The organism is Azohydromonas australica DSM 1124 (assembly GCF_000430725.1).
GTDB classification, from domain to species: Bacteria; Pseudomonadota; Gammaproteobacteria; order Burkholderiales; family Burkholderiaceae_C; genus Azohydromonas; species Azohydromonas australica.
The window spans coordinates 50,935-91,561 of sequence record NZ_KE387211.1; the positions used below are offsets into that span (position 1 = coordinate 50,935).

The window sequence follows — 40,627 nt, forward strand, 5'->3', positions numbered from 1 at the left end:
ATGGCCAAGCACGCCAAGGAAAAGTTCGATGCGATCGTGGTGGGCGCGGGTGCCTCGGGCAACGCCGCGGCCTACACGATGGCCAAGGCAGGGCTCAAGGTGCTGCAGATCGAGCGCGGCGAGTACCCCGGCAGCAAGAACGTGCAGGGCGCCATCCTGTACGCCAACGCGCTGGAGAAAATCATCCCGGACTTCCGCGATGACGCTCCGCTGGAGCGCCACATCATCGAGCAGCGCATCTGGGTGCTCGACGACAAGTCCTTCGTCGGCACGCACTACCGCAGCGACGACTACAACAAGCCGCCCTACAACCGCTACACCATCATCCGCGCGCAGTTCGACAAGTGGTTCTCCTCCAAGGTGCGCGAGGCCGGTGCCCTGCTCATCTGCGAGACCACCGTGGAGGAGCTGCTCATGGACGGCTCGCGCGTGGTGGGCGTGCGTTGCGACCGCATCGGCGGCGAGGTCTACGCCGACGTGGTGGTGCTGGCCGACGGCGTGAACTCCACGCTGGCGCGCAAGGCCGGGCTGCACGGCGAGATCCAGGCCGGCAACGTGGCACTGGCCGTCAAGGAGATCCTCTTCATGCCCGAGGAAGTGATCCAGCAGCGCTTCAACATCAATGAAGAGGAGGGCGTGGTCATCGAGATGATGGGCACGGTCACCGAAGGCATGGTGGGCACCGGGTTCCTCTACACCAACAAGGACTCGCTGACCATCGGCGTCGGCTGCATGCTCTCCGACTTCAAGAACAACCCGCAGCGCACCGCGCCCTACGCGCTGCTGGAAAAGCTCAAGAAGCATCCTTCCATCGCCCCGCTGATCGAGGGCGGCGAGATGAAGGAGTACGCCGCGCACCTCATCCCCGAAGGCGGCTTCCACGCCGTGCCCAAGGTGTACGGCGACGGCTGGATGATCGTGGGCGACTCCGGCGGCTTCGTCAACGCCGCGCACCGCGAGGGCTCCAACCTGGCCATGACCACCGGGCGCCTCGCCGGCGAGACCGTCATCGCCGCCAAGGCCGCGGGCAAGGACATGAGCACCTCCACGCTGTCGGCCTACAAGGCCGCGCTGGACGACAGCTTCGTCATGAAGGACCTGCACAAGTACCGCGACATGCCGCACGTGCTGCACACCTCCCCGCAGTTCTTCAACGCCTACCCCTCGCTGCTCAACCGCGCCGCGCAGACCATGTTCACCGTGGACGGCGTGGACAAGAAGACCAAGGAGAAAGAGATCTTCGGCAGCTTCCGCTCCGCCCGGCGCCTGGGTGGCCTCGTCTCCGACGCGTTCAAACTGTGGAAGGCCTTCCGATGAGCACCGCCGCCAGCCCGACCCTCGTCAACGTCGAGGAAAAGCTGTTCCAGAACCGCTACAAGGTCGACCACGGCCGCCCGCACATCCAGATCAAGGATGCTGACGTCTGCGCCAACGACTGCAAGGGCCAGCAGTGCACCTTCGTCTGCCCGGCCGCCTGCTACAAGGCCGAGGGCAACCGCACCGTCACGCTCATCACCGACGGCTGCCTGGAGTGCGGCAGCTGCCGCGTCATCTGCACCGAGCACGCCAACGTCGCCTGGGAGTACCCGCGCGGCGGGCACGGCATCCTTTTCAAATTCGGTTGAGCACGCATGAACGACGTTGAACGATTCCTGGCCCACGCTGTCCAGCTCGAACGCGAGGCGGCGCGGCGCTACGAGGAGCTCTCGGCCGCCATGGGCACCGAAGGCAACGGGGAGCTGAAGGCCTTCTTCAGCAAGATGGCGCGCTACTCGCGCCAGCACTTGGCGCAGGCCAACGCGCGTGCGGGCTTCCGTGACGTGCCGCCGCTGGCGGCCGACGAGTACGTCTGGCCTGACGGCACCTCGCCCGAGACGGCCGACTGGGTGGGCGTGGACGCGCAGATGGGCGCACGCGAGGCGCTGGAGCTGGCCCTGGCCAGCGAGCGCCGCGGACATGCCTACTACGGCGCCATCGCCGCCACCACCACCGACCCCGAAGTGCGCCTGCTGGCGCAGGAATTCACCCAGGAAGAGGGTGAGCACGTGGCCGAGCTGGAGAAGCTCCTGGCGCGCTGCGCCGCCTGAGCGCCATCGCCCGGCCCGGGGCTGGGCACCGTATTCCCGTGCGGGTCATTGGCGCCCGCAACCATGCCGCTCGGCTGTGCGCAGGCGCAGCCGGGCGGTACTTTTTCGCCCGTCTCGAGACGCCCAGAGGCGAGCCGTTCGCCGCCTTTGCGCCACGTCAAATCATGTGCAGGAAGTCACTCGCGCAAACCCTTGGTGGTGTGCTTTTTGCGCGTTGACCTGCGTCATGCCTGCATCGACCCATCCCATGCCCGAACCTGAAGCAGACATGCACCGGAGCGTTGCGACCGGCACCGTAAACGTTCCCAACCCAGCACGGAGGTCTGCCATGCCCAGTCGTTCTCCCGGTGAGCAGCGGTCCCACCTGGAACTGGTGACCATTTACGAGATATGCCGAATTCTCGGCGCCTCGCTGGACATCGGTCGCACGTTCCGAGCCGCGCTCAACGTGCTCACGGCCCACCTGGACCTGCCACGGGCCATGATCGTCACTCCTGCCGAAGACGGCAGCGCGCTGCAGGTGCACAGCTCGGTGGGGCTGACGCGCGAGCAGGCGCAGCGCGGACGCTGGGCCGTAGGCGAGGGCGTGGTGGGCCGCGTGTACGCCACCGGTATGCCCGTGGTGGTGCCCGACATCGGGCAGGCCGCGGAGTTCGTGGACCGCACCGGCGCTTTCGGTCCGCCGGCGGACGACGAGCGCATGCTGGCCTTCATCGTCGTGCCGCTGAAGAACGACGGCGCGGTCTCGGGCGTGCTGGCCACGCAGCGCGTGGTCAAGGGCGGTGCGCGGCTGACCGAGGACCAGCGGCTGCTGACCATGGTGGCCACGCTGATGGCGCAGGCACTGATGCTGCACGAGACGGTGCGCGAGGAGCACCGGCGGCTGCAGCAGGAGTCCATGCGCATGCAGAAGGCGCTGCAGCGCACGCAGCCGCGCTCGCGCTTCACGCTGGACAACGTGGTGGGCGACTCCACGCCCATGCAGCAGGTGTTCCTGGAGGTGCAGCAGGCCGCACCCTCGCGCGCCACGGTGCTGCTGCGCGGCGAGAGCGGCACCGGCAAGGAGGCCATCGCGCGCGCCATCCACTTCCTGTCGCCGCGCAAGGAAGCGCCCTTCATCAAGGTCAACTGCGCCGCGCTCACCGAGTCGCTGCTGGAGAGCGAGCTCTTCGGCCACGAGAAGGGCGCCTTCACGGGCGCCGCGGGCGAGCGCAAGGGCCGCTTCGAGCTGGCGCACGGCGGCACGCTGTTTCTCGACGAGATCGGCGACATCTCGCCGGCGTTCCAGGCCAAGCTGCTGCGCGTGCTGCAGGAGCGCGAGTTCGAGCGCGTGGGCGGCAGCAAGCCCGTGAAGGTGGACGTGCGGCTGATCTGCGCCACCAACCGCGACCTGGAGAAGATGGTGCAGCGCGGCGAGTACCGTGCCGACCTCTACTACCGCATCAACGTCGTCTCCATCTTCCTGCCCCCGCTGCGCGAGCGCCGCGCCGACATCCCGGCGCTGGTCAACCACTTCCTGGAGCGCTTCAACAAGGAGAACCGCCGCAAGCTGCGCATCACCAATGAGGCCATGGAGGTGCTGGCGAGCTGCTACTGGCCCGGCAACGTGCGCGAGCTGGAGAACTGCGTGGAGCGCACCGCCACGATGGTGCAGGGCGAAGTGATCCGCGACCTGGCCTTCCCGTGCCGCCAGAACCGCTGCCTGACGCAGACGCTGCACTTCATCGACAAGGCCGACGCGGTGGCGCCGGCCGGTCCGCGGCCTGGCGCGGGCACGGCCTCAGGCGCAGTGCAGCCTGCCGGCGCCGCGGCCGGCGCGAGCCGGCCGGCCCCGGTCAGCTGGAGCCCCGCGCCGAACGAGCCGGAGCTGCCGGTCGAGGCGCTGGAGGAGACCGACGCCGGCGTGACCACCATCGGCCCCACCGTGCACGTGCGCCCGCCGGGCGAGCGCGCCGGCGCCAGCGCGCCGCCGCAAGGCGAGCGCGAGCGGCTGATCTGGGCTATGGAGCAGTGCGGCTGGGTGCAGGCCAAGGCCGCACGGCTGCTGCGCGTGACCCCGCGCCAGCTGGGCTACGCGCTGCTCAAGCACCGCATCGAGGTGCGCAAGTTCTGATGGGTTCTCGTTCGGGCTGAGCCTGTCGAAGCCCTCTAGACCAATCGGCTGACAGACCCTTCGACAAGCTCAGGGCGAACGGGAGAAGCAACTCACACCATCGGCGGCTCGGTCTGCCGCTGCCACGCGCGGTGCAGCGCAATGCGGCGGATGAATTCGTCCGCCGCCCCGGCCACCTGATCGTCGGCCGCGAACAGCAGGCCCGGGTCGCCGCCGTCCTCCGGCAACGTCGTCACGCCGGCGGCCTGCAGCAGCGTGGCGGCGGCGATGGGCACCAGCAGCGGCTTGCAGTGGCGGTACTGCTGCTGCACGAATTCCACCGCCAGCCCATCGGCGGCCATCGTGGCCGCGGCACCGGCGCCCGGCGGCAGCATCACCGCGTCGAACAGCACGCTGGGCGCGGCCTCCATGGTCACCTCCACCGGCAGCGGGTCGCCGGTGCTGCTCTGCACCGAGCCCAGCTTGGCGCCCACGTAGCGCGGCACCGCGCCCGCCTGCACCAGCGCCTGGTACACCGCCTCCAGCGCCGCGCCGTCCACGCCGTCGCCCACCAGCAGCGCGATGCGCCGCGCCAGGATGCTCCCGTCTCCGGGCCGCGCCAGCAGCGACAGTGCCGGCGACACCGCCACCTCGGGCGACTCGACGGGCGGGCGCGCCGGCGGCAGCGGGTCGGGCAGGGCGGTCATGCCCAGGTCCTGCCCCACGGTGGCGGCCAGGTTCTCGTCGATGTTGCGCAGCATCGCCACCACGCGCTCGCGGATGGCCGGCGTCTGCACCCGCGTCAGCTCGAAGCGCAGCGCGCGCGCGATGTGGTACTGCTCCACCGGCGTCTGGCTGGCATAGAACAGCCGCGCCTGCGTGTAGTGGTCGGCGAACTTCTCCGGCTTGGCACGCAGCTTCGTGGGCTCGGCCGTGGCCTGTTGCGCCAGCAGGCGTTCGGCGTAGCTCGTGAAGCCGCTGGCGGCGCCGGCCTGGTGCGGGCAGCCGCCGGCCAGCGAGTTGGGCTCGTAGCTCACCCGCCCGCGGAAGATGCCGTGCTGGTGGAAGCCGTCACGCTGGTTGTTGTGCACCTGCGCCACCGGGGCGTTGATCGGGATGAGGTGGAAATTGGGCCCGCCCAGCCGCGTGATCTGCGTGTCGAGGTACGAGAAGTTGCGGCCCTGCAGCAGCGGGTCGTTGGTGAAGTCGATGCCCGGCACGACATGCTGCGTGCAGAAGGCAACCTGCTCGGTCTCGCCGAAGAAGTAGTCGGGGTTGCGGTCCAGCACCATGCGGCCGACGGTGCGCAGCGGCGCCAGCTCCTCCGGCACCAGCTTGGTCGCATCGAGCACGTCGAAGCTCCAGCCGGCCGCCTGCTCCTCCGTGAAGGTCTGGATCTGCAGCAGGTACTCGGGGAAGGCACCGCCCTCGATGGCTTCCCACAGGTCGCGGCGGTGGAAGTCGGGGTCGGCGCCGTTGATCTTCACCGCCTCGTCCCAGTCCAGCGAGTGCGTGCCCAGCACCGGCGTCCAGTGGAATTTCACCAGCGTGGCCGCGCCTTCGGCATTGATGAGCCGGAAGGTGTGCACCCCGAAGCCCTGCATCGTGCGGTAGCTGCGCGGGATGGCGCGATCGCTCATCTGCCACATCACCATGTGGGCCGACTCGGGCGAGAGCGAGATGAAGTCCCAGAACGTGTCGTGCGCGCTGGAGGCTTGCGGCATCGCGTGGTGCGGCTCGGGCTTCACGGCGTGCACCACGTCCGGGAACTTCATCGCGTCCTGGATGAAGAACACCGGGATGTTGTTGCCCACAAGGTCCCAGTTGCCCTCGTCGGTATAGAACTTGACGGCAAAGCCGCGCACGTCGCGCACCGCGTCGGCGCTGCCGCGCTCGCCGGCCACGGTGGAGAAGCGCACGAACACCGGCGTCTTCTTGCCCACCTTGGCGAAGGGCGCGGCGCGGGTCAGCGCCGTGATGTCCTCGGTGCACTCGAAGTAGCCGTGCGCGCCGGAGCCGCGGGCGTGGACCACGCGCTCCGGAATGCGCTCGTGGTCGAAGTGCGTGATCTTCTCGCGCAGGATGAAGTCTTCCAGCAGCGTGGGGCCGCGCTCGCCCAGGCGCAGCGAGTGCTGGTTGTCCGCCACCGGCACGCCCTGGTTGGTGGTGATGGCCCGGCCGCCGGAGTCGATGCGGTGCCGCTGCAGCGGGCCGTTGTTCGGATTGGTGCCCGGATCGGCCTTGCTGCCGTTCTTGGCCGAGGTGTTGTCCTCGGTGATGGTGCTGCCCGTAATGTCGAGGTTGTCCGGCATCACGTGCGCGCCTTCGGGCGCCGGCATCGCCTGGCCGGCCTGCGCGTACTCGGCGGCCTTGTTCGGGTTGTGCGGCATGCCGGCGGACAGCGCCTCGGTGCCGTCGTACTTGGCCTCCAGCCGGTCGGCGGCGGCGAGGTTGCGCACGGCGGCGTTGTCGCTGCTGGTGCCGCTGCCCAACGCCGTGGCGGCGCGCTCCAGCAGGCTGCGCCGCGTGCGTTGGGCGGGCTTGGCCTCCGCGGCGGGCCCGGACATCGACTGCTTGGCGCTGGTGGTGGCGGTCTTCTTCGTTGCGGCGCCGGTGGGCTCGCCAGACTCGGTGGGAGACTTTGCAGCCGGAGTTTTTTTCGTGGCCATGGTGGTTCCTGCGTGGGTGGGTAGCGCAGGGGCCAAGGCAATCGGAATTCCCGTCGATCCGGAAGCAGGCGCCTCAAGCCCGGGAAGCCGCTTCGCTCGCACGCCTCCGACTTGACATAAGCTGTATTGAAGAGCTGATCCCGGTTCCAGGTAGCTTCCAGCCTGGAACCGGGCTCGCGACCAACGCGGCGCTCAGGAAACCGGCTTGATCACGGGGTCGGCCAGCTCCGGCGCCTGGCGCTCGCTGCGGGACGCCTTGGCGAGCGCGGGCACGAGCAGCAGCCCGAGGGCAGCGGCACCCAGGATCACGGAGAAGCCCGCCGAGCTACGGCCCGTCGCCGTTTCCACCATGCCGAACAGGTACGGGCCCACGAAGCCGCCGAGCAGGCCGATGGTGTTGATGAACGCCAGCCCCGCCGCGGCCTGGATGCCCTGCAGCCGCTTCATCGCGATGGCCCAGTAGGACGGCAGGATCCCGCCGCCGAAGAAGGCCGTGGCCACGAACAGCGCGATCTGCACCGCCGGGCGCTCCGTGGCTAGGAAGGCGCAGGCGCTGAGCAGCAGCCCGGCCGTCAGCGCGCCCAGGAACACGAAGTCGCTCTTCACGCGGCGGTGGATGCGCGGCAGCGTCAGCACGCCCAGCAGGAAACCCAGGCCAACGCTGCTGGACATCACGCCCACCAGGAACGGCGACTCGACTTTCATCTGCTGGATCATGGCCGGCGTGAAGAACACCAGCCCGACGAAGGCAACCTGGTTCAGGAAGTAAATGAGCCCGGTGAGCACCGTGCTCGGCCGCTTGATCGCCGCCATCCAGTCCTGCGAAGACAGGTTCGCATGGCCGGCCTGGTCGATAACGGCGCGGCTTTCCAGCGCCTGCGCCTCTTCGCGCGAGAGCCACTTCGCATCGCTGGGCCGCTCGGCCAGCTTGAAGTACAGCAGGATGCCGACGGCGATGGTGGGCAGCCCTTCGAGCATGAACATCCACTGCCAGCCGCGCAGCCCGGCCAGGCCGTCGAGCTGCATCAGCGCGCCGCCCAGCGGATTGCCCAGCAGCAGCCCCAGCGCCGGCGCGGTGTAGATCCAGCCGACCACCACCGGCCGGTCCTTGGGCGCGAACCACAACGTCACCATGTACATCAGCGCCGGGAACAGGCCGGCCTCGGCAATGCCCAGCAGCACGCGCAGCAGGTAGAACGAGGCTTCGCCCTGCACGAACATCATCGCCACCGACAGCGCCCCCCAGGTCACGGCGATGCGGGCGATCCAGGGCCGGGGGCCGATGCGGTGCGCCAGCAGGTTGCTCGGCACCTCCAGCAGCGCGTAGCCCAGGAAGAAGATGCCCGCGCCCAGCCCGTAGGCCGCCGCGCTGATGCCCAGGTCCGCCGCCAGGTGCGCCTTCGCCAGCGACACGTTGGTGCGGTCTATATAGGACATGAAATAAATGGCGCACAGCAGTGGAATCAGCCGGGTCATGGCCTTTTGCGTGGCGACGCGGTGCGTCTCGTCCACGCCGCTTTCAATGGAGCGGGTTTCCATGTTGTCTCCTGTGAAATAAGAATCAGGTTTGCGCCGCTCGGCGCTCGAAGTCAGAACGCGACGTTTTCCCTGCCCTTGAGTCCCAGCATGGCGCGCGCTTCGGCCGGTGTGGCAATTTCCACCGACAGCTCTTCCAGGATGCGGCGAATCTTGAGCACCTGCTCCGCGCACGATTTCGCGAGCTGGCCCTTGCCCAGATACAGGCTGTCTTCCAGCCCCACGCGCACGTTACCGCCCATCACTGCGCCCATGGCCAGCAGCGGCATCTGGTGGCGCCCGGCACCCAGAATCGAAAAACGGTAGTTGTCGCGCCCGAAAAGCCGGTCCGCCGTCGAGCGCATCAGCACCAGATTTTCAGGGTCAGGACCCATGCCGCCCAGAATGCCGTAAATGCTCTGGATAAACAGCGGGCCCTTGATCAGGCCTTCGTCCACGAAATGGGCCAGGTTGTAAAGATGCCCGACGTCGTAGCACTCGAATTCGAAGCGCGTGCCGCAATCTTCGCCCAGCACCTGGAGAATATGCTTGATGTCGCGGAAAGTATTCCGGAAGATCATGTCTTCCATGCCTTCGATATAAGGCTTCTCCCAGTCGTGGCGCCAGTCGGAGATCTTGCGCGCGGCCGGGTGGATCGAAAAATTCATCGACCCCATGTTCAGCGAGCACATCTCGGGCTTGGCCTTCAAGGGATAAGCCAGGCGCTCCTCCAGCGTCATCCGGGTGCTGCCGCCGGTGGTGATGTTGATGATGGCGTCCGTCGCGGCGCCAATGCGCGGCACGAACTGGTCGAATACCCGCGGGTCCGCCGTCGGGCGCCCGTCCTCCGGATTCCGCGCGTGCAAATGGATGATGGCAGCGCCCGCCTCCGCCGCCGCTATGGATTGACGCGCAATCTCATCCGGCGTCAAGGCCAAATAGGGCGACATGGTGGGCGTGTGCACCGAGCCCGTGACCGCGCAACTGATGATGACCTTGTCCTGGGTTTTCTTCATGGCTGTCTCCTGGTGGATTCGAAGCTCACAGGTATTCGATGTTTCCGTCCACGCTGATCGCCTGGCCGGTCACGTTGCGCGCCGCAGGCGAGCTCAGAAAAAGCGCCATAGCCGCCACGTCCTCGGAGCTCACCATGCGGCGCAAGGAAATCTTGCGCAGGTATTCCTCGCGCATGGCTTCCACGCTGACGCCGGCCGCCGCGGCCCGGGCCGCGATGACGCTGTTCATGCGCTCGCCTTCCACCGTGCCCGGCAAAATGGCATTGACGCGAATACCCTGTGGACCCAATTCGATCGCGAGCGATTTCATCAAGCCGACGATGGCCCATTTGGTCGAGGCATAAGGCGTGCGTAGCGCATAACCCAGCCGGCCCGCGACGGAACTCATGGCCAGCACGCACGGATGGGCCTTCGACTGCTTGAGCAGCGGCACGGCCCGGCGCGCGAAGTAATACTGGCTGTTCAGATTGACGGCCATGGTGCGTTCCCAGCCCTCGGCGCCAATCTCGTCGATCGGCCCCGTCGGCCCGGCAATGCCGGCGTTGTTCACCAGCACGTCCAGGCCGCCCAGCGTGGTGCGCAAATCGTCGAATACCCGGTCCACATCGGCCGCCACCGACGCATCGGCCACGCTGGACGTGATTCCCGGCGCCTCTGCACTCAAGCGGCGCAACGCGGCCTGGTCAATATCGCAGACGTGCACGTGGGCGCCGGCTTCGCAAAATGCACGCGCGACCGTGGCGCCAATGCCATTTCCACCGGCGCTCACCAGGACCCGCAAACCGGCAGCCGGTCGCAGCGATTCAAGAATACTCATGGGATACATCCATCCTTCATGCGGCACCGCCGGTTGCGGCGCCTGGCGTCCCGGCCGTGATTCACGGGTATCGAGAACATGACAACTGAGGACGGAAGTCTCGGCGGCCGAGGCTCGCAAGCCTATGTGCTGCAGCCACATATTCCGGGCCGATTCAATGTGAGCGTTGCACTCAGTATTAACCCTTGAACCGACGCGCCGCCCCGCTCGGCTGGCTGGAGGTCGTCAATGCTCACGCCGCCGCCGGGGATGGGCACTCTGGGATACTGGCCGTCGGCCTTGCCTCCAAAAACGTCCGCTCCGGAATCTCTTGTTCCCACCCCGGATTCACCGCCCAGGAATCACATGAATACTGCAGCACCCCATCCCGGCATCGAGGAAATGGCGTGGGACCTGGTCAGCCTGCTGCATCGCGGCGCGGCCCTGGACGAGATTGCCGGCCGCCTGGCACAGGTCGAGAAACTCCCGGACAGCCTGCCCTGGAAATCCACGCTGGCCGAGCTGGTGCGCATGGCACTGACGGTTCAAAACCGCTTGGACCTTTTGCAGCAGCGCGAGCAGGGCATGCTGGCGGTGATCGAATCGGCGCAGGATTTGTCCAGCCGGCTCGACCTCCCAGGCCTGCTGCGCGCCATCGTGTCCCGCGCGAGAAACCTGCTGGGCTCCGATCTGGCCTGGCTTTCGACTTACGACCCGGAGCAGCAGGAATTTCACGTGCTCGTCAACGATGGCGCCTTGCTCCAGAACACCACCAACATGGTGGCCCAGAAAAACGCCGGCGTGGTCGGCGTGATCATGGCCACGCGCATGCCTTTCGCGACGCCGGACTATCTGCACGACAACCGCTTCCAGCACCACCCGGAACTGGACAACACCTTTCGTGGCGAAGGCATCGTCGCGCTGGTTGGGGTGCCGCTGATATGGAACGAAGAAATCGTCGGCCTGCTGTTCGTCGCCGACCGTTATCACCGTAGCCACACCGCGCTCAATACCTCGATCTTGAGCGCGCTGGCGGCCCATGCGGCCGTGGCCATCAAGAATGCAAAAGCCTTCGAGCAGGCCCGGTCCGCGCTCGAAGAGGCGGATGCGGCACGTCTTCAGCTGGAGCGTCATATTCTCGGCGTCAAGGCCGCCACCGAAGCCCATGACCAGATGACCTCGCTGCTGGCCAAGGGTGCCCCGCTTTCGACGCTGTGCCAGTCGGTGGCGCAATCTCTGGACGGCGGCGTGATCGTGCTGGACGAGGCGGCCCAGGTTATCGGCCGCGGCAATGCGGCGGGATATTCTGTTTCGGATGCCGAGGCCCAGGTTTCATTGTCGGGCCCACGCAGCGCCGAGGTGGCGCAGGCATTGCGGCAAAGCCGGCAGCTGGGCCGTTCCGTCATGGCGTACCAGGCCGATGGTGAAACCTGCCGGGTCGTGGCGGTATTCGGCGGGGACGACGTGCTGGGCTCCGTGCTGCTGTTTCACCGGCATGCGCTGGACGATATTTCCATACGCACCTTCGAGCGCAGCGCCAGCATCATCGGCATCGTGTTGCTGTCCCAGGAGCGCAGCGAAGCGGGCAAGCGCCGGGACGTTTCCATGCTGCTGCGCTCCCTGGTTTCGCTGCGGCATGAGCCCTCGGCGGAACTGGCCGGCCAGGCGGAGCGGCTCGGACTCGATCTGTCCCAGCCGGTTTCCCTGATCGTCATCGAGATGGACGAACCGAAACCCAGTTATGCCGCCCGGCGCCTGGGCCTGCGGCCGGAATTCTCGAACGTGGTGCTTGACGACCTGGACGGCGTTCTGGTGCTGCTGTGCGGCAGCACGCGCGCGAAGGATCTGGTGCGCGCCGTGACGGCCTCCGCCCTGCCCGAATTCGGCCCGGCCTACCGCGGCGTGCTGTCACGGCCCATTTCCAGCCCGACGGAAATTCCAGCGCTTTACGCCACGCTGCGGCGGGCGCTTTCCGTGCTGGCTCGCATCGGCGTGCGCGGGCACATCACGGACCAGAACGAGATGGCCCTGTATTCGACGCTGTTCGAAACCCACGACCAGGCCAGTTTGAACAATTTTTTGGAAGCCACCATCGGCGCGCTGCTGTCACAGGATCTGAAACGCGGCTCGGAATTGGCGCGCACGCTGCTGGTGTATTTCGACAGCAATCAGAACGCCAAGCTGGCCGCCCAGCGCCTGGGCATTCACGTCAACACGGTGCGGCAGCGGCTGGCCACCGTCGAGGAACTGATCGGTTCCTGGAGCCACGCCACGCGCGCGCTGGAAATTCACATGGCGCTGCGGCTGTGGAGTTTGCGCACGCCGGGTTCGCGGTGAACGAAGCGCCGGGCCGGCGCCCGGGCGTTTGCGCAGGACGAAGCACGGGTGGCTGCCCTCCTACTCCGTCATTCCCGCGCAGGCGGGAATCCAGGCGGCCCCACGTCAGCACGAAGTCTGGGTTCCGCGCACCAACACCCTAGCCCCGGCATTCAACCCGATCTGCTTGCGGCGGCTTGGGGGCCGCCTGGACTCCCGCCTTCGCGGGAGTGACGAAGCAGGAGGCGAAACAATTTGGCTCACGAGATGCCACGGCCTGGAAATTTCTCCAACTACCGCTGACCGGAATCAGAACAGCCGCATGCTGTCCAGCAGCCGCAGCTTGGTGTTGAGCACGTGCACGCGCATGGCTTGCGCCGCCTCGTGCGGCAGGCGCCGCGCGATGGCGTTGTAGATGGCCTCGTGCTCCGCGTGCGTGCCGCGCAGCTGCTCGCGGCTGCGCTGGTCGCGCGCGCTGCTGAACACGTCCACGAACTGCCGCACGGGCACGACCGTGGTCAGCGTGGTGATGAAGAAGGGGTTGCGCGAGGCGCGGACGATGGCGGCGTGGAACTGCGTGTCGGCCTCGGCGCTGGCCTGGCCGCTGTCCATGGCGGCATACAGCGCGTCCAGGCTGGCGCGGATGGCGCGCAGGTCGTCCTCCTCCCAGTTGTCGGCCGCGGCGGCGGCAGCGCCGGCCTCGATGCAGCTGCGGAAGTCGTAGAAGCGCTCCACGTCCGCCAGGCTGTGGATCGGCGGCGTGGCCACGCTGCTGTTGGCGGCTACCTTCGGCGCCACGACTTGGCTGCCGGAGCCGCGCCGGGTTTCGATGATCCCGTCCGAGCGCAGCCGTGACAGCGCCTCGCGCACCGTCGAGCGGCCCACGCCGAAGCGGGCCGCCAGCTCCTGCTCGGTGGGCAGCTTGCTGCCCTGGGCGTACTCGCCGCACAGGATCGCCTCCGCCATGCGGGCATGGATGCGGGCCGCCAGCGTGTCGGCCTCCGCGTCCGGCGCCAGCGGGCCGGTGTCGGAAGAGATCTGCATCGGGATGGGAGTGGGTACAACAGCCATGGCAATTCGGTGCGCGGGATCGTAGGGAGCGCGTGGCGGCGGGCGATGTGGTCAATGCGTACCAGGGCCCGCCGCTCGCTTACCGGCCGCCTTCGGGCTCCATGCCCGCCGCGCCGGTCTCCACCAGGGCCTGCATGATGAACTCGCGCAGCCGCCGCTGCGCCGGGTTGCGCCCGTCGCGGCGCCACGCCAGGTAGATCTCGGCCAGCACGTCCTGGCGCCACAGCGGGCGGAAGCGCACGTTCTCGAAGCGCAGCTGGCTCGCGGACGCCGGCACGACGGCGAGGCCGATGCCCGCCTGCACCAGCGCCATGATCGTGTGCGTCTGCCCGATGTGGTGCACGTAGTGCGGGCGCACGCCCGAGGCCACGAACAGCGCCTTGATCTTGTCGTGGAAGTACTTGCCTTCCTTCTCCGAGTACATCACCAGCGGCTGGCCCGCCACGTCCTCCAGCCCGATGCGCTCGCACCCAGCCAGCGGATGGTCGCCCGGGACGGCCAGCACCATGGGCTCGCGCACGATGGCGTGGTAGTCCAGGTCCGTGTCCGAGTGCAGCGGGCGCACGAAGGCCAGGTCCAGCGCCTCGGCGGCCAGCGCCCGGAACTGCTCCGCCGACACCATCTCCTCCAGCACGATGTCGATGCCGGGCAGCGACTCCCGCGCCAGCCGCAGCATGCGCGGGATCAGCGCGTAGCCCGCGACCGCCGTGTAGCCCACGACGACCCGGCCGCTGTCCCCCTTGGCGGTCAGCCGGGCGCCCGTCGCCGCCTCGTCGGCCAGGCGCAGCAGCCGCAGCGCGTCCCGGTACAGCGACTCCCCGGCCGCAGTCAGCCGCACGCTGCGGCTGGTGCGCTCCAGCAGCCGTGCCCCCACCCCCTCCTCCAGCAGCTGGATCTGCCGGCTCAGCGGCGGCTGGGTCATGTGCAGCCGCGTGGCGGCCTTGCCGAAATGCAGCTCCTCCGACACGGCCACAAAACAGCGCAACTGGAACAGGTCCATCATCAATTCAAGAGTTGTATTGATCGATCCAAATTTGAGCTTAGACCTTTATTGATCGCGTTCCTACACTGTCCTGCAGACGTCGGGGCCGCACTGCATGGCCCCGCATGACTCCCCATCCCGAGTCCACGCAGGAGACAAGATGTTCAAGCCCTATTCCGTGCGCGTGCTCGCGCCCGCGCTTCCGCTGCTGGCCGCGGCGACGACGCTGCTGGCCGCGGCCCTGCCCGCAGCGGCGCAGTCCGGCGCCTATCCCAGCCGGCCCGTGACCCTCGTGGTGCCCTTCCCGCCCGGTGGCGGCACCGACACCGGCGCGCGCATCCTGGCCGAGCAGCTGACCCGCCGCTGGGGCCAGACGGTGGTGGTGGAGAACAAGGGCGGCGCCGCCGGCCAGATCGGCGCGGACCTGGTCGCCAAGGCCAAGTCCGACGGCTACACGCTGCTCATGGGCAACGTCGGCACGCAGTCCATCAACCCGTCGCTCTACAAGAAGCTGCCCTACGACGCCAACAAGGCCTTCGCGCCCATCACGCTGGTGGCGGAGCTGCCGCTGGCGATGATGGTCAACCCGGGCGTGCCGGCCAAGACGGTCAAGGACTTCATCGCCTACGCCAAGTCCAAGCCCGGGCAGCTGAGCTACAGCAGCTCCGGCGCCGGCGGCGGCCCGCACCTGGCGGCCGAGATGTTCAAGGACAGCACCGGCGCCTTCATCGTGCACGTGCCCTACCGCGGCGGCGGCCCGGCGGTGTCGGACCTCATCGCCGGCCACGTGCAGCTCTCGTTCATGACGGTGTTCGAGGCCAGCGGCCACATCAAGGCCGGCAAGCTGCGCGCGCTGGCCGTCACCAGCGACAAGCGCGTGCCCGCGCTGGGCGACGTGCCCACGCTCTCCGAAGCCGGCGTGCCGGGCTTCAACAGCATCTCCTGGATCGGCCTGCTCGCGCCCGCGGGCACGCCGCAGGACGTGACGGACAAGGTCGCCGCCGACGTGCGCGCGGTGATGGCGCAGGAGGACGTGAAGAAGAAGTTCTCCGAGCTGGGCGCGATCCCCGCGGCCGGCACGCCCGCGTCCTTCGCCAAGCTCATCGACGACGACCGCAAGCGCTACGCCCAGATCATCCAGGACCGCAAGATCACGGTCGAGTAAGCGCCCCACCCCACCGCGAAGGACTCCCCATGAAGCAGATCAGCACCACGCTGCGCGGCGTGGTCGCCATGGGCGTGCTCGCCCTGGCCGCCGGCGCGCAGGCCCAGCAGGCCGCGCAGACGTTCCCCAGCAAGCCCATCACCATCGTCGTGCCGGCCTCGCCGGGCGGGGCCATCGACCTCGCGGCGCGGCTCATCGGCGCGCGCTTCACCGCGGCCTGGGGCCAGCCGGTGACCATCGAGAACAAGGGCGGCGCCGCCGGCATGCTGGGCTCGGACTTCGTGGCCAAGGCGGCGCCCGACGGCCACACGCTGGCGCTGGTGGCCAGCAGCCACGCCATCAACCCCAGCCTCTACAAGAAGCTGCCCTTCGACACCGTCAAGAGCTTCGAGCCCGTGGCACAGACGCACGTGGTGCCGCTGATGCTGGTGGTGAACAAGGACATCCCGGCCAGGAACGTCACGGAGCTGGTGAGCTACCTCAAGGGCCACCCGGGCCAGGCGAGCTACGCCTCCAGCGGCAACGGCGGCGCGCCGCACATGTCGGCCGAGCTGTTCAAGAGCATGGCCGGCGTGGACATCGCGCACGTGCCCTACAAGGGCAGCACCGCCGCGCACCCGGACCTGATTGCCGGCCGCACGGCGCTGATGTTCGACACCGTCGCCGCCGTAGCGCCGCAGGTCAAGGGCGGCAAGGTGCGCGCGCTGGCCGTGACCACGCCCAAGCGCTCCGGCCTGTTCCCGGAGCTGCCGACCATGGCCGAGGCCGGGCTCAAGGGCTACGAGACCAGCACCTGGGGCGGCCTGCTGGCGCCCGCGGGCACGCCCAAGGACGTGATCGCCAAGCTCAACGCCGAGGTCAACAAGGCGCTGGCCGCGCCCGACGTGCGCGAGAAGCTGGCCGCGGCCGGCATCGAGCCCGCCGGCGGCACGCCGCAGCAGTTCAGCGACTTCATCCAGTCCGAGATGGCGCGCTGGGCCAAGGTGGCCAGCAGCGCCGGCATCCAGCCCGAATGACGAGGACCCCATGAGCGCCGTGAAACCCCGCGTGCTGCAGCTCGGCCGCCTGCTGCCCACCCTGGAAGCCCGGCTGGCCGCCGATTACGAGGTAACGCTGCTGGCGCAGCAGCCCGACCCGCGCGCCTTCCTGGCGGCGCACGGCCGCGAGTTCGCCGCCGCGGTGACCTCCGCGCCGGTGGGCATCGACGCCGCCACGCTGCAGGCGCTGCCGGCGCTGCGCGTGGTGTCGAGCTTCGGCGTCGGGCTGGACAGGATCGACCTGACCGCCGCCGCGCGCCGCGGCGTGCCCGTGGGCTACACGCCCAACGTGCTCAACGACTGCGTGGCCGACATCGCCTTCACGCTGCTGCTGGACGTGGCGCGGCGCGCCGCCGAGGCCGACCGCTTCGTGCGCCGCGGCGACTGGCTGAAGGAGAAGTTCCCGCTGGCCACGCGCGTCAGCGGCAAGCGGCTGGGGCTGGTGGGCATGGGCCGCATCGGCCGCACGATCGCCCGGCGGGCCTCCGGCTTCGACATGGAGATCCGCTACCACGACCGCAACGTGATTGCCGACGTGCCCTACGGCCACGAGCCCGGCCTGCTGGCGCTGGCGCGCTGGGCGGACTTCCTGGTGGTGGCCGCGGCGGGCGGCCCCGGCAGCCAGGGCCTGATCTCGGCCGAGGTGCTGGACGCGCTGGGGCCCAAGGGCTTCCTGGTCAACATCGCGCGCGGCTCGCTGGTGGACGAGCCGGCGCTGGTGCAGGCGCTGCAGGAGCGCCGCATCGCCGGCGCCGGGCTGGACGTGTTCGCCGACGAGCCCCGGGTGCCCGACGTGCTGCTGTCGCTGGACAACGTGGTGCTCACGCCCCACGTGGCCAGCGGCACGATCGAGACGCGCCAGGCCATGGCCGACCTGGTGCTGGAGAACCTGCGCTCGTTCTTCGAGCGCGGGGAGCTGCGGGTCAGCGCGCCGCTGCAGTGAGGTGCGGCCTCAGGCCGCCACCGGCTGCCGCGCCGCCAGCAGCGGGCGCGCGGCCGGGAACACCTGGCCCTCTTCCAGCGCGATGTGCTCCATGTACAGGTCGGCGAACACGATGAAGCCCTGGCGCAGCAGCTCCAGGTCGTAGCCGGTGTAGCCCGCGGCCAGCGCGCTGAGCTGCGGGCCCAGCTCCAGCCAGTCCTCCTCCAGCCAGCCGTGGTCCTGCTGCAGCCGCTTGACCTGCTGCACCAGCGCCGCGTCGCCCTGGGCCAGCAGCAGCGGAAACACCTGCTCTTCCTCGTCCTCGTGATGCGCGCGCGCCTGGCCGCCGAAGAAGGCGCAGATCGCCTCGGCCTGTGCCCGCGTCTGGGCATCCGCGCCCTCCGCCTCGATGCGGTTGAGCAGCTCGTACAGCCGCTCCAGCTGCACCGCCACCTCGCGGTGCGTGCGGTCCAGCGACGCCGTCAGATCGAACGGCGGCACCGCGGGCCGCGCGGGCCGTCGATTGGCCAGGGCTTCCATGCACATCTCCTTGTTGAACGCGATGCGCCCATTGTTGGCATGCGCCACGCCGCGCCTTTGTGGCGCATCAAGTGCGCCTCAACAACCAGCATGGAAGTCAAGCGGGAATAACCCGCAATCTGGCCTTCAGCCCTGCTCCACCAGCGCACGCAAGGTCTCGGCTTGCGCGCGCAACTGCTCGGCCTCGGTTTCGGCCCGCACCGCATGGGCCTCGTCGCCGGCGCTGCGGTCGAGCTCGGCGATCCTGCGCAGCAGCACTTCCTTTTCCTGCAGCGCGCGCACGGCCGACCACAGCGCGTTCTCGGTGGTTTCCTGCTGCACCGCGGCCAGTGTGCGCAGCGAGAAGCCGTGCCCGGTGTGGCAGCGGTAGCGCGGCGGGTTGGCGCCGCGGATCTCCCACAGCGTGCCCTTGCAGTCCGGGCACGCCAGCGTGGAGGGCGCGGCCACCTGCTCCAGCTCGTCCATGGCGTTCTCACCGCCCAGTCCGGCCAGGTGCTCGTGCACCTGGTGCGGGGGCGTATCGACGGCCATGGCCGGTGCCGCCTGCCGCACCAGTTCCACCAGCAAGGGCGCGATGCCTTCCAGCGGCACGCAATGGTCCACCGCCACCGACTGCAGGGCCGCGCCGGGCATGCCCGGGTCCTCGGCGTCGGCCGGGTCCTGCACCACGGCCAGGCCGCCGCACTCCTTGATGGCCTGCAGCCCGGCGGTGCCGTCGTCAAGGCCGCCGGTGAGCAGCACGCCGATGACGCGCGGGCCGAGGCCGAGCGCCGCGGAGCGGAACAGCGGGTCCACCGCCGGGCGGGTGTGGTGCTCCTTGGGGCCGCGCGTCAGCTGCACGCTCGCGTCTTCTTCCAGCAGCAGGTGGTGGTCGGGCGGGGCGACGAGGATGCGCCCGTGCCGCAGCGGCTCGCCGTCGCGGGCATGCGCAGCGGGCAGCGGCCCCACCGCCTCCAGCAGCTCGGGCAGGTTGCTTCTGAACGCACCCACGTGCAGCACCACGCACACCGCCGCCGCGAAGTCTGCCGGCAAGGCCGCCGCCACGACCCGCAAGGCACGCACGCCGCCGGCGCTGGCGCCGATCAGCACGATGTCGCGTCGGGCCATGGCAGCTCCGGTGTGAAGGTGCCGCGAAGCGCGGCAATCCGTGCGCCCGGTGCCGATTTGGTTGTGGCCTCGCCAAGAGGGGAGAATCGTTGGCTCAGCTACCGATGGACCCATGAGCTCGACACCGTCCCTGCCCACCTTGCGCGAAGACAAGCTCAAGCCCAGCCGGCTGGACTTCCCGGTGGTGGGCATCGGCGCCTCGGCCGGCGGCATTCCGGCGCTGCAGAGCTTCTTCATGGCCATGCCGGCGGACTGCGGCATGGCCTTCGTGGTGGTGCTGCACCTCTCGCCCCAGCACGCGAGCAACCTCGCCGGCGTGCTGCAGGGCGTCACCGCGATGAACGTGGTCGTGCCCGAGGAGGCCACGCCCATCGAGCGCAACACGGTCTACGTCATCGCGCCCAACCGCATGCTGGCGATGAACGACAGCTACCTCAGCGTCAACACGCTGGAGCGCGCACGCGGGCGCCAGGTGACGATCGACCTGTTCTTCCGCACCCTGGCCGTGGTGCACCGCGAGCGCGCCTTCGCGGTGGTGCTCTCGGGCACCGGCGCCGACGGCTCGGTGGGCATCACGCGCATCAAGGAGGAAGGCGGCGTGGCGCTGGCGCAGCTGCCGCAGGAGGCCGAGTTCGACGGCATGCCGCGCGCGGCCATCGCCACCGGCACGGTGGACTGGGTGCTGCCCGCGGGCGAGATGCCCGGGAAGCTGCTGGAGCTGTGGGCCAACGCCCGCACCATCGAGCTGCCCGGCGCGGTGGAGCTCGGCCTGCGCGTGTCCGCGCCGCCCAGCGCCGCGGCCGCCAAGGACGCCGAGGAGTCGCTGCGCGACGTGCTGGTCCTGCTGCGCACGCGCACCGGCCATGACTTCCGCAACTACAAGCGCGCCACGGTGCTGCGCCGGCTGGAGCGGCGCCTGCAGGTGCACGCCGTGCCCGACCTGCCGGCCTACCGCGCCTTCCTGCAGGCCAACCCCCAGGAAGCCTCGGCGCTGCTCAAGGACCTGCTCATCGGCGTGACGAACTTCTTCCGCGACCCCGAGGTCTTCGAGCTGCTGCAGCGCGACGTGGTGCCCGAGCTGGTGGAGCAGGCGGCGCAATCACCCGCGGGGCTGCGCGCCTGGGTGGCGGGCTGCGCCACGGGCGAGGAGGCCTACTCCCTCGCCATGCTGCTGTGCGAGCAGGCGGGGCTGGTGGCGCAGCCGCCCAAGATCCAGGTCTTCGCCACCGACATCGACGAGGCCGCCATCGGCGTGGCGCGGCTGGGCTGCTATCCCGGGGCGATCGAGACCGACGTCCCGCCCACGCGGCTGCAGCGCTTCTTCGACAAGGAGGGGCAGCAGTACCGCATCCGCAAGGAGGTGCGCGAGAAGGTGATGTTCGCCGTGCACAGCGTCCTGGGTGGCGCGCCCTTCTCGCGGCTGGACCTCATCAGCTGCCGCAACCTGCTCATCTACCTGGACCGCGACGTGCACGGCGAGATCCTGGAGTTGTTCCATTTCGCGCTCAAGCCCGGCGGCATCCTGGTGCTGGGCAGCTCGGAGTCGGCCGACACCGCCTCGCAGCTGTTCTCGGTGGTGGACAAGAAGAACCGGATCTTCCGCGCCAACCCCGTCACGCGCACGCCGCGCTACGTGCCCTCGCTGCCCACCCTGGGCCCGGCCGGCACCGTGGCCACGCCGGGCGGGGTGCGTCCCGGGAAGCGCGGCGTGGGCTTCGCGGAGCTGCACCACCGGCTGGCCGGGCAGTACGCACCGCCCTCGGTGCTCATCGACGGCGACGGCAACATCGTGCACCTGTCCGAGCAGGCCGGGCGCTTCCTGCGCTACGGCGGCGGCGCGCCCACGCACCAGCTGCTCAACCTGGTGCAGCCGGAGCTGCGGCTGGAGCTGCGCACCGCCCTCTTCCAGGCGGCGCGCACGGGCAAGAGCGTGGAGGCGCGGCGCGTGCACGTCGGCGGCGAGGGGCACGACCGCTTCGTGACCATGACGGTGCGCCCGGTGCAGGAGGCCGGCGCGGGGGTGAACCTGTCCATGGTGCTGTTCGACGAGGTCGAGGACGCCATGGCCGGCGAGGCGCACGGCGCCGACGCCCAGGGCCGCGACCCGCTGGTGGCGCGGCTGGAGGAGGAGCTGCGCCGCGTCAAGGAGCAGCTGCAGGGCACCATCGAGCAGTCCGAGACCTCCAACGAGGAGCTCAAGGCCAGCAACGAGGAGCTGCAGGCCATCAACGAGGAGCTGCGCTCCGCCACCGAGGAGCTGGAGACCAGCAAGGAGGAGCTGCAGTCGATCAACGAGGAGCTCATCACCGTCAACCACGAGCTCAAGACCAAGGTGGAGGAGACGGGCAAGATCAACGACGACCTGCAGAACCTCATCGCCTCCACCGATATCGCCACCGTGTTCGTGGACCGGGCGATGAGCATCAAGCGCTTCACGCCGCACGCCACCCGGCTCTTCAACCTCATTCCCACCGACGTGGGCCGCTCGCTGCTGGACATCACGCACCGGCTGGACTACCCCACGCTGGCCGAGGACGCGGCCGAGGCCTTCCAGTCGCTGCGCATGATCGAGCGCGAGGTGCGCACCCAGGAGGGCAACTGGTACCTCGCGCGCGTGCTGCCCTACCGCACCAGCGAGGACCGCATCGAGGGCGCGGTGCTGACCTTCGTGGACATCACCAGCCGGCGCCGGGCCGAGGAGACGATGCGGCTGCTGGCCGAGAGCACCCAGGACTACGCCATCGTGACCTGCGACCTGGACAGCCGCATCACGACCTGGAACCCCGGCGCCGAGCGGCTGTTCGGCTGGAGCGAGGACGAGGCGCTGGGGCAGTCGCTGGACATGGTGTTCACGCCCGAGGACGTGGCTGCCGGCGCGCCCGGGCAGGAGCGTGCGCAGGCGCGAGAGACCGGACGCAGCGAGGACGAGCGCTGGCACCTGTGCAAGGACGGCAGCCGCTTCTGGTGCAGCGGCGTCACCACGCCGCTGTACGAGGGCGGCCGGCTGCACGGCTACGGCAAGATCGCCCGCGACCTCACCGGCAGCAAGCGCGCCGAGGCCGAGCGCGAGGTGCTGCTGCAGCGCACCGCGGCGGGCCGGGCCGAGGCGGTGGCGGCCAACGAGGTCAAGAACGAGTTCCTGGCCGTGCTCTCGCACGAGCTCAAGAACCCGCTGAACCTGATCCAGCTCAGCGCCGAGCTGCTGCTGCGCGTGCCCGAGGCGCGCGCGCTGCCGGTGGTCACGCGCGCGGCGGAGACCATCCAGCGCACCGTGCGCAGCCAGGCGCAGATCATCGACGACCTGCTGGACCTCTCGCGGCTGCACACCGGCAAGCTCGCGCTGCACCGCGCGGCCATGGACTGGAGCGCCACGGTGCACACCATCGCCGGGGCGATGCAGGAGGAGGCGGCCACGCGCCAGGTGGCGCTGGCCGTGTCGCTGCCCGAAGCGCCGGTGGTGCTGGACGCCGACCCGGTGCGCATGGAGCAGGTGGTGTGGAACCTGCTGAGCAACGCGCTGAAGTTCACCCCCTCGGGCGGGCGCGTGGACGTGGCGCTGCGCCTGCTCGACGGCCACGCCGAGCTGCAGGTGCGCGACACCGGGCGCGGCATCGCGGCGCAGGCGCTGCCGCACGTGTTCGACATGTTCAAGCAGGCCGAGCCGGCCGCGCGGCGCAAGGGCGGGCTGGGCATCGGGCTGGCGCTGGTGCGCAGCCTGGTGCAGGGCCATGGCGGCCAGCTGCAGGCCGAGTCGGCCGGGCTGGACCAGGGCGCCTGCTTCACGGTGCGCCTGCCCCTGGCCGGGCATGCGCCGCTGCCCGCAGGCGACGACGCCCACGCCCGCGGCGAGCTCACGGGACGCCGCGCGCTGGTGGTGGACGCCGATGACCAGGCGCTGGAGCTGCTGCACCAGCTGCTGGAGATGGAAGGCGCCCAGGTGCGCACCACCACCTCCGCGGCGCAGGCGCTGGCGCTGGCCGAGCAGGAGGCGCCGGACTTCGTCATCACCGACACGGCGCTGCCCGGCATGGACGGGCTGCAGCTGCTGCAGGCATTGCGCGAGCGCCCCGGGCTCAAGGCCGTGCCCGTGGTCGCCCTCACCGGCGTGGGTCGCCCCGGCGACGCGCGCCGCGCCGTGGCCGCGGGCTTCGCGGCACACCTGCGCAAGCCCGTGACGCTGGACAAGCTGCTCCACACGCTGCGCGAGGTGATGCCCCGTCGCGAGAAGTGAAGCGCGCTCCGGGCACAAGGGATGCCCGCAAGTACCTGGACCGGGATGCCCACCTCATGCCTCTCCACCTGTCCCCTCGCCCCACCCCTGGAAAGCCTGGGCCTGCTGGAGCCGATACCCGGTTCCGCGCCCTTCATCGGCGCCGCCGGGGCGTTTGCGCCGCCCACACCCCACGTGGCCGGGCGCAGCCTCGTGTGGCTGAGCATGCCGGTGACCATGGCGACGCACACGCAAAGCCTGGCAGCGTGAGGACCCCGGCATGAGCACGGACGCGCTGTCCAAGTCGGAAGAAAGCGGCACCGAGCGGGCCGCGCTGCGCCGGCTGTTCGAGGTCCAGGGCATCGGCCTGTCGCTGGGCGAGCCCTCCACCGGGCGGCAGCTGCGCGTCAACCGCGGGCTGGCCGCCATGCTCGGCCGCGAGCCCGCGGAGCTGGAGGGCCGCAGCTTCCTGGATTTCACCCACCCGCTGGACCGCGAATCGAGCTGGGACCGCTTCCAGCGCCTGGTGAACGGCAAGCTGTCCGAGCTGCGCATGGAGAAGCGCTACCTGCACGCCGACGGCTCGGCGCGCTGGGCGCTGATGACGGTGAACCTGCTGCTCGACGCGCAGGGCCAGCCCTGGCGCACGCTGGCGGTGGTCATGGACATCGACGCGCGCCGCCGCGCCGAGCAGGCACTGGCGCAGAGCCGCGAGCGGCTGGAGCTGGCGCTGGGCGCCGCGCAGCTGGGGCTGTGGGAGTGGACCTTCGCTACCGGGCGGCTGTGGTACTCCGACGAAGTGCTGCAGCTCACCGGCCTCACGCGCGCGCAGCTCGACGACGACGTCGACTGCTGGCGCCGCCTGGTGCATCCGCAGGACGTGGAGGTGATCTGGGCCGCCGAGGAAGCCGCGCGCCGCGGCGAGGGCTTCCACGCCGAGTACCGGCTGGTGCGGCCCGACGGACGCGTGCGCTGGGTGGTCAACCACGCGCGAAGCGTGTGCGACATCAGAGGCAAGCCGCTGCGCATGGTGGGCACGCTGGCCGACATCACCGAGCGCAAGGAAGCCGAGGAGGCGCTGCGCCAGGCGCGCGACGAGCTGGAGCAGCGTGTGCAGGAGCGCACCGCCGCGCTGGCGCTGGCCAATTCGCTGCTGGCCAACGAGGTCACGGAGCGCCGCGCCACCGAGGGCCAGGTGCGCGAGCTGCTGGGCCAGCTCGTGAGCACCGAGGAGGACGAGCGCAAGCGCATCGCGCGCGAGCTGCACGACTCGCTGGGCCAGCACCTCACGGCGCTGACGCTGGGCCTGCGCGCGGTGCAGGAAGACCCGTCGCTGCCCGAGGCGCTGCGCGAGCGCCTGGGCCAGCTGCGCGAGGTGACGCGCCACCTGGACGAGGACGTGGACCGGCTGTCCTACGAGCTGCGCCCCTCGGTGCTGGACGACCTGGGCCTGAACGACGCGCTGCGCGAGCTGGCCGGCGCCTGGGCCGAGGACAGCGGCGTGGCGGTGGACATCCACACCCGCGGGCTGCGCGGGCAGCGCTTCGCGCAGGCGCTGGAGACCACCGTGTACCGCGTGGTGCAGGAAGCGCTGAACAACATCCGCAAGCACGCCCAGGCCTCGCGCGTGGGACTGATCGTGGAGCTGCACGAGGGCGAACTGCGCGCCATCGTCGAAGATGACGGCCGTGGCATCGATGCCTGTGAACGCCAGGCGCCGGCCGCGCCCGGACGGCGGCTGGGACTGCGCGGCATGGCCGAGCGGGCCCGCCTGGCCGGCGGACGGCTGGACCTGGAATCCGAACCGGGACGGGGCACCACGGTGTACTTGAGTGTCCCGCTGCAACCTGAGGAGAGCTGAACATGCATGTGGTGGAAGGCGGAAATCATCGCTGGCGCGTCCTGCTGGCGGACGACCACGCGGTGCTGCGCGAGGGCCTGGCGATGCTGGTGTCCACGCAGCCCGACATGGAGGTGGTGGCGCAGGCGCGCAGCGGCCGCGAGGCGGTGCAGATGGCGCAGCGCCTGAAGCCCGACGTGGCGGTGCTGGACGTGTCGATGCCCGACGTGGGCGGCGCCGAGGCCGCGGAGCAGATCCACGAGAGCTGCCCGGAGGTGCACGTGCTGGCGCTCACGCGCCACGCGGACCAGGGCTACCTGCGCCGCATGCTGCGCGCGGGCGCGGCGGGCTACGTGGTCAAGCGCGCCGCGGGCGACGCGCTGATCGGCGCGATCCGCACCGTGGCCGGCGGCGGCACCTACGTGGACCCGAGCATGGCCGGGGCGCTGGTGGCGCGCATGATCCGCCAGCCCGGCCAGGAGACGGGCGGGCGCAAGCGCCCGGCGCTGAGCGAGCGCGAGGAGCAGGTGCTGCGTCTCATCGCCTGGGGCAAGAGCAACAAGGAAGTCGCCACGCAGCTGGGCATCAGCGTGAAGACGGTGGAGTTCTACAAGGCCGGCGCGCTGGACAAGCTGCAGCTGCGCACCCGCACCGACATCCTGCGCCACGCCCTGGCGGAGAAGTGGCTGAGCGAGGAGGACGATCCAGAGTGAGGTTCCACAGGCCCGGCGCTGGAATACCACCGTCCGGGCCTGGGGGTGGCGCGTGTCGCAGGGCGGCCTACTTCCGTTTCTTGCCCTCTTCCTGCGGCCACAGCCCCTGCTCCGTGTGCACGCACTTCTGCGCGACGCATTCGAGCCGCCACAGCCCGCCGGAGGGCGTGCACGAGGCCGTGGCCCCGGCCGCCACCGTGGCGTGCACCTGCTGCGCCAGCACGTTGTAGTCCGCCGCCGCGGCCCGGGCCGCCTTGGCCGTGGCCGAGACCAGCGAATACGTCTTGTGCGAGACGCCGGTGCACTGCCCCAGGCTCTCGAAGCGCAGCACGGCGCACTGGTCCGCGCTCTTGCAGGGGCCGCTGGCGGCGAGCCCTTCCGCCTCCCGCCGCTTGGCCGTGGCGGCCTCGGCCAGGTTCTCGTACTCGCCGGCGGCGGAGGCGTGATCCCCTGGCGTGCCCGGCGCCCCTACTGCCGCCGTGACGGCGCCCAGCAGCGCGAGCGAGGCCAGCGTGGCCGAAATCCTGAAGTTCATGCCCTTCTCCCTCAGTGACGCTTGCGTCTCCCCGGCGCCGTCGCTCCAGCGGCCGCCGGTCCCCTCACGGACACCGGCCTCGCGGACCGGTGCTACCTGTGTCAGGTCGTTTGAACCTGCTACAGCCCGTTAAATATTCACGCCATCATCGCCAAGCGCGAGGGCTGGGGCAAGCAGTCTTGTGGCGGGCAGGCCGGTTTCTCAGTCGCTCGTATTCCCTGCTCCGCCGCGCACCTCGTCCACGCCGGGACGGCGCAGCGGCTCGCGTCCGCCGGGGCCACTGGAGTCGCGCCCGCCCACCGTGCCGGCGCCGGTGTCGCGCGTGCCGCCACCGACGACGGGGCCGCCGTCGTCGCTGCGCTCCTCGGGCGACACCGCGTCGGGCGACACGGGGTTGAGCGCGCCGACTTCCGCTTCGCCGGCCGGGTGGCGCTCGGGCGCGCCGGTGTCGTTGCTGGATTCGTTCCGGGTGGTGGCCATGTCTGCTGTCCTTGGGGTCCTTGGTTGGCCCAGGATGCGGCAAGGCCGGTGCCCGGAACGGGACCGCGGCGGCGCGTCGCTCAGCGCAGCAGGTACTGGTCGTCCGGCCGCAGCAGCGCCGGCGGCGTCTCGCCCAGCAGCTCGCGCAGGCTGGACTCGATGCCCACCACCATCGCGTCCAGCGCCAAGTCGTTGGGCTGCGTGCCGAAGGGCTCCTCGATCTCGTCGCTCAGCGACTCCAGCGCGAAGAAGGTGTAGGAGACGAAGCCCACCACCAGCGGCGTCATCCAGCCGATGCTGTCCACCAGCCCGAAAGGCAGCAGGAAGCAGTAGCAGTAGGCGCTGCGGTGCAGGATCACCGAGTAGGTGAAGGGCAGCGGCGTGTTGGCGATGCGCTCGCAGCCGCCCAGCAGGCCCATGAGCCGGTCCAGCGACTCCTCCATGGGCAGCGCGAGCATGGCGTCGAGCCGGCCCTGCGCGCGCCACTCGCGCAGGCGCTGCCCCAGCCACAGCCCCACCGCCTGCGGCGCGTGGCGCAGCCCGGGCAGGCGCTGCAGCAGCTCCTCGGGCAGCAGCGCGGCCAGCCCGCTGTCGGCCGGCTGCGCGCGCAACTGGTTGCGCATCGAGGCCGCGAAGCCCGCCAGCGCCAGCACGAAGGCGCGCACGTCGGCGTCCACCGCCGGCGCGGCGGCGGCGTCGGTCGGGCGCGGCGCGGAGGGCACCGAGGCCACGGGCGGCTGCACCAGCGTGAGCGCGTGGCGCGCGAGGTTGCGCGTCTCGACCAGCACCCCGCCCCAGAGCTTGCGCGCCTCCCAGTAGCGGTCGTAGCTGGCGTTGATGCGAAAGCCCAGGAAGATCGCCAGCGACACGCCCATGAGCGAGAACGGCGCGGCAGTGAGCGTGACCTTCCAGTGGAAGAGCGTCCCGTGCGCGGCCACGACCGCGATGGACAGCGCATAGACGAAGGCCAGCTGGCCGGCGATGCGCGGCATCAGCGAGCCGCGGCGGGCGAACAGCAGTCCGACCCAGCTCGGACGGGGGCGGACGATCATGCGAGCTTCATTCCCGGTTCAGAACGCGCAAGGGCGGGCCGCCCGGCCGCGCGCGGCATGCGCCGCGGCCGGATCAGGCCCGCGAGGGACAGGAGCGCCGAATCTAACGGGCTGCCGTGGAGGGGGAAGCGGAATGCGCCCTCAGGCGCTCCCCATGCGCTGGCCGGCCTGCGCCTGCAGGTGCCAGTCGAAGGCTTCGCGCAGCAGGTGCGGCGTGTGGCGGCCGCTGCCGGATTCCAGCGCGCGGCGCACGTAGTCGCGCAGCAGCGGCTTGAACTCGGGATGCGCGCAGTTCTCGATGACCAGCTGCGCGCGCTGCTTGGGCGAGAGCCCTCGCAGGTCGGCCAGGCCCTGCTCGGTGACGATGACCTGCACGTCGTGCTCGGTGTGGTCCACGTGCGAGGCCATGGGCACGATGCAGGAGATGGCGCCGTTCTTGGCCGTGGAGGGCGTCATGAAGATGGACAGCCAGGCGTTGCGCGCGAAGTCGCCCGAGCCGCCGATGCCGTTCATGATCCGCGTGCCGTGCACGTGCGTGGAGTTGACGTTGCCGTAGATGTCGGCCTCGATCATCCCGTTCATGGCGATCACGCCCAGGCGGCGCACGATCTCCGGGTGGTTTGAGATCTCCTGCGGGCGCAGCACGATGCGGCTGCGGTAGAAGTCGATGTCGCGCTGAAACTCGGCCAGCGCCTCGGCGCCCAGCGACAGCGCGGTGGCCGAGGCCGAGCGCAGCTTGCCGCTGCGGAGCAGCGCCAGCATCCCGTCCTGCAGCACCTCGGTGTAGGCCGTGAGGTTCTCGAAGGGCGCGTCCTGCAGCCCGGCCATCACGGCGTTGGCGATGTTGCCCACGCCCGACTGCAGCGGCAGCAGCTCGCGCGGCAGCCGGCCCTTCTTCACCTCGTGCTGCAGGAACTCGATGATGTGGCCGGCAATGCGGCGCGAGCTCTCGTCGGGCGGCGTGAACTTGGTGTCGCGGTCGCGCGCGTGGGTCTCGACCACCGCCACCACCTTGGCCGGGTCGCAGCGGAAATAGGGCTCGCCGATGCGGTCGTCGGGCTTGACGAGCGGGATGGGCAGCCGCTGCGGCGGCAGGTGCGTGCCGTAGTAGATGTCGTGCATGCCCTCCAGGCCCGGCAGCAGCGTGCCGTTGACCTCCAGGATGATGCGGTCGGCCTGGTCCAGCCAGGTCTTGTTGTTGCCGATCGAGGCGGCGGGAATGAGGCGGCCGTCCTCCAGGATGCCCGCCACCTCCACCACCGCGACGTCCAGGTGGCCCAGGAAGCCGGACCACACGAACTGCGCCACGTGCGAGAGGTGGATGTCCAGGTACTCCATGCGGCCGGCGTTGATGCGCTCGCGGCACACGGGGTCGGACTGGTAGGGCAGCCGCAGCTCGATGCCGTCCACCTGCGCCAGCGCGGCGTCGAGCTCGGGCGCGGTGGAGGCGCCGGTCCACACGCCGACCTTGAAGGGCTCGCCGTCGCGGTGCGCCTGCGCGATGCGCTGCGCCAGCGCCTGCGGCACGGCCTTGGGATGGCCCGAACCGGTGAAGCCGCTCATGCCCACGTTGTCGCCGGGCCGGATCAGCGCCGCCGCCTCCTGCGCGGACATCAGGCGCTGGCGAAGGGTGGAATTCAGGACGCGGCTTGGGTCGCTCATGGTGCGGCGGTCTCTCAGGGGCTCGGAAAAGGTTGATGGGGCGGCCGGTGTGACTCTAGGTAACGGCGGCGGCGGCCACAAACGAGCTTTGGTGAGGCGACGCTTAAGCAATACTTATCCATGACCTTGCCCGCCCGACTGCCGCCCCTGCACCTGCTGCGCACCTTCGAAGCCGCCGCCCGCCACCTGAGCTTCACCAAGGCGGCGCAGGAGCTGCACGTGACGCCGGCAGCGGTGAGCCAGCAGATCAAGGCGCTGGAGGAGGCGCTGGGCGCGCCGCTGTTCCAGCGCCTCACGCGCGCGCTGCGCCTGACCGACGCGGGCGCCGCGCTGCTGCCCGGCGTCACCGACGCCTTCGGCACGCTGGCGGCAGCGGTGGAGCGGGTGCGCGCCACGGGCGCCACGGCCACGCTGGACCTGGCCGCGCCGCCCTCCTTCGCCAGCCACTGGCTGGTTCCGCGGCTGGACGACTTCTGCCGCCGCCATCCGGGCATCGAGCTGCGCCTGTCCAGCGGGCTGGACGCGGTGGAGCACGGTGGCGAGGCCTCGGCGCTGGAGCGGCTGCGCGCGCGCTCGGACGATGCCGTGCACCACCTGGCCATCGTCTTCGGCGCGGGCAGCCACCCCGGCTGGCGCGTGGACACACTCTTCATGCCGCACTACCTGCCGGTGTGCACGCCGGCGCTGGCGCAGGCGCTGCACGAGCCGGCGGACCTCGCCGGCTGCACGCTGATCCACGACGAGACGCTGGCCGGCGCCGGCGGGCCGCTGGGCTTTGGCTGGCCGCAATGGCTGCAGGCCGCGGGCGTGCGCGGGCCCGACGGCACGCGGCGCCAGCGGCGCTTCGCCAACGCGGTACTGGCCATCGGCGCGGCCCAGGCCGGCCAGGGCGTGGCACTGGGGGCGCGGGAGCTGGTCGCGCCGCAGCTCGCGGCCGGGGCGCTGGCGGCACCTTTCCCGCTGGCAGTGGCGGCGCCCTTCTCCTACGCCCTGGTCACGCCGCAGCGCATCGCCGCGCGGCCGGCGGTGGCGGCGCTACGGGAGTGGCTGGTGGAGCAGGCGGCGGCGCCACGGTGACGGCGGGCTGAACCTCCGTTGCAACGCATACCGCGCGTTGCCGACTTGGCCTGGGTGCTGCGGATATGAACGTGGCGCGTGGCCCCGTCCATCCTGGCGCGGCCCACGCTCCCCACGGAGGCGCGCATGCAGTATCGAGCCGTTTTCCTGGCCCTCGTCGCGACCGCGGCCCTGATGCCGCCCGTCGCACGGGCCGTCCCGCAATACCGGGCCGAGGTGGTCGATTCCCGCGGCGGCACCTCGGCCGCGGACCTCAACAACCGCGGCGAGGTGGTCGGCTACCGCTACAACTACAGCCAGCGCGGCATCAGCACCTACGTGTTCCGCGACGGCCGCCTGCGGCTGCTGGACATCCCCGGCCTCGACGTCCATGGGGGGATAGGCATCAACGACCACGGTGCCGTCACCGGCTGGGGCGGCTCCTCGACGCCGGGCGACCCCGGCTACGCCTTCCTCTATCGCAACGGGCAGCTCGGCGACATCAGCGGCGCCCTGGGTCCCAACACCGCGGGCGAGACCGGCACCCGGGGCATGGCGATCAACAACCTCGGGCAGGCGGCGGGCATCGCCAACTACCAGCCCTTCTATTTCGACGGGCAGGCCAGCCACGCCCTGCTGCGGCAAGGGCAGCGCTTCGAGGGCGAGGTCGCCGACATCAACGCGCAGGGCGTGGTGGTCGGCTACGAGCGGGTGCCGGGCCCCGTCACCTCCAGCGCGGCGGCTTTCGTGGCCCGCGACGGCGTCGCCACCTGGCTGCCGACGCTGGGCGGCACGGACTCCATCGCCCACGGTATCAACGACCGCGGGCAGATCGTCGGCACCTCCACGCTGGTGCCAGGCTCGGCGTCCTTCGCCCCCTTCCTCTACAGCAACGGCCAGATCACGAACCTGGGCTCGCTGAGCACCTTGCAGGGCGGAAGCGCCAACGACATCAACGAGCGCGGCTGGGTGGTCGGGCATTCGCGCGAGAACAGCGGCCTCGATGCGGGATTCCTGTACCGCAACGGCACCATGCTCGACCTCAACGGGCTGCTGCGCACCGAGGACGCCGCGCTGTGGAACGTGGTGGAGGCGACCAAGATCAACGACCGCGGCCAGATCCTCGCCATCGCCGAGTCGCTCGACGATCCACGCCGCATGTTCAGCCTGCTGCTCAGCCCCGTGCCCGAGGCCCAGACCTGGGCATTGATGCTGGCGGGGCTGGGCGTGGTCGGCGCCGTGGCCCGGCGACGCCGCGCAGCGGACTGAAGGCTGCCGTTCTCGATCTCAATGCCCGCGCCCTGGGCCGCGCGTGTGCGTCGCGCGGCCCGGACCTGTCGCGGGCTGCGGGCGCCATGACAGGCCGGGAGTGCGGCCAGCCGGGCAAGCCTCGTGCTTTTCCCGGGCCTGACACGAGCGTCTGGTAACACCTCCAGCCCGGCGTGGGCACACGCATTGCGATACGGCGGGGCCCTATCGAGCGCAAGGACGTTCCGCATGCCGCCCTACTCGCCCCCGCCGTATGCCGCACCGCAGCACGACACTTGGTGCATCTTGCTCGCCACCGCCCGCGGTGGAACGAATGGCCGCAAAAACGCACCGGGAGCCTCGCGCCATGTGGGGTGAGCAGGACCGCTACCTCTTCCGCGAGGGCACGCACGCCAGGCTGTACGAGCACCTGGGCGCACGGCTGGACGAGCAGGGCGTCGTGCACTTCGCGGTGTGGGCGCCCAACGCGCAGCACGTGAGCGTCATCGGCGACTGGAACGGCTGGAACCCCGAGGCCGACCCGATGGCGCAGGACGACGACGGCGGCGTGTGGCACGTGAGCGTGGGCATCGCGCAGCCCGGGCAGCGCTACAAGTACCGCATCGTCGGGCACGGCGGCTACGTCATCGACAAGGCCGACCCGATGGCGCTGCAGACCGAGCTGCCGCCGGCCACCTCCTCGCGCATCACGCGGCTGGACTACGAGTGGCGCGACCAGGCCTGGATGCAGCAGCGCGCGCAGCGCAACGCGCTCGACGCGCCCATCTCCGTCTACGAGGTGCACGTGGGCTCCTGGCGCCGCCCGGACGGCGCGCCCATGGGCTGGCGCGAGCTGGCCCGCGCGATGGCCGAGTACGTGCAGCAGCTGGGCTTCACGCACGTGGAGCTGATGCCCATCACCGAGCATCCCTTCTACGGCTCCTGGGGCTACCAGACCACGGGCTACTTCGCGCCCACGGCCCGCTACGGCTCGCCGCAGGACTTCATGTACTTCGTGGACCACCTGCACGAGCACGGCATCGGCGTGATCCTGGACTGGGTGCCCTCGCACTTTCCCACCGACGCGCACGGGCTGCAGTACTTCGACGGCACGCACCTCTACGAGCATGCCGACCCGCGCCAGGGCTTCCACCCCGAGTGGAACTCCAGCATCTTCAACTACGGCCGCGGCGAGGTCAGCAGCTTCCTGATCAGCTCGGCCCTGTTCTGGCTCGACCGCTACCACATCGACGCGATCCGCGTGGACGCGGTGGCCTCGATGCTGTACCTGGACTACGCGCGCCGCGACGGCGAGTGGATTCCCAACGTCCACGGCGGCCACGAGAACCTGGAGGCCATCGCCTTCCTGCGCCGGCTCAACGAGGCGGTGTACCGCCAGTTCCCCGACGTGCAGACCATCGCCGAGGAGTCCACCGCCTGGCCCATGGTCTCGCGCCCGACCTCCATGGGCGGCCTGGGCTTCGGCATGAAATGGAACATGGGCTGGATGCACGACACCCTGGCCTTCATGCAGGAAGACCCGGTGCACCGGCGCTACCACCTGGGGCGGCTGAGCTTCTCGCTCATGTACGCCTTCAGCGAGAACTTCGTGCTGCCGCTCTCGCACGACGAGGTGGTGTACGGCAAGGGCTCGCTGATCAACAAGATGTCCGGCGACGACTGGCAGCGCTTCGCCAACCTGCGCGTGCTGCTGGGATGGATGTGGACGCACCCGGGCAAGAAGCTGCTGTTCATGGGCGGCGAGTTCGGCCAGTGGCGCGAGTGGACGCACGAGGGAGAGCTGGACTGGGGCCTGACGCAGCAGCCCCAGCACGCCGGGCTGCAGCGCCTGGTGTCCGACCTCAACGCGCTGCTGCGCAACGAGCCCGCGCTGCACGAGCTGGACTTCAGCTGGGAAGGCTTCCAGTGGCTGGAGGCGCAGGACGCCGAGCGCACGCTGCTGGCCTTCCTGCGCCGCCCGGCGCGGCGCGACGCCAAGCCGCTGCTGGTGGCCTGCAACTTCACGCCCGTGCCGCGCGAGAACGTGCTGCTGGGCGTGCCGGCGCGCGGCGTCTGGCGCGAGCTCCTCAACACCGATGCCCAGGTCTACGGCGGCTCGGGTTGGGGCAATTTCGGACGCATCGAATCCTCGCCGCTGCCCGCGCACGGCCAGCTGCATTCGATCCGCGTCGTGCTGCCGCCTCTGGCGGTCCTGGTTCTGCGGCACGAGAGTTATGGCGAAAACACCCTCCAAGTCCCCGAATCCCGAGGCTGAGGCTGAGGCCGAGGTCCGACCCGCGCGCAAGCGCAGCAGCGCGCCGCGCAAGACGGCCGCCACGACCGCGGCGGCGCCGCTTTCAGCCGGCGAGCTGAGCGCGGGCGCACCGCCGCCCGCGAAGAAGACGCGAGCGCGCAAGACGGCCTCACCGGCGGAGCCGATCGCGGCAGCCGCGGGCCAGGCCGCTGCGGCCGCCGCCGCGGCGGTGGCGCCGCTGGCGCTGGTGCCCGGCCCCGCGCCGGGTGCGCCCGCGGGCAGTCCGGCCGGCGACACCCTGCGGCCCCCGGCCGGCCCCGGCGAGGCCTCGCTGCCGCCGCCCGAGGACGGGCGGGTGCGCGTGATCGTGGACGCGGTGGTGCCGCAGATCGACGGCGGGCGCTTCCCCGGCAAGTGCATCGCCGGCGAGCCCTTCACGCTGTCGGCGCATGCCTTCACCGACGGCCATGACCGCCTGCGCGTGCAGCTGCACTGGCGCGCCGAGGGCGAGCCCGGCACGCACCAGGTCGAGATGGCGCAAGGCCACAACGACGAGTGGCATGCGCAGGTGTGCTTCCCCCGGCCCGGCAGCTACCACTTCGGCGTCACGGCCTGGGTGGATGGCTTGCGCTCCTGGCGCCACGACTTCAACCGCCGCGTGGACGAGGCCGACATCCGCATCGCCGCCAAGGTCGGCGCGGAGCTGATCGAGGGCGCCGCCGCGCGTGCGGAAAGCGGCGAGGCCGCCACCACCGGCGACGCGCAGACGCTGCGCTCCTGGGCGCAGCAGCTGCTCCAGGAAGCCGACACGGCCGACCCCGAGGACCTCAAGGCGCTGGCGCTGGATGCGCGGCTCACCGAGCTGGCCGACGAGTACCCCGACAAGCGCTTCGCGGAAAGCTTCCCCGAGCGGCCGCTGTTCGCCGACCGCCTCAAGGCGCGCTTCTCCAGCTGGTACGAGCTGTTCCCGCGCTCGGCCTCCGACGAGCCCGGGCGCCACGGCACGTTCAAGGACGTGATCAAGCGCCTGCCCTACGTGGCCTCGATGGGCTTCGACGTGCTGTATTTCCCGCCCATCCACCCGATCGGGCGCGAGAAGCGCAAGGGCCCGAACAACACGCTCAACGCCGGGCCCGACGACGTGGGCAGCCCCTGGGCCATCGGCGCGGAGGAAGGCGGGCACAAGAGCATCCACCCGCTGCTGGGCACGGAAGCCGACTTCGCCGAGCTGGTGCAGGCCGCCAACCGGCTGGACATCGAGATCGCGCTGGACATCGCGCTGCAGTGCGCGCCGGACCATCCTTACGTCAAGGAGCACCCGCAGTGGTTCCGCTGGCGTCCGGACGGCACGGTGCAGTACGCCGAGAACCCGCCCAAGAAGTACCAGGACATCTACCCGTTCAACTTCGAGACCGAGGACTGGCAGGCGCTGTGGCGCGAGCTCAAGAGCATCTTCGACTTCTGGATCGAGCGCGGCGTGACCATCTTCCGCGTGGACAACCCGCACACCAAGAGCTTCGCGTTCTGGGAGTGGTGCATCGCCGAGATCAAGCGCGATCACCCGGAAGCGATCTTCCTGGCCGAGGCCTTCACGCGGCCGAAGGTGATGCACCGCCTGGCCAAGCTGGGCTACAGCCAGTCCTACACCTACTTCACCTGGCGCAACACCAAGAGCGAGCTCATCGAGTACTTCACCGAGCTGGCGCACGGCAGCGGCTACCACTACTTCCGGCCCAACGCCTGGCCCAACACGCCCGACATCCTCAACGAGCACCTGCACCATGCGCCGCGCTCGGTGTTCATGCAGCGCCTGGTGCTGGCCGCCACGCTGTGCTCGAACTACGGCATCTACGGCCCGGCTTACGAGCTGATGGAGAACCGCCCGGTGAAGCCCGGCAGCGAGGAATACCTGGACTCCGAGAAGTACCAGCTGCGCCACTGGGAGCTGGAGCGCGAGGACTCGCTGCAGTGGTTCATCGGGCTGGTCAACCGCATCCGGCGCGAGAACCCCGCCCTGCACGACAACCGCTCGCTGCGTTTCATGCCCATCGACAACGAGCGCATGCTGGCCTATGCCAAGCGCACGCCGGACGGGCGCAACACGGTGCTCACGGTGGTTAACCTCGACCCCGACAACATGCAGTCCGGCATCGTGGACGTGAACCTGCAGGCGCTGGGCATCCTGCCCGACACCGACTACACCGTGCACGACCTGCTGAGCCAGCAGCGCTTCACCTGGCGCAACGGGCCCAACTTCGTGCAGCTCGATCCCAGCCATGCGCCCGCGCACATCTTTGTGGTGCGCCAGCAGCGGCGCAGCGAGCGCGACTTCTTTACCTTCGAAGGCTGAACCCCGCATGGACGCACGCCGTCTTTCCATTCCCGAACCGCTGGCGCAGGAGGCCGCGGCCGAGCAAAACGGCCTCTGGTACAAGGACGCCGTCATCTACCAGCTCAACGTCAAGGCCTTCTTCGACTCGAACGACGACGGCGTGGGCGACTTCAACGGCGTCACGGCGCGGCTGGACTACGTCAAGGAGCTGGGCGTCAACACCATCTGGCTGATGCCCTTCTACCCCTCGCCGCTGCGCGACGACGGCTACGACATCGCCGAGTACAAGAGCATCCACCCCTCCTACGGCACGCTGGCCGACTTCCAGCGCATGCTCGACGCCGCGCACGAGCGGGGCCTGCGCGTGATCACGGAGCTGGTGATCAACCACACCTCCGACCAGCACCCGTGGTTCCAGCGCGCGCGCCGCGCCGCGCCCGGCACGCCCGAGCGCGACTTCTACGTCTGGAGCGACACCAACCAGAAGTACCAGGGCACGCGCATCATCTTCACCGACACCGAGGTCTCCAACTGGACCTGGGACCCGGTGGCCAACGCCTACTTCTGGCACCGCTTCTTCTCGCACCAGCCGGACCTCAACTTCGACAACCCGCTGGTGATGGAGGCGGTGCTGGACGTGATGCGATTCTGGCTGGACATGGGCGTGGACGGCTTCCGGCTCGACGCCATCCCGTACCTGGTCGAGCGCGAGGGCACCAACAACGAGAACCTGCCGGAGACGCACGACCTCATCAAGCGGCTGCGCGCGGCGCTGGACGCGGAATACGGCGGGCGCTTCCTGCTGGCCGAGGCCAACCAGTGGCCCGAGGACGTGCGCGAGTACTTCGGCGACGGCGACGAGTGCCACGCCTGCTACCACTTCCCGCTGATGCCGCGCATGTACATGGCCATCGCGCAGGAGGACCGCTTCCCGGTGGTGGAGATCATGGGGCAGACGCCGGAGATCCCGCCCACGTGCCAGTGGGTCATTTTCCTGCGCAACCATGACGAGCTCACGCTGGAGATGGTCACCAGCCGCGAGCGCGACTACATGTACAACACCTACGCCGCGGACAAGCAGGCGCGCATCAACCTGGGCATCCGCCGCCGCCTGGCGACGCTGCTGGACAACGACATCGACCGCATCCAGCTGATGAACAGCCTGCTGATGTCGATGCCGGGCAGCCCCATCGTCTACTACGGCGACGAGCTGGGCATGGGCGACAACGTCTACATCGGCGACCGCAACGGCGTGCGCACGCCCATGCAGTGGAGCCCGGACCGCAACGCCGGCTTCAGCCGCGCCGACCCGCAGCGGCTGTACCTGCCGCCGATCATGGACGCCATCTACGGCTACCAGGCGGTCAACGTGGAGTCGCAGCAGCGCGACCCATCCTCGCTGCTGCACTGGATGCGCCGGCTGCTGGCGGTGCGCCAGTCCACGCAGGCCTTCGGCCGCGGCACGCTGCGCTTCCTCAAGCCCGGCAACCGCAAGGTGCTGGCCTACCTGCGCGAGCACGAAGGCGACGTGATCCTGTGCGTGGCCAACCTGGCGCGCACGGCGCAGCCGGCGGAGCTGGACCTGGCGGCCTTCAAGGGCCGCGTGCCGGTGGAGATGATGGGTCGCACCGCCTTCCCGCCCATCGGCGAGCTGCCCTACCTGCTGACCATCGCGGCGCACGGCTTCTACTGGTTCCGGCTCAGCGAGGACGCCGAGGCACCGGCGTGGCACACCGAGCTGCTGCCCTCGGAGGAGCTGCCGGTGCTGGTGCTCTCCGCCGGCTGGCAGAGCCTGTTCCCCGAGCAGGTGGGGCCGTGGCGCGCGGCGCTGGCCACGCGCACGCGCAACCAGTTCGAGACCGAGCTGCTGCCGCGCTTCATCGAGGGCCAGCGCTGGTACGCCAGCAAGGGCGTGCGCATCGCGCGCGCCACGCTGGTGGACCACTGGCTGTGGCAGCGCGAGGACGAGTCCTGGATGATCCCGCTGCTGGAGCTGCAGGGGCTGCCGGAGGCGACGCACTACTTCGTGCCGCTGTCGCTGTCGTGGGAGGAGCGCGACGAGGAGCGCACCCGGCTGCTGGCCGTCAACGCCGTGGCGCGCGTGCGCCAGCAGGCGCAGCTGGGCGTGCTGGGCGACGCCTTCGGCGACGAGCGCTTCGTGCGCTCGGTGCTGGCCACCATGGCCGACGACACCTCGCTGCCCACGAACCACGGCCGCATGAACTTCCGCGGCAGCCCGCTGCTCAAGGCCTTCGCCGACACCGGCGAGCTGCCCACGCTCCCGATCGGGCGGCCGCAGGCACAGAGCAGCAACACCATGGTGCAGATCGGCGAGCACCTGATGCTCAAGGGCATCCGCCGCCTGCGCCCGGGGCACAACCCGGAGCTGGAGGTCACGCGCTTCCTGACCGAGGTGGCGCGCTTCCCGCACTGCGCGCCGCTGGCGGGCTCGCTGGAGTACGTGGCCGCCGACGGCACGCCGGTGACGCTGGCGGTGCTGCAGGGCTTCGTCGCCAACCAGGGCGACGGCTGGACGCTGGGCACCGAGTACCTGCGCCGCCACATGGAGATGCGCCGCGGCGAGCCCGAGGGCGAGGACGCGCACACCGCCTTCGAGCAGCGGGTGCAGACGCTGGGGCGGCGCACGGCCGAGCTGCACCAGGCCTTCGCGTTGCGCACGGGCAACATGGCTTTCGACCCCGAGCCGATGACCGAGGACGACGTGCAGGCCGACCTGCAGCGCGTGCGCGAGGAGCTCATGCGCAGCCTGGAGCAGCTGCAGGCGCGGCTGCTGCAGCTGCCGGCCCTGGCGCAGCCGATGGCGCAGTCGCTGCTGCAGCACCAGGCCGGGCTGCACCGCCACCTGGCCACGCCGGCGCTGCCGCCCATGGCGGCGAAGACGCGCCACCACGGCGACTACCATCTCGGCCAGGTCCTGGTGACGAAGAACGACTTCGTGATCATCGACTTCGAGGGCGAGCCCGGGCGCAGTCTGGAGGAGCGCCGCGCCAAGCGCTCGCCGCTGCGCGACGTGGCCGGCATGCTGCGCTCCTTCGACTACGCCGCGCTGTCGGCCCTGCGCTCGGCCGCCACCAGCGAGGCGGAGCAGCTGCAGCTCGCGCCCATGGCGCGGCACTGGCAGCAGGCGTCGCGGCAGCAATTCCTGCGCGGCTACGATGAAGTGGCGCGCAAGGCAGAGCTGGTGGAGGCCGGCGGCGACGGCAGCGCGCTGCTGTCGCTCTACGAGCTGGAAAAGGCCCTGTACGAGCTGCGCTACGAGCTGGACAACCGGCCGGCCTGGGTCCACATCCCGCTGCAGGGATTGCTGGACCTGGCGGGCGTGAAGACCTAGCCCCGCCCGACGGGCGCGCCAGTGCAGCGCGTCCGGGGGCGCGGCGTCACGGAAGTGAAGGAAGGCACGATGAAGATCGCCGACGACCCCAACCTCTTGCCAGCCGACGAGCTGTCGGCACTGCTGGTCGCGCTCACCGAGCTGCGCGACGGCAACGCGCAGGTGCGGCTGCCGCTGAACTGGACCGGCGTGGCCGGGCGCGTCTCCGACGTGTTCAACGAGGTGGTGGAGCAGAACGCCCACATGGCGCGCGAGCTGGCGCGGCTGCGCCAGGGCGTGGGCCGCGAGGGCCGGCTGCGCCAGCGCGCCTCGGTGCGCGCCTCGCGCGGCTTCTGGGCCGACTCGGTGGAGTGCATCAACGCGCTCATCGACGACTTGGTGCACCCCACCTCCGAAGTGGCGCGCGTGATCGGCGCGGTGGCGCAGGGCGACCTCTCCAAGAGCATGGCGCTGGAGGTGGACGGCCGGCCGCTGGAGGGCGAGTTCCTGCGCGCGGCCAAGACCATCAACACCATGGTGGAGCAGCTCAGCGACTTCTCCGCCGAGGTCACGCGCGTGGCGCGCGAGGTGGGCACCGA

At 70.2% G+C, this 40,627-nt stretch carries 28 protein-coding genes and 3 pseudogenes; 19 read left to right on the plus strand and 12 right to left on the minus strand.

From position 1 onward, the window contains the following. From H537_RS0132760 to nifA, 4 genes are all read left to right on the plus strand, one after another. On the plus strand, positions 1-1,317 hold the full coding sequence (locus tag H537_RS0132760; protein ID WP_029001260.1) for an FAD-dependent oxidoreductase: 1,317 nt from the start codon (positions 1-3) through the stop codon (positions 1,315-1,317). Further along, on the plus strand, positions 1,314-1,625 hold the full coding sequence (locus H537_RS0132765; protein WP_029001261.1) for a ferredoxin family protein: 312 nt from the start codon (positions 1,314-1,316) through the stop codon (positions 1,623-1,625). The genes H537_RS0132760 and H537_RS0132765 overlap by 4 nt, the downstream gene beginning before the upstream one ends. A 6-nt stretch (positions 1,626-1,631) precedes the next feature. Continuing rightward, positions 1,632-2,087, plus strand: coding sequence for a ferritin-like domain-containing protein (locus H537_RS0132770; RefSeq protein WP_029001262.1), 456 nt, complete (start codon positions 1,632-1,634; stop codon positions 2,085-2,087). Positions 2,088-2,415: 328 nt separating this feature from the next. Continuing rightward, positions 2,416-4,200 carry a nif-specific transcriptional activator NifA gene (gene nifA / locus H537_RS0132775; RefSeq protein ID WP_029001263.1) on the plus strand — a complete coding sequence of 595 codons (1,785 nt, stop codon included), beginning with the start codon at positions 2,416-2,418 and terminating at the stop codon, positions 4,198-4,200. Positions 4,201-4,292: 92 nt separating this feature from the next. Here nifA and H537_RS0132780 read toward each other — a convergent pair whose 3' ends face one another. The 4 genes from H537_RS0132780 to H537_RS0132795 all read right to left on the minus strand — a co-directional run bounded on the left by H537_RS0132780 (position 4,293) and on the right by H537_RS0132795 (position 10,196). Further along, positions 4,293-6,848 carry a catalase gene (locus H537_RS0132780; protein ID WP_029001264.1) on the minus strand — a complete coding sequence of 852 codons (2,556 nt, stop codon included), beginning with the start codon at positions 6,846-6,848 and terminating at the stop codon, positions 4,293-4,295. 192 nt (positions 6,849-7,040) lie between these two features. Next, positions 7,041-8,387 (minus strand): MFS transporter, encoded by a 1,347-nt coding sequence (locus tag H537_RS0132785; RefSeq protein ID WP_029001265.1) that lies wholly within the window; start codon positions 8,385-8,387, stop codon positions 7,041-7,043. 50 nt (positions 8,388-8,437) lie between these two features. Beyond that, positions 8,438-9,379 carry a 3,5-dioxohexanoate:acetyl-CoA acetone transferase gene (gene kce / locus H537_RS0132790; protein WP_029001266.1) on the minus strand — a complete coding sequence of 314 codons (942 nt, stop codon included), beginning with the start codon at positions 9,377-9,379 and terminating at the stop codon, positions 8,438-8,440. Between the two features lie 25 nt (positions 9,380-9,404). Continuing rightward, a complete protein-coding gene (locus H537_RS0132795; RefSeq protein WP_029001267.1) occupies positions 9,405-10,196 on the minus strand; it encodes an SDR family oxidoreductase in 792 nt (263 codons plus the stop codon). 345 nt (positions 10,197-10,541) lie between these two features. Between H537_RS0132795 and H537_RS0132800 the strand changes: the two genes are divergently transcribed. Beyond that, positions 10,542-12,512 (plus strand): helix-turn-helix domain-containing protein, encoded by a 1,971-nt coding sequence (locus tag H537_RS0132800; protein WP_029001268.1) that lies wholly within the window; start codon positions 10,542-10,544, stop codon positions 12,510-12,512. A gap of 288 nt (positions 12,513-12,800) precedes the next feature. On the opposite strand, the gene H537_RS0132805 is transcribed toward H537_RS0132800, so the two are convergent. Beyond that, entirely contained in the window at positions 12,801-13,562 is a 762-nt protein-coding gene (locus tag H537_RS0132805) for a FadR/GntR family transcriptional regulator (RefSeq protein ID WP_238446895.1), read from the minus strand. A 79-nt stretch (positions 13,563-13,641) separates the two neighbouring features. Then, positions 13,642-14,565 (minus strand): LysR family transcriptional regulator, encoded by a 924-nt coding sequence (locus tag H537_RS46845; RefSeq protein ID WP_375136350.1) that lies wholly within the window; start codon positions 14,563-14,565, stop codon positions 13,642-13,644. Between the two features lie 139 nt (positions 14,566-14,704). Between H537_RS46845 and H537_RS0132815 the strand changes: the two genes are divergently transcribed. Genes H537_RS0132815 through H537_RS0132825 form a run of 3 tightly spaced genes read left to right on the plus strand, consistent with a single transcriptional unit; the run spans position 14,705 to position 17,689 of the window. Continuing rightward, positions 14,705-15,709 (plus strand): Bug family tripartite tricarboxylate transporter substrate binding protein, encoded by a 1,005-nt coding sequence (locus H537_RS0132815; protein WP_029001270.1) that lies wholly within the window; start codon positions 14,705-14,707, stop codon positions 15,707-15,709. A gap of 29 nt (positions 15,710-15,738) precedes the next feature. Then, a complete protein-coding gene (locus H537_RS0132820; protein ID WP_029001271.1) occupies positions 15,739-16,725 on the plus strand; it encodes a tripartite tricarboxylate transporter substrate binding protein in 987 nt (328 codons plus the stop codon). A gap of 10 nt (positions 16,726-16,735) precedes the next feature. Then, the gene (locus H537_RS0132825) at positions 16,736-17,689 is read left to right on the plus strand and encodes a 2-hydroxyacid dehydrogenase (RefSeq protein ID WP_029001272.1); all 954 of its coding nucleotides are present in this window, start codon (positions 16,736-16,738) and stop codon (positions 17,687-17,689) included. A 9-nt stretch (positions 17,690-17,698) separates the two neighbouring features. On the opposite strand, the gene H537_RS0132830 is transcribed toward H537_RS0132825, so the two are convergent. Continuing rightward, positions 17,699-18,208 (minus strand): hemerythrin domain-containing protein, encoded by a 510-nt coding sequence (locus tag H537_RS0132830; protein ID WP_238446897.1) that lies wholly within the window; start codon positions 18,206-18,208, stop codon positions 17,699-17,701. 126 nt (positions 18,209-18,334) lie between these two features. Beyond that, positions 18,335-19,315, minus strand: a complete 981-nt coding sequence (locus H537_RS0132835) for a chemotaxis protein CheB (protein ID WP_029001274.1) — start codon at positions 19,313-19,315, stop codon at positions 18,335-18,337. 112 nt (positions 19,316-19,427) lie between these two features. Between H537_RS0132835 and H537_RS0132840 the strand changes: the two genes are divergently transcribed. From H537_RS0132840 to H537_RS0132855, 4 genes are read left to right on the plus strand one after another with little or no spacing between them, the layout of a single operon-like run. Then, entirely contained in the window at positions 19,428-23,546 is a 4,119-nt protein-coding gene (locus H537_RS0132840; RefSeq protein WP_043461097.1) for a chemotaxis protein CheB, read from the plus strand. 45 nt (positions 23,547-23,591) lie between these two features. Beyond that, positions 23,592-23,795: a hypothetical protein gene (locus H537_RS0132845; protein ID WP_029001276.1), complete on the plus strand. Its 204-nt coding sequence runs from the start codon at positions 23,592-23,594 to the stop codon at positions 23,793-23,795. Positions 23,796-23,805: 10 nt separating this feature from the next. After that, positions 23,806-25,386, plus strand: a complete 1,581-nt coding sequence (locus H537_RS46850; RefSeq protein WP_051243995.1) for a sensor histidine kinase — start codon at positions 23,806-23,808, stop codon at positions 25,384-25,386. Between the two features lie 2 nt (positions 25,387-25,388). After that, positions 25,389-26,078 carry a response regulator transcription factor gene (locus H537_RS0132855; RefSeq protein ID WP_029001277.1) on the plus strand — a complete coding sequence of 230 codons (690 nt, stop codon included), beginning with the start codon at positions 25,389-25,391 and terminating at the stop codon, positions 26,076-26,078. A 67-nt stretch (positions 26,079-26,145) separates the two neighbouring features. Here the strand turns inward: H537_RS0132855 and H537_RS0132860 are convergent, their stop codons facing one another. The 4 genes from H537_RS0132860 to scpC form a co-directional block, all read right to left on the minus strand. Beyond that, a complete protein-coding gene (locus H537_RS0132860) occupies positions 26,146-26,613 on the minus strand; it encodes a hypothetical protein (protein ID WP_029001278.1) in 468 nt (155 codons plus the stop codon). A gap of 201 nt (positions 26,614-26,814) precedes the next feature. Beyond that, complete coding sequence (locus H537_RS0132865) at positions 26,815-27,093, minus strand: hypothetical protein (RefSeq protein ID WP_029001279.1); 279 nt, start codon at positions 27,091-27,093, stop codon at positions 26,815-26,817. An 80-nt stretch (positions 27,094-27,173) separates the two neighbouring features. Continuing rightward, positions 27,174-28,145 carry a bestrophin family protein gene (locus H537_RS0132870; RefSeq protein ID WP_029001280.1) on the minus strand — a complete coding sequence of 324 codons (972 nt, stop codon included), beginning with the start codon at positions 28,143-28,145 and terminating at the stop codon, positions 27,174-27,176. A gap of 141 nt (positions 28,146-28,286) precedes the next feature. Next, positions 28,287-29,807: a succinyl-CoA:acetate CoA-transferase ScpC gene (scpC, locus tag H537_RS0132875; protein WP_029001281.1), complete on the minus strand. Its 1,521-nt coding sequence runs from the start codon at positions 29,805-29,807 to the stop codon at positions 28,287-28,289. Positions 29,808-29,927: 120 nt separating this feature from the next. On the opposite strand from scpC, the gene H537_RS0132880 reads away from it, so the two are divergent. The 7 genes and pseudogenes from H537_RS0132880 to H537_RS54670 all read left to right on the plus strand — a co-directional run. Then, entirely contained in the window at positions 29,928-30,884 is a 957-nt protein-coding gene (locus tag H537_RS0132880) for a LysR substrate-binding domain-containing protein (RefSeq protein WP_043461100.1), read from the plus strand. A 531-nt stretch (positions 30,885-31,415) separates the two neighbouring features. Next, positions 31,416-31,988: pseudogene (locus H537_RS56930) on the plus strand (DUF3466 family protein); the annotation flags it as partial. A gap of 51 nt (positions 31,989-32,039) precedes the next feature. Beyond that, positions 32,040-32,132 (plus strand): annotated as a pseudogene (locus tag H537_RS56935) (PEPxxWA-CTERM sorting domain-containing protein); the annotation flags it as partial. Positions 32,133-32,478: 346 nt separating this feature from the next. Further along, positions 32,479-34,386, plus strand: coding sequence for a 1,4-alpha-glucan branching protein GlgB (glgB, locus tag H537_RS46860; protein ID WP_051243998.1), 1,908 nt, complete (start codon positions 32,479-32,481; stop codon positions 34,384-34,386). After that, positions 34,346-36,715, plus strand: coding sequence for an alpha-1,4-glucan--maltose-1-phosphate maltosyltransferase (locus H537_RS0132895; protein WP_084151128.1), 2,370 nt, complete (start codon positions 34,346-34,348; stop codon positions 36,713-36,715). The genes glgB and H537_RS0132895 overlap by 41 nt, the downstream gene beginning before the upstream one ends. 7 nt (positions 36,716-36,722) lie before the next feature. After that, complete coding sequence (gene treS, locus H537_RS0132900; RefSeq protein WP_051244001.1) at positions 36,723-40,049, plus strand: maltose alpha-D-glucosyltransferase; 3,327 nt, start codon at positions 36,723-36,725, stop codon at positions 40,047-40,049. Between the two features lie 69 nt (positions 40,050-40,118). Continuing rightward, positions 40,119-40,627, plus strand: a pseudogene (locus H537_RS54670) (hybrid sensor histidine kinase/response regulator); the annotation flags it as partial.

Coding starts and splice junctions, on each gene's coding strand:
- H537_RS0132760 (WP_029001260.1), top strand. CDS start 1: ATGGCCAAGCACGCCAAGGAAAAGTTCGATGCGATCGTGGTGGGCGCG.
- H537_RS0132765 (WP_029001261.1), top strand. CDS start 1,314: ATGAGCACCGCCGCCAGCCCGACCCTCGTCAACGTCGAGGAAAAGCTG.
- H537_RS0132770 (WP_029001262.1), top strand. CDS start 1,632: ATGAACGACGTTGAACGATTCCTGGCCCACGCTGTCCAGCTCGAACGC.
- nifA (WP_029001263.1), top strand. CDS start 2,416: ATGCCCAGTCGTTCTCCCGGTGAGCAGCGGTCCCACCTGGAACTGGTG.
- H537_RS0132780 (WP_029001264.1), bottom strand. CDS start 6,848: ATGGCCACGAAAAAAACTCCGGCTGCAAAGTCTCCCACCGAGTCTGGC.
- H537_RS0132785 (WP_029001265.1), bottom strand. CDS start 8,387: ATGGAAACCCGCTCCATTGAAAGCGGCGTGGACGAGACGCACCGCGTC.
- kce (WP_029001266.1), bottom strand. CDS start 9,379: ATGAAGAAAACCCAGGACAAGGTCATCATCAGTTGCGCGGTCACGGGC.
- H537_RS0132795 (WP_029001267.1), bottom strand. CDS start 10,196: ATGAGTATTCTTGAATCGCTGCGACCGGCTGCCGGTTTGCGGGTCCTG.
- H537_RS0132800 (WP_029001268.1), top strand. CDS start 10,542: ATGAATACTGCAGCACCCCATCCCGGCATCGAGGAAATGGCGTGGGAC.
- H537_RS0132805 (WP_238446895.1), bottom strand. CDS start 13,562: ATGGCTGTTGTACCCACTCCCATCCCGATGCAGATCTCTTCCGACACC.
- H537_RS46845 (WP_375136350.1), bottom strand. CDS start 14,565: ATGATGGACCTGTTCCAGTTGCGCTGTTTTGTGGCCGTGTCGGAGGAG.
- H537_RS0132815 (WP_029001270.1), top strand. CDS start 14,705: ATGTTCAAGCCCTATTCCGTGCGCGTGCTCGCGCCCGCGCTTCCGCTG.
- H537_RS0132820 (WP_029001271.1), top strand. CDS start 15,739: ATGAAGCAGATCAGCACCACGCTGCGCGGCGTGGTCGCCATGGGCGTG.
- H537_RS0132825 (WP_029001272.1), top strand. CDS start 16,736: ATGAGCGCCGTGAAACCCCGCGTGCTGCAGCTCGGCCGCCTGCTGCCC.
- H537_RS0132830 (WP_238446897.1), bottom strand. CDS start 18,208: ATGGAAGCCCTGGCCAATCGACGGCCCGCGCGGCCCGCGGTGCCGCCG.
- H537_RS0132835 (WP_029001274.1), bottom strand. CDS start 19,315: ATGGCCCGACGCGACATCGTGCTGATCGGCGCCAGCGCCGGCGGCGTG.
- H537_RS0132840 (WP_043461097.1), top strand. CDS start 19,428: ATGAGCTCGACACCGTCCCTGCCCACCTTGCGCGAAGACAAGCTCAAG.
- H537_RS0132845 (WP_029001276.1), top strand. CDS start 23,592: ATGCCCACCTCATGCCTCTCCACCTGTCCCCTCGCCCCACCCCTGGAA.
- H537_RS46850 (WP_051243995.1), top strand. CDS start 23,806: ATGAGCACGGACGCGCTGTCCAAGTCGGAAGAAAGCGGCACCGAGCGG.
- H537_RS0132855 (WP_029001277.1), top strand. CDS start 25,389: ATGCATGTGGTGGAAGGCGGAAATCATCGCTGGCGCGTCCTGCTGGCG.
- H537_RS0132860 (WP_029001278.1), bottom strand. CDS start 26,613: ATGAACTTCAGGATTTCGGCCACGCTGGCCTCGCTCGCGCTGCTGGGC.
- H537_RS0132865 (WP_029001279.1), bottom strand. CDS start 27,093: ATGGCCACCACCCGGAACGAATCCAGCAACGACACCGGCGCGCCCGAG.
- H537_RS0132870 (WP_029001280.1), bottom strand. CDS start 28,145: ATGATCGTCCGCCCCCGTCCGAGCTGGGTCGGACTGCTGTTCGCCCGC.
- scpC (WP_029001281.1), bottom strand. CDS start 29,807: ATGAGCGACCCAAGCCGCGTCCTGAATTCCACCCTTCGCCAGCGCCTG.
- H537_RS0132880 (WP_043461100.1), top strand. CDS start 29,928: ATGACCTTGCCCGCCCGACTGCCGCCCCTGCACCTGCTGCGCACCTTC.
- glgB (WP_051243998.1), top strand. CDS start 32,479: ATGTGGGGTGAGCAGGACCGCTACCTCTTCCGCGAGGGCACGCACGCC.
- H537_RS0132895 (WP_084151128.1), top strand. CDS start 34,346: ATGGCGAAAACACCCTCCAAGTCCCCGAATCCCGAGGCTGAGGCTGAG.
- treS (WP_051244001.1), top strand. CDS start 36,723: ATGGACGCACGCCGTCTTTCCATTCCCGAACCGCTGGCGCAGGAGGCC.